At 63.2% G+C, this 57103-nt stretch carries 55 protein-coding genes and 1 riboswitch (2 of these 56 cut by a window edge); of the genes, 32 read left to right on the top strand and 23 right to left on the bottom strand.

The genetic code is table 11. The annotated features are described in order from the left end of the window. Positions 1-112, bottom strand: a riboswitch (cobalamin riboswitch) (it extends 124 nt beyond the left edge of the window). Between the two features lie 192 nt (positions 113-304). Continuing rightward, positions 305-784 (top strand): hypothetical protein, encoded by a 480-nt coding sequence (locus tag QTL95_RS07795; RefSeq protein WP_289719414.1) that lies wholly within the window; start codon positions 305-307, stop codon positions 782-784. A gap of 30 nt (positions 785-814) precedes the next feature. Here QTL95_RS07795 and QTL95_RS07790 read toward each other — a convergent pair whose 3' ends face one another. Then, on the bottom strand, positions 815-1549 hold the full coding sequence (locus QTL95_RS07790) for a hypothetical protein (protein ID WP_289719413.1): 735 nt from the start codon (positions 1547-1549) through the stop codon (positions 815-817). A gap of 215 nt (positions 1550-1764) precedes the next feature. Here QTL95_RS07790 and QTL95_RS07785 point away from each other — a divergent pair, with 215 nt between their 5' ends. Further along, positions 1765-2328 carry a fused DSP-PTPase phosphatase/NAD kinase-like protein gene (locus QTL95_RS07785; protein ID WP_289719412.1) on the top strand — a complete coding sequence of 188 codons (564 nt, stop codon included), beginning with the start codon at positions 1765-1767 and terminating at the stop codon, positions 2326-2328. A gap of 48 nt (positions 2329-2376) precedes the next feature. On the opposite strand, the gene QTL95_RS07780 is transcribed toward QTL95_RS07785, so the two are convergent. Then, on the bottom strand, positions 2377-2559 hold the full coding sequence (locus QTL95_RS07780) for a hypothetical protein (RefSeq protein ID WP_289719411.1): 183 nt from the start codon (positions 2557-2559) through the stop codon (positions 2377-2379). 54 nt (positions 2560-2613) lie between these two features. Beyond that, the gene (locus QTL95_RS07775) at positions 2614-2865 is read right to left on the bottom strand and encodes a hypothetical protein (protein WP_289719410.1); all 252 of its coding nucleotides are present in this window, start codon (positions 2863-2865) and stop codon (positions 2614-2616) included. A 387-nt stretch (positions 2866-3252) separates the two neighbouring features. On the opposite strand from QTL95_RS07775, the gene QTL95_RS07770 reads away from it, so the two are divergent. Beyond that, a complete protein-coding gene (locus QTL95_RS07770; RefSeq protein ID WP_289719409.1) occupies positions 3253-4362 on the top strand; it encodes a DUF475 domain-containing protein in 1110 nt (369 codons plus the stop codon). A 179-nt stretch (positions 4363-4541) separates the two neighbouring features. On the opposite strand, the gene QTL95_RS07765 is transcribed toward QTL95_RS07770, so the two are convergent. After that, entirely contained in the window at positions 4542-4709 is a 168-nt protein-coding gene (locus QTL95_RS07765) for a hypothetical protein (RefSeq protein ID WP_289719408.1), read from the bottom strand. Between the two features lie 195 nt (positions 4710-4904). Between QTL95_RS07765 and QTL95_RS07760 the strand changes: the two genes are divergently transcribed. Next, positions 4905-5567, top strand: coding sequence for a LysE family translocator (locus QTL95_RS07760; protein WP_289719407.1), 663 nt, complete (start codon positions 4905-4907; stop codon positions 5565-5567). A 61-nt stretch (positions 5568-5628) separates the two neighbouring features. Beyond that, positions 5629-6234 (top strand): dienelactone hydrolase family protein, encoded by a 606-nt coding sequence (locus QTL95_RS07755; RefSeq protein WP_289719406.1) that lies wholly within the window; start codon positions 5629-5631, stop codon positions 6232-6234. A gap of 57 nt (positions 6235-6291) precedes the next feature. On the opposite strand, the gene QTL95_RS07750 is transcribed toward QTL95_RS07755, so the two are convergent. Genes QTL95_RS07750 through QTL95_RS07740 form a run of 3 tightly spaced genes read right to left on the bottom strand, consistent with a single transcriptional unit; the run spans position 6292 to position 9254 of the window. Beyond that, on the bottom strand, positions 6292-7809 hold the full coding sequence (locus QTL95_RS07750; RefSeq protein WP_289719405.1) for a tripartite tricarboxylate transporter permease: 1518 nt from the start codon (positions 7807-7809) through the stop codon (positions 6292-6294). A gap of 12 nt (positions 7810-7821) precedes the next feature. Beyond that, positions 7822-8313, bottom strand: a complete 492-nt coding sequence (locus QTL95_RS07745; RefSeq protein WP_289719404.1) for a tripartite tricarboxylate transporter TctB family protein — start codon at positions 8311-8313, stop codon at positions 7822-7824. After that, on the bottom strand, positions 8310-9254 hold the full coding sequence (locus tag QTL95_RS07740) for a Bug family tripartite tricarboxylate transporter substrate binding protein (protein ID WP_289719403.1): 945 nt from the start codon (positions 9252-9254) through the stop codon (positions 8310-8312). Before QTL95_RS07740 ends, QTL95_RS07745 begins: the two co-directional genes overlap by 4 nt. Positions 9255-9585: 331 nt before the next feature. Here QTL95_RS07740 and QTL95_RS07735 point away from each other — a divergent pair, with 331 nt between their 5' ends. Beyond that, positions 9586-9774, top strand: a complete 189-nt coding sequence (locus QTL95_RS07735) for a hypothetical protein (protein ID WP_289719402.1) — start codon at positions 9586-9588, stop codon at positions 9772-9774. A gap of 82 nt (positions 9775-9856) precedes the next feature. Here QTL95_RS07735 and QTL95_RS07730 read toward each other — a convergent pair whose 3' ends face one another. The 3 genes from QTL95_RS07730 to QTL95_RS07720 all read right to left on the bottom strand — a co-directional run bounded on the left by QTL95_RS07730 (position 9857) and on the right by QTL95_RS07720 (position 12541). Beyond that, positions 9857-10249 carry a response regulator gene (locus tag QTL95_RS07730; RefSeq protein WP_289719401.1) on the bottom strand — a complete coding sequence of 131 codons (393 nt, stop codon included), beginning with the start codon at positions 10247-10249 and terminating at the stop codon, positions 9857-9859. 111 nt (positions 10250-10360) lie between these two features. After that, positions 10361-11428, bottom strand: coding sequence for an ABC transporter substrate-binding protein (locus QTL95_RS07725; protein WP_289719400.1), 1068 nt, complete (start codon positions 11426-11428; stop codon positions 10361-10363). 60 nt (positions 11429-11488) lie between these two features. Continuing rightward, positions 11489-12541, bottom strand: a complete 1053-nt coding sequence (locus QTL95_RS07720) for an acyltransferase family protein (protein ID WP_289719399.1) — start codon at positions 12539-12541, stop codon at positions 11489-11491. 221 nt (positions 12542-12762) lie between these two features. On the opposite strand from QTL95_RS07720, the gene QTL95_RS07715 reads away from it, so the two are divergent. From QTL95_RS07715 to QTL95_RS07705, 3 genes are all read left to right on the top strand, one after another. Next, a complete protein-coding gene (locus QTL95_RS07715) occupies positions 12763-14613 on the top strand; it encodes an adenylate/guanylate cyclase domain-containing protein (RefSeq protein ID WP_289719398.1) in 1851 nt (616 codons plus the stop codon). Positions 14614-14684: 71 nt separating this feature from the next. Further along, entirely contained in the window at positions 14685-15389 is a 705-nt protein-coding gene (locus QTL95_RS07710) for a response regulator (RefSeq protein ID WP_289719397.1), read from the top strand. Then, a complete protein-coding gene (locus tag QTL95_RS07705; RefSeq protein ID WP_289719396.1) occupies positions 15386-16765 on the top strand; it encodes a sensor histidine kinase in 1380 nt (459 codons plus the stop codon). The genes QTL95_RS07710 and QTL95_RS07705 overlap by 4 nt, the downstream gene beginning before the upstream one ends. A gap of 34 nt (positions 16766-16799) precedes the next feature. Here QTL95_RS07705 and QTL95_RS07700 read toward each other — a convergent pair whose 3' ends face one another. Continuing rightward, complete coding sequence (locus QTL95_RS07700; RefSeq protein WP_289719586.1) at positions 16800-17180, bottom strand: GNAT family N-acetyltransferase; 381 nt, start codon at positions 17178-17180, stop codon at positions 16800-16802. Positions 17181-17581: 401 nt separating this feature from the next. Between QTL95_RS07700 and QTL95_RS07695 the strand changes: the two genes are divergently transcribed. The 13 genes from QTL95_RS07695 (at position 17582) to QTL95_RS28635 (ending at position 38794) form a co-directional block, all read left to right on the top strand. Continuing rightward, positions 17582-20905 (top strand): transglutaminase family protein, encoded by a 3324-nt coding sequence (locus tag QTL95_RS07695; RefSeq protein ID WP_289719395.1) that lies wholly within the window; start codon positions 17582-17584, stop codon positions 20903-20905. Positions 20906-20926: 21 nt separating this feature from the next. Next, on the top strand, positions 20927-23347 hold the full coding sequence (locus QTL95_RS07690; RefSeq protein WP_289719394.1) for a circularly permuted type 2 ATP-grasp protein: 2421 nt from the start codon (positions 20927-20929) through the stop codon (positions 23345-23347). Further along, positions 23344-24231, top strand: a complete 888-nt coding sequence (locus QTL95_RS07685) for a transglutaminase family protein (RefSeq protein ID WP_289719393.1) — start codon at positions 23344-23346, stop codon at positions 24229-24231. The genes QTL95_RS07690 and QTL95_RS07685 overlap by 4 nt, the downstream gene beginning before the upstream one ends. 172 nt (positions 24232-24403) lie before the next feature. Beyond that, on the top strand, positions 24404-25633 hold the full coding sequence (locus QTL95_RS07680) for a pilus assembly protein (protein WP_289719392.1): 1230 nt from the start codon (positions 24404-24406) through the stop codon (positions 25631-25633). A 273-nt stretch (positions 25634-25906) separates the two neighbouring features. Continuing rightward, on the top strand, positions 25907-28369 hold the full coding sequence (locus QTL95_RS07675) for a glycogen/starch/alpha-glucan phosphorylase (RefSeq protein WP_289719391.1): 2463 nt from the start codon (positions 25907-25909) through the stop codon (positions 28367-28369). After that, complete coding sequence (gene glgB, locus QTL95_RS07670) at positions 28366-30573, top strand: 1,4-alpha-glucan branching protein GlgB (RefSeq protein WP_289719390.1); 2208 nt, start codon at positions 28366-28368, stop codon at positions 30571-30573. The genes QTL95_RS07675 and glgB overlap by 4 nt, the downstream gene beginning before the upstream one ends. Before the next feature lie 20 nt (positions 30574-30593). Further along, a complete protein-coding gene (glgC, locus tag QTL95_RS07665) occupies positions 30594-31856 on the top strand; it encodes a glucose-1-phosphate adenylyltransferase (protein WP_289719389.1) in 1263 nt (420 codons plus the stop codon). 3 nt (positions 31857-31859) lie between these two features. Then, positions 31860-33302 (top strand): glycogen synthase GlgA, encoded by a 1443-nt coding sequence (glgA, locus tag QTL95_RS07660; RefSeq protein ID WP_289719388.1) that lies wholly within the window; start codon positions 31860-31862, stop codon positions 33300-33302. 6 nt (positions 33303-33308) lie between these two features. Beyond that, on the top strand, positions 33309-34940 hold the full coding sequence (locus QTL95_RS07655) for an alpha-D-glucose phosphate-specific phosphoglucomutase (protein ID WP_289719387.1): 1632 nt from the start codon (positions 33309-33311) through the stop codon (positions 34938-34940). A 209-nt stretch (positions 34941-35149) separates the two neighbouring features. After that, a complete protein-coding gene (gene glgX, locus QTL95_RS07650) occupies positions 35150-37111 on the top strand; it encodes a glycogen debranching protein GlgX (protein ID WP_289719386.1) in 1962 nt (653 codons plus the stop codon). A gap of 85 nt (positions 37112-37196) precedes the next feature. Then, the gene (locus tag QTL95_RS07645; protein ID WP_289719385.1) at positions 37197-37682 is read left to right on the top strand and encodes a MaoC family dehydratase; all 486 of its coding nucleotides are present in this window, start codon (positions 37197-37199) and stop codon (positions 37680-37682) included. 456 nt (positions 37683-38138) lie between these two features. Continuing rightward, on the top strand, positions 38139-38309 hold the full coding sequence (locus QTL95_RS07640; RefSeq protein WP_289719384.1) for a hypothetical protein: 171 nt from the start codon (positions 38139-38141) through the stop codon (positions 38307-38309). A gap of 8 nt (positions 38310-38317) precedes the next feature. Continuing rightward, positions 38318-38794: a type II toxin-antitoxin system VapC family toxin gene (locus tag QTL95_RS28635; RefSeq protein ID WP_442981268.1), complete on the top strand. Its 477-nt coding sequence runs from the start codon at positions 38318-38320 to the stop codon at positions 38792-38794. On the opposite strand, the gene QTL95_RS07635 is transcribed toward QTL95_RS28635, so the two are convergent. The 5 genes from QTL95_RS07635 to QTL95_RS07615 all read right to left on the bottom strand — a co-directional run bounded on the left by QTL95_RS07635 (position 38769) and on the right by QTL95_RS07615 (position 44450). Beyond that, a complete protein-coding gene (locus QTL95_RS07635) occupies positions 38769-39164 on the bottom strand; it encodes a VOC family protein (RefSeq protein ID WP_289719383.1) in 396 nt (131 codons plus the stop codon). The genes QTL95_RS28635 and QTL95_RS07635 overlap by 26 nt on opposite strands. A 147-nt stretch (positions 39165-39311) precedes the next feature. Further along, positions 39312-39860 carry a sarcosine oxidase subunit gamma gene (locus QTL95_RS07630; protein WP_289719382.1) on the bottom strand — a complete coding sequence of 183 codons (549 nt, stop codon included), beginning with the start codon at positions 39858-39860 and terminating at the stop codon, positions 39312-39314. Then, complete coding sequence (locus QTL95_RS07625; protein ID WP_289719381.1) at positions 39853-42846, bottom strand: sarcosine oxidase subunit alpha; 2994 nt, start codon at positions 42844-42846, stop codon at positions 39853-39855. The genes QTL95_RS07630 and QTL95_RS07625 overlap by 8 nt, the downstream gene beginning before the upstream one ends. Further along, positions 42843-43184 carry a sarcosine oxidase subunit delta gene (locus QTL95_RS07620; RefSeq protein WP_289719379.1) on the bottom strand — a complete coding sequence of 114 codons (342 nt, stop codon included), beginning with the start codon at positions 43182-43184 and terminating at the stop codon, positions 42843-42845. The genes QTL95_RS07625 and QTL95_RS07620 overlap by 4 nt, the downstream gene beginning before the upstream one ends. A gap of 12 nt (positions 43185-43196) precedes the next feature. After that, on the bottom strand, positions 43197-44450 hold the full coding sequence (locus QTL95_RS07615; protein ID WP_289719378.1) for a sarcosine oxidase subunit beta family protein: 1254 nt from the start codon (positions 44448-44450) through the stop codon (positions 43197-43199). Between the two features lie 248 nt (positions 44451-44698). Here QTL95_RS07615 and QTL95_RS07610 point away from each other — a divergent pair, with 248 nt between their 5' ends. Both QTL95_RS07610 and QTL95_RS07605 read left to right on the top strand, forming a co-directional pair. Continuing rightward, the gene (locus tag QTL95_RS07610; protein WP_289719377.1) at positions 44699-45079 is read left to right on the top strand and encodes a DUF930 domain-containing protein; all 381 of its coding nucleotides are present in this window, start codon (positions 44699-44701) and stop codon (positions 45077-45079) included. A gap of 156 nt (positions 45080-45235) precedes the next feature. Further along, positions 45236-45502 carry a DUF2277 domain-containing protein gene (locus QTL95_RS07605; protein WP_289719376.1) on the top strand — a complete coding sequence of 89 codons (267 nt, stop codon included), beginning with the start codon at positions 45236-45238 and terminating at the stop codon, positions 45500-45502. A gap of 6 nt (positions 45503-45508) precedes the next feature. Here the strand turns inward: QTL95_RS07605 and QTL95_RS07600 are convergent, their stop codons facing one another. Further along, the gene (locus QTL95_RS07600; protein WP_289719585.1) at positions 45509-46432 is read right to left on the bottom strand and encodes a LysR substrate-binding domain-containing protein; all 924 of its coding nucleotides are present in this window, start codon (positions 46430-46432) and stop codon (positions 45509-45511) included. Positions 46433-46550: 118 nt separating this feature from the next. Between QTL95_RS07600 and QTL95_RS07595 the strand changes: the two genes are divergently transcribed. The 3 genes from QTL95_RS07595 (at position 46551) to QTL95_RS07585 (ending at position 48477) form a co-directional block, all read left to right on the top strand. Beyond that, entirely contained in the window at positions 46551-47348 is a 798-nt protein-coding gene (locus tag QTL95_RS07595; protein WP_289719375.1) for a type 1 glutamine amidotransferase domain-containing protein, read from the top strand. 72 nt (positions 47349-47420) lie between these two features. Next, positions 47421-47720, top strand: coding sequence for a putative quinol monooxygenase (locus tag QTL95_RS07590; protein ID WP_289719374.1), 300 nt, complete (start codon positions 47421-47423; stop codon positions 47718-47720). Positions 47721-47736: 16 nt separating this feature from the next. Beyond that, entirely contained in the window at positions 47737-48477 is a 741-nt protein-coding gene (locus QTL95_RS07585; protein ID WP_289719373.1) for an SDR family oxidoreductase, read from the top strand. A gap of 62 nt (positions 48478-48539) precedes the next feature. On the opposite strand, the gene QTL95_RS07580 is transcribed toward QTL95_RS07585, so the two are convergent. Next, entirely contained in the window at positions 48540-48767 is a 228-nt protein-coding gene (locus QTL95_RS07580; RefSeq protein WP_289719372.1) for a hypothetical protein, read from the bottom strand. 37 nt (positions 48768-48804) lie between these two features. Then, positions 48805-49044 carry a 30S ribosomal protein S21 gene (gene rpsU, locus QTL95_RS07575; protein ID WP_037183043.1) on the bottom strand — a complete coding sequence of 80 codons (240 nt, stop codon included), beginning with the start codon at positions 49042-49044 and terminating at the stop codon, positions 48805-48807. Between the two features lie 68 nt (positions 49045-49112). Between rpsU (QTL95_RS07575) and QTL95_RS07570 the strand changes: the two genes are divergently transcribed. From QTL95_RS07570 to QTL95_RS07550, 5 genes are all read left to right on the top strand, one after another. Next, positions 49113-49430, top strand: coding sequence for a hypothetical protein (locus QTL95_RS07570; protein WP_289719370.1), 318 nt, complete (start codon positions 49113-49115; stop codon positions 49428-49430). Positions 49431-49539: 109 nt separating this feature from the next. Next, on the top strand, positions 49540-49755 hold the full coding sequence (rpsU, locus tag QTL95_RS07565) for a 30S ribosomal protein S21 (RefSeq protein ID WP_037183046.1): 216 nt from the start codon (positions 49540-49542) through the stop codon (positions 49753-49755). A 131-nt stretch (positions 49756-49886) separates the two neighbouring features. Beyond that, positions 49887-50753: a tetratricopeptide repeat protein gene (locus tag QTL95_RS07560; RefSeq protein WP_442981267.1), complete on the top strand. Its 867-nt coding sequence runs from the start codon at positions 49887-49889 to the stop codon at positions 50751-50753. 28 nt (positions 50754-50781) lie between these two features. Further along, on the top strand, positions 50782-51846 hold the full coding sequence (locus QTL95_RS07555) for an NAD(P)/FAD-dependent oxidoreductase (protein ID WP_289719368.1): 1065 nt from the start codon (positions 50782-50784) through the stop codon (positions 51844-51846). 231 nt (positions 51847-52077) lie between these two features. Next, on the top strand, positions 52078-53736 hold the full coding sequence (locus tag QTL95_RS07550; RefSeq protein WP_289719583.1) for a sensor histidine kinase: 1659 nt from the start codon (positions 52078-52080) through the stop codon (positions 53734-53736). A 4-nt stretch (positions 53737-53740) separates the two neighbouring features. Here QTL95_RS07550 and QTL95_RS07545 read toward each other — a convergent pair whose 3' ends face one another. From QTL95_RS07545 to QTL95_RS07530, 4 genes are all read right to left on the bottom strand, one after another. Next, the gene (locus tag QTL95_RS07545) at positions 53741-54154 is read right to left on the bottom strand and encodes a DoxX family protein (protein WP_289719367.1); all 414 of its coding nucleotides are present in this window, start codon (positions 54152-54154) and stop codon (positions 53741-53743) included. A 147-nt stretch (positions 54155-54301) separates the two neighbouring features. Next, a complete protein-coding gene (locus QTL95_RS07540) occupies positions 54302-55699 on the bottom strand; it encodes an NAD(P)(+) transhydrogenase (Re/Si-specific) subunit beta (protein ID WP_289719366.1) in 1398 nt (465 codons plus the stop codon). A gap of 10 nt (positions 55700-55709) precedes the next feature. Continuing rightward, complete coding sequence (locus QTL95_RS07535) at positions 55710-56108, bottom strand: proton-translocating transhydrogenase family protein (protein WP_289719364.1); 399 nt, start codon at positions 56106-56108, stop codon at positions 55710-55712. After that, positions 56108-57103, bottom strand: partial view of a Re/Si-specific NAD(P)(+) transhydrogenase subunit alpha gene (locus tag QTL95_RS07530; RefSeq protein WP_289719363.1) — the 3' portion only. Its footprint extends 153 nt past the window's final position; 996 of the gene's 1149 nt are visible here — the last part of the coding sequence; its start codon lies off the right edge, out of view; the stop codon is at positions 56108-56110. Before QTL95_RS07530 ends, QTL95_RS07535 begins: the two co-directional genes overlap by 1 nt.

Below are 57103 nucleotides of genomic sequence, written 5' to 3'. Positions count from 1 at the left end.
CTTACAGTTGCGGGGGCAGCCACGGTCTTGTTCCCTCTTGGGTCATACGCACCGTGTTCCCTATTAATCCCCTCCGAGTCTTCGTCGGGGAACCGTCGATTGCAGTTACGCAATGGCACCTGCACCCGTCAAGTCACAAGCGCATCAGCCCGCCGCAAGTCCCGCCCGCTAGCACATGCGGCAACGGAAAAAGCGTTTGACTTCCGGTCGATCTGACCAATTTCGAACACAGAAGAATGGCAAGCCGCTCGCCATGAAACGGGCGCGAGCGGCGCCGAAATCGAGTGCAATGCGAGGAAGACATATGAAATTGCTAGTTTTGGCCGCGGCGTCGCTTCTGACCGCCACCGCTGCATCGGCAGCCGGCGCAGCATCGCAGAATTTCCCCGGCGCCCCGGGTGCCCTGACGCTGGCGGGCAAATGCGCCAAGCTGGTCGTCGGCAAGGTCGATGCAACGAAAGGCTGCGAGGCAGAACTGGCGAGCGTAACACTGATGAACGGCCAGGTGACCTTCATCTTCACCTCGGGCGGCAAGATGCTCGGCTTCCAGGGCGACGGCACGGCGATCAAGGCCGCGTCCAATGGCAATGTCCGCCTTCCCCTCAATCTCGTCGTCACCGGCGCCGGCCAGAAGATGACCGGCCAGGTCAAGGTCGCCGGCACCTGCACGATGGGCAACCCCTACAGCGGAAAACCGGTCGCGATCGAATGCACCGCCGAAAGCAAGGACACCGCCTTCAGCGGCAACTTCCGTACCAACGGCAAGGCGCCGAAGCAGAAATAATATCGACGGAAGAGATAGGTCTGGTCGGGCCTAGGCGCACCAGGCTCCCGGCGCGCCCGGCTTGCGGGCAAGCCCCTCGCTGATCATCTGCACGCCGATCGACTTGCCGTCGCGCGAAACGACATGCGGCACGCCGGACTTGCCAGACTGGCCGGCGACGTTCATCGAAAACGAACCGGCGTTGAGGATATTCAGCAGCCGAAGCTTGGCGGCGAAGCCTAGACGCTTCTCGCCATCGCAACGGGCCGTTTCGATACCCGGCGTGACGACATCGGCGATCGCGATCTTTTCGCCCTTGTACCAGAAGGTGCCGCCATCGGCGACGCAGTTGATGTGCTCACCCTGGCCGCAATAGCCAAACGCCGCCTTGCCGGTCTGGCCTTGCGCCGGTGACAGCGTCGGCGCCACCGCCTTGGCTTGCACGACCGGCGCCTTGGCCGGAAACGGCACTGCTTCCGGCGGAAGCATTCGCGAGGAAGAGGAGATCGAGGCCGTCTGCCGCGGTCCGGGATCGCGAACATTGTCCCGGCCGCTTTCGCGGCTCACGACCTTGGCCGGTTCGCTCTTTGCCACGGCAACGCCGCGGCTTGCCGAGGGCGCCGACGCACGCGCGGAAAGCATCGGCTTGACGCTCTTCCAGTTGTCGTAGACAGCAATACCGCCGAGCGCCAGCCCGCCGATCACAACCCAGGAAAGCGCGCTGCCGCCTCCGCCGGATTTCGATCGTGCCGGTGATTTGCGGCGGCGTGTCGGTGTCTTGGCCATATCTCTCAATCCCGTGAACGCGCAATTATCGCCGCGCAATCCTTTCCGAAAGGTTGGCGGCGTCATGTTTTGAAACAGCTTTCTTTTTTGCGCGGTCATCACAAGTTTGCAGCAATCTGCTAATATGGCTCACGAGATCATCTTTGCGTGATGCACTGGTATCGAGCGCGCCGATCCATCATCTGGAGCGCATGAAGAGTAACAGGTGGGAGCGTATGCGTTTTCCTCGTTTGGCATTTCTGAAATGGCCGGTGCGCCTCGTTGGCGGTTTTGTGCTGCTCGTGCTGGCGCATGCCGGCATCGGTCAGCTGTCCGGCAATTTTCACGAAGTGATCCCGGGCGAACTCTATCGCTCGGCCCAGCCGAGCGGCTCGGACGTGCAGACCTACGCGCACACCTATGGCATCAAGACCATCCTCAATCTGCGCGATGAAAAACGCACCGGCTGGTACACGGAAGAGGCCGAAGCCGCCGCCCGCAACGGCATCACGCTCATCGATTTCCCGATCTCGTCCTCGAAGGACCTGCCCATCCCCGAGGCGCAGCGCTTGGCAAAGCTGATGGCCGACGCGCCGAAGCCGCTCTTGATCCATTGCGAGCACGGCTCGAACCGTACAGGTCTTGCCTCGGCAATCTATGTCGGCGCCGTCAGCAAATTCAGCGAAGCTTTCGCCGAATTCCAACTCAGCCCCTATTTCGGCCACTTCGCCATCCCCGGCTTCAGCCGCTACGCCGTCTACCGCTCCTGGGACAGGTTCGAGGAAACCATCGGTTTCTGAGGTTGAAGCTCCACAAACAAACGCCCGGTCAAGCCGGGCGTTGTCATTTCAGTTGGCCGAAAGTTTCACGGCCGCACCAATCTGTGGCGATGCCGGTCGGCTGTGTGCGACCCTTTGATCTCCCGCTTCTACCGCCTCAAGTCCGGTCTGGTTCTGCGTGGCCTGGCGAACGGCCTGCCATTCGCTTTCATGTTTGAGGTAAATGTCCTGAGGCACGAATATCGTCGTCATGTCGTCTCGCTGGCTATTAAATTTGAACAGGGTGTGTCGGCCAAGCCGGTGAGGTTACCGCACCGGCTTTGCGATGGTCGCGTCGTCGCTGTCGTCGCTGGTGATCGGGCCGCCCCGGGAGAGATCGAAGCTGACATGGGCGGGAACGTGCATCTCGTGGCGCACGCCCGGCGTCAGCGTCAGATCGACCTGATGCGGCGGCATCACTTGGGCCGTCTTCATGCGGTTCGGCCGCGCACGCTTCATGCGGTCGGCGGCTTCCGTTCGCTTGTCCGGAATGTGGGTATCTGGAACGTGAGTGTGCATCGTCCGCCTCCTTTTCAGCACGCAGGCAGTGTGTTGCACTGCTCAACTAAACCCAAACGAGGCAAATCCCCGATGGTTCCATGGAAAACGCCCGACCCTACGGGAAAAATTGGATGACCCGTGATCGGCCGATCTTGACTGCCGCCCGAAGTTCACTACCTTCGCCCTATCCCGCAGCCTCGGACATCGGCTGACGGGCAACCTGGTGCCGGGCCCCTCTGGCGAGAGTTTTTACGGCGCTCTCGTGATGTCGGTACCGCCTGCAAATAAGCCGGCGGATTTTCATTCGATGAAAAAGCACACCATGCCTCACGCGCATGCCCGTTGTGGTATCGCGCATTTTTCCCGCATATCGACCCTCTCCAACATCGTCTGCGAGGTGCGCCCATGAGCACCTCGGGGAAGCACAAATCGACACTCAGCTACTTCACCTGGTCCTTCATCGTCACCGCCGTTGGCCTCGCGCTCGGCGCCGCCTTGGGATGGCAGACCACGGGTACCATCGGCGGCATGGCGACCGTCTTCTTCATTTGTACCGTGCTCGCGGTGCTGGAGATCTCGCTCTCCTTCGACAATGCCATCGTAAACGCCAACAAGCTGAAGGAGATGACGCCGGAATGGCAGCATCGCTTCCTCACCTGGGGTATCGTCATTGCCGTCTTCGGCATGCGCATCGTCTTCCCGCTGGCGATCGTCGCCATCGCGGCGCAGATCGGCCCATGGGAAGCCCTGGTGCTCGCCGCCCGCGAGCCGGCCGAATATGCCCGCATCATGAACGACGCGCATCTTCCGATCGCGGCCTTCGGCGGCACCTTCCTGATGATGGTCGGCCTCAACTACTTCTTCAACCACGAGAAGGACGTGCACTGGATCGCGGGCCTCGAACGGCTGATGGCGCGTTCCGCCACCATCAAGGGCATAGAGATCGCCTTCGTGCTTGCCCTCGTCCTCACCTTCTCGTCGTTCCTGCCGGAAGCCGAAGCCAGCACCTTCGTCCATAGCGCCATCTACGGTCTTCTGACCTTCCTCGCGGTCGAGGTGGTCGGCGGCCTGCTCGATGCCTCGCAAAAGACGATGAGCGCAGCTGCCAAGGGCGGCCTCGGGGCCTTCATCTATCTCGAGGTGCTGGACGCCAGCTTCTCCTTCGACGGCGTCATCGGCGCCTTCGCGCTGACGCAGAACCTCTTCGTCATCGCCATCGGCCTCGGCATCGGCGCCATGTATGTGCGCTCGATGACGATCATGCTAGTGGAAAAGGGAACGCTCGCCGAATACCGCTACCTGGAGCACGGCGCCTTCTACGCCATCCTGATCCTCTCGGTGATCATGTATGTGCAGACGCTGTACCATATCCCGGAAGTCATCACCGGGCTGGGCGGCGCGACGCTGATCGGCATCTCGCTCTGGTCTTCCATCCGTTACAACAGGCGGGAGAAGGCCGAAGAGCACACGCGAAAGAAGATGCATGCGCAGAAGGAGCAGCAGGTCCAGGCCTGACGCTTCCGTTATCGGGAATCGGGCCGCGACAACCGTGGCGGCTCTAAATCCGGACAAAAATAAAGCCCGCGACCTCGTGAATTGACCGAGGAGAGTTGTAGTCAACTTTCCTCGGTCAGTTCACCGGGTTGCGGGCTGCTTCATGTCAGGCGATTGGGATCGCCGATACAAAGACGACCTTAGTGGCCGATCCTGCTGAATGCGCTCGGATTGATGCCGAGTGTCTGCAGGTCACGGGTCTTCGGGCGGCGGCCGGATTCGACAGCGGCGCTGACCGCACCGGCGGCACCGATCATCGCAAAGGCACGTCCAAAAAAGCCATCACGAATGGACTGACGGAAGGACATTGATCTTCTTTCTTGCTTTATGATTGACCGCTTACATATGCGCTCGCGCGGGGGTGATCACAACAGCCGCGAATTCAACCCAGCCATGCAGGAATGGGTGGGCGGATTGGTTTCACGACTTGTCCGCAGACCTCCCGATAGCGTCAAGCTCAAGGCAATGCTATGAGCGGCCACCCCCGCCATGGATCGCAACCGATGCAAGACGCCTCGACATTCCTCACCTTCTTCGCAGCCCTCGCCGTGCTCGAAATTACACCAGGTCCCGACATGATGCTGATCATCGCGCGCGGTGTGGGGCAGGGACGCAGGGTGGCCGCGCTGACGGTTGTCGGCAATATCTTCGTCGCTGGCACGATACAGGTTGCTCTCCTCGTTCTGGGGCTGGCGTCTCTGCTGGCGGCCTATCCCGCCGCCCTGCAAATCCTGCAGTGGACAGGCGCGATATACCTTCTCTATCTTGGCATCAGGATGATCTGGGGCAGCTTCAAAAATCACGCGACGGGCGCGCCAAAAGCCAAGCCGGTATCCGGCTGGAGAGCTGTGCGCGAAGGCGCCATCAACAGCCTGACCAACCCCAAATCCCTGCTGTTCATGTTCACCTTCCTACCGCTCTTCGTCGATCCGAATGCAGGCCCGGTCTGGCTGCAGCTCCTTGTTCTCGGCTCGATCCAAAAACTGATCGGCGTGTTCTCCCTCGGCGGCGTCGCCCTTGCCTCCGGCTCTGTCGGCCAATTCCTGAACCGCTGGCCGAAGCTCCTGGCATGGCAGGAACGCTTCACCGGCATCGTCATGGTCGGCCTCGGCATCCGCCTCCTCCTGTCGGGCAGTCCTTCGCCCATGCCCTCGGCAGCGCGGTGAAGCCTGCTCCCCCATGGACTTCCCCCACCCCCGCCATAGCTTTCCTTCCTGGAGGTAGCCCATGGCCGAAGTGCTGCTCTTTCATCACGCCCAGGGGCTGACGCCCGGCATCCACGTGTTCGCCGAGCACCTGCGCGACGCTGGCCATGTCGTCCACACGCCCGATCTCTTCGACGGCCACATCTTCGAAAGTATCGAGGCCGGCATGGCGTATGTCGAGGAGACGGGTTTCGATACGCTGCGCGAACGCGGTGTATCGATAGCGCAGGATTTGCCGGCAGAGCTCGTCTATGCCGGCTTTTCCTTCGGCGTGTTGCCCGCACAGCAACTGGCGCAAACGCGGCCCGGCGCGCGCGGCGCCCTTCTTTTTCACGCCTGCCTGCCGATATCAGGGGAGTGGTCCTTCGGCCCATGGCCAGACGGTGTGCCCGTGCAAATCCACGCGATGGACGCCGATCCTATCTTTATGGGCGATGGCGATATCGACGCCGCCCGCGAGATTCTTGAGCAGACATCCGACGCCGCTCTCTTTCTCTACCCCGGCGACGGACACTATTTCGCGGACAGCTCGCTGCCATCCTACGACCCGGAGGCAAGCGCCGTATTGACGCGCCGCGTGCTGGATTTCCTGCGGCACATCAACGGCGCCGGCGACGGCCCGCCCTGACAAGAACGGCCGGCGCATGTGTCCATGGCCGGCCGGCTCGCAAGGTCTAAACGTCCTTTAGTCTTCGTTGGCCGCCAGTTGCGACAGCACCTGCCCGCGCCCGCGCAGACGCAGGATCAGCGGTATCAGGAACGCCGCCGCCGCCACGATGAGCAGCCCCGCCGCGATCGGCGACATCACGAGCGTCGTCACGTCGCCCTGGCTGATCGCCAGCGCCCGGCGCAGCTGTTGTTCCGCCAGCGGCCCGAGGATCAGTCCCACCACGGCAGGCGCGATCGGATAACCGAACAGTCGCATGATGTAGCCGAGCACGCCGAACGCCAGCAGCATGCCGAGCTCGAACACCGACGGATTGGCGCCGATGGTACCGAGCGTCGCGAACAGCAGGATGCCGGCATAAAGCCACGGCTTCGGGATGGTCAGCAGACGCACCCAGAGCCCGATCATCGGAAGGTTCAGCACCAAGAGCATGGCGTTGGCGATCAACAGGCTGGCGATAAGTCCCCAGACGAGCTGCGGGTTGTTGGCGAACAACAGCGGTCCGGGTTGCAACCCGTATTGCTGGAAGCCAGCCAGCATGATCGCCGCCGTCGCCGTCGTCGGCAGGCCGAGCGTGAGCAGCGGCACCAGCGTACCGGCAGCCGACGCATTGTTGGCGGCTTCCGGTCCGGCGACGCCCTCGATGGCGCCATGGCCGAATTCCTCCGGGTTTTTCGCCAGCTTCTTCTCGGTGGCGTAGGAGAGGAAGGTGCCGATCTCGGCGCCGCCGGCCGGCATCGCGCCGATCGGGAAGCCGATCGCCGTGCCGCGCAGCCAGGCCTTCCACGAGCGGCCCCAATCTTCCGCCGTCATCCACAGCGAGCCCTTTACCGCCTCGACCTTCTCCTCGATGCTGTTGCCCTGGGCAGCGATGTAGAGCGTCTCGCCGATCGCGAACATCGCGACCGCAAGCGTCGTCACCTCGACACCATCCAGCAGGTCGGGAACGCCGAAGGAAAGCCGCGCCTGCCCCGTCTGCTGGTCAATGCCGACCATGGCAAGCGCGAAGCCGATGAACAGCGAGGTCAGACCGCGCAGCGCCGAATCCCCGAAGGCCGAAGACACGGTAACGAAGGCGAGCACCATCAGCGCGAAATATTCGCGCGGCCCGAAGATCAAAGCCAGCTTGACAATGAAGGGCGCGATGAAGGCCAAGCCCAGCGTGGCGATCAGGCCGGCGACGAAGGAGCCGATCGCAGCCGTTGCCAGCGCCGGCCCGCCGCGCCCGGCGCGCGCCATCTTGTTGCCCTCGAGCGCGGTCACGATCGAGGCGCTTTCGCCCGGCGTGTTGAGCAGGATGGAGGTGGTCGAGCCGCCATACATGCCGCCGTAGTAAATGCCCGCGAACATGATCAGCGATCCGGCCGGGTCGAGTTGGTAAGTGACGGGCAACAGAAGCGCCACGGTCAGCGCCGGCCCGATGCCCGGCAAAACACCGACGGCGGTACCCAGCGTCACGCCGATGAAGGCATAGAGCAGGTTCATCGGCTGCATGGCGACCAGGATGCCCTGGAACAGGAATTCGAAGGTATTCATCGCATCAAAATCCTAGAAGAACAGTCGCTCGAGCGGCCCGGCGGGCAGCGTGAGCTTCAGGAGCTGCGAGAAGATCGCCCAGACGATAAAGCTGAAGACGATGCCGAAAGGTATCGAGTACCACAGCTTGCGCTGGCCGAAGCCGCGGGCGGTAAAGGCAAAGAGCAGCCCCGTCGCGATCGAGAAGCCGGCGGTCTTCAGAAGCAGCATCTGCGCCGCAAGCCCGGCGACGACCCAGACGACCGGCGCGATTTCCTGGCGCTCACGCTCGGGAAACTCGCCGCGGATGGCTTCGAACACGGTCCAGATCCCGAGCCCGATCAGCCCGAAGGCCACGACCTTGGGCGCGGTCGCCGGACCGATGCGGTCATATTGGGCGATGACACGCATATGCGAGGCATCCCATAGCATGACGACAGCAACGGCGAAGAGACAGATGGCAATCACCAGCGCCGCCCAATCGGGGCGGCGCTTCGTTGCCAGGGTTGCGTTACCCTCGCTCATTGAACAAGTCCGATTTCCTTGAGGATGCCCTCGGTGGCCGATACGTCCTTGTCGAGCTGCGCCTTGAAGGCGTCACCCGCCAGGTAAGTGTCGGCCCAGCCCTTGGTCTTCAGCTGTTCCTGCCAGCTGGCGGACTTGGAGAGCTTGTCGAAGTCCGCCGTGATGGCCGCCGTCTGCTCGGCCGAAAGGCCGGGAGCGGCCGCGACCATGCGCCAGTTCTCGACGGCCACGTCGACACCGGCTTCCTTCAACGTCGGCGCATCGACGCCGTCGATCCGCTTTTCGCTGGAAACGGCAAGTAGCCTGAGCTGGCCCGACTTCACCTGCGATTCGAACTCGCCATAGCCCGAAACGCCCGCCGTCACCTGACCACCGAGGATAGCGGCAAGCGCCTCGCCGCCACCCGAGAAGGCAACATAATTGATCTTCGTCGGATCGACGCCGGACGCCTTGGCGATCAGCCCGACGGCAATGTGGTCGGTACCGCCGGCCGAGCCGCCGCCCCAGGAGACCGAGCCCGGATCGGCCTTCAGCTTGGCCACCAGATCACCCATCGTCTTGATGTCGGACGCGGCCGGAACGACGATCGCCTCGTATTCGCCGGTAAGACGCGCGATCGGCGTCACGTCCTTCAGCGTGACCGGCGACTGGTTGGTGAGAATCGCACCGACCATGACATAGCCGCCGACGATCAGCGCGTTCGGGTTGCCGTTGTTCTGGCCGGTGAACTGCGCCAGACCAATGGTGCCGCCGGCACCCGGCACGTTCATCACCTGCACGTTGCCGGAGATGCCTTCCTTCTGCATCACGGTTTGCAGTGTGCGGGCCGTCTGGTCCCAGCCGCCGCCCGGGGCTGCCGGCGCCATGATGGTGTAGTCAGCGGCATAGGCGGGCAGCGCGACAGCAGCTGCGAAAATGCCTGCGAGAAAAGTGTGTTTCACGAACGTCTCCTCCATGAGCGCGGCAGAGGACCGCGCATTGTTCTCGATGGATTCGGGAGGACGCTGCGGCCGGACGTCATGCGTCCGCCGTCCATGCAAATCTCCTCCCGACACTTCACCTGTCCGCCTCCACGGAGTTGAAGTTACCGAAACCGACCACAGCAAGCTGTCATTTAGCTGACATCGCCGGCTTATCCAGCATTTCCGGTCACTTTTTCGCCTTAATCTGGCAGAGCCGAAAGAAATCCACCCAGACGTACGAATTTAGCGTCGCGGCCGGGAACTTGCGGGCAACTCGAGCGTTTCGGTCGCGTATGAGGGAGTTGCCGCCATGAGTTCTCACATTGACATCCAGAAAATCGAAAACGACGGCCTGAGGCAGGTTTGGAGCGTGAGCGAATTCGCCCGCCGCCATCGCCTCGACAAGGACGAGGAAAAGCGCCTGACAACGCTCTTCGGATCCTTCGCGACGAAGCAGGAATTGCTTTCAAACGCTCAGCGCCCCTGCTCTTTCCGCTAGATCGGAAATCGAGCATCTCAAAAAGAAACGGCCGCCCGCGGAAATCCCGCTGCGGCCGATTTGCTGTCAACAAAAGAAACGGTCAAGCCATTAGCGGCGTCAGGTAGCGCGGGCTGGACAGGGTGCGGCCAAAGCGCGTGGCTTCGGCAAAGTCGAGCGCTTCCGCAACCTTGGCCGGCCAGTGCGGCTTCGATACGACACCAACGGCGCTGCGATTGTCGCGCACGAATTCCGGATTGCCGGTGATGAAGACGACAGTCACGCCGTGATCCCTGGATAGCGCCTCTGCGATCGAAGGACCTGTCGGGCCATCGGCCAGTTGCACATCGACCAGCGCCACTTCCGCTTCGCGGCCAAGTTCCAGGGCCTCTTTTGCATTTCGCGCTGTCCCGACCACCTCATGGCCAAGATCAAGCACCATGGATTCGAGATCGAGCGCGATCAGTAGCTCATCTTCGACGATTAGAATTCTCATGCACGAAGCCCTGTTGGTCGGAAGCTTTGTCTGCTCCCGGCTGTTCAACGCTTGAACAGGCAAACCGTTCCCGGCTAATAAAAATTAACTTTAGCGCGTGCTTGCGCACCACTACTGGCTGCGCAGAACTTCGTTCCAGTGCGCGATCAGCCGCGCCCGCTTCACCTGGTCGAGATAGACCATCAGGCCGGGGCTGACGGGGACCGGCCGCAGTTGTGCGCCGAGCAGCGCCTGCATGGTGTTGGCCGTATTCTCGCCTGCCACTTCAGGGCTGACGGCAGGGATCTGCAGCTCCCGCGCCATGATTGTCTGACCCTCGCGCGACATGAAGAAGGAAAGATACCGCCGGCCGAGTTCCGGATCGGCGGCGGCCTGCGGCACGAGCCCGATGCGCGACATCACGACGGTATAATCCTTGGGCAGCACGATACCGACATCGGGATGGCGCTTGGCCCAATCGGCGGCGTAGGAGCCGAGAATGTTGTAGCCGAGCACGAAACGCCCGTCCGACACGCGCTCGAGAATCGCCGAACTGGTGGAATAGAGCTTCACCCCCGCCGCTCCCATGGCGCCGATGACAGACCAGATGTCTCCGAACTGCTCCTGGTCGCGCGCCATGAACAGGAAACCGACCCCTGATCGTTCGATGTCATAGGTACCGATCCGGCCGTGGATGGCATCGCCTTTGCGCTTCAGGTAATCCACGAACTCCGCCCGCGAACTCGGCGGCGGCTCGGTCACGAAGCTCGGCTTGTGATAGACGAACACGGCCGGCTCGAAGGTGAGCGCATAGGCGGTGTTGCGCCAGTTCGCCCATTTCGGCCAGCTGCCGCTCATCGGCAGGTTGCTGACCTGCGCATAGCCGTCGTTGGAAAGCTTCACCTGCAGGTCCATGGCCGAGGAAAAGGCGAAGTCCGCGGTCTTCTCTCCCGCATCGGTCTCGCGCACGATCCGGTCGTAGATCTCGCCCGTCAGCATGTCCTCGTATCGCACCGCGACATCGGGATTGGCCTGTTGGAACCCGCGGATCATCGGCTGCGCCAGTGGTTCGTCGAGCGACGAATAGACGACGAGGCGGGGCGCATCCGCCTTGCCCGAAAGCGCCGGATAAAACACCTCGTCCGCCCGACCCATGCAGGGAAAGGCGCAAAGCAGCACAAACAGGGCAAGTCTCCTCATGCGCCTAGCATGCATGAGCGGGCGCGACCTGGCAATGAATGCAAGCGCTCCGGATCGGCGCTATGGAAGGTTTGCCAGCGCCAGGCCGACGATCAAACCGGTGCCCGTCACCCCGTAACCCAGCCACATTGCCATTCTGCCGCGTTCGGGCGTGAACCAGCCGTTGCGCATCGCCAGGATACGCCAGTCGACAAGCCAGTATAATGCCGCCGCAATGCCGATGTTGAGCAGCGCCGACAGCAACTGCCGCTCGGGCGTGTCCCGCATTCCGAACGGCCCCATGAGGGCGTGGCCAGCAAAAACGCCGATCCAGTGGTTGAGATACAGCGGGTAGGAAATCCCGCCGACAAACTTACCCAGGGGCGTCGGCTTGCCGGGAACTGCGAGCAAGAGCACGATGCAGATCGCCAGCAGCGGGGCCCAGGCATAGTAATCCATCCCGGTGACAAGAGCCGAGGAAAAAACCACCACGCCGCCAAAAGAGACGACCCGTGCGGGAGCAAACGCGTGGATCGGCCCGACCTTTCTTGCCAGTACCGCCGCAAGAACGCCGAAAACGATGCTTGCATAGATTTCGAGCCACCAGGCAGCCGCGGCGATCAGGAACCAGAGCAACAGGGATCGGCCGAGCGGCACGATAAGCACGAGCAGTATCGGAACGAGCAGATAGAACTGCTCCTCGGCATTGACGCTCCAGAAATGATTGCCCGTTCCGTCCAGCGGCATCAGGCTCCAGAAATCCGTCAACTGGCGAGTGCCGAAGAGGTTGTAGACGAAGGTCGCCTTGTAGAAGACGAACTCGACCCATTTGGACGTCGGCGTATCCTTCATGAGGCTCGCGCAGATCAGCAGGCCCAGTGCGAGATAGTAGGGCACCCAGATGCGCAACGCTCTGTTGAAATAGAACCGTGGGAGATCAGCCTTCGAAGCGTCCATCAGCATGCCGCCGATCAGCCATCCGCTGAGCGCGAAGAACACCTGCACCGCGAAATTTCCGCCATCGCTCCAGAAAATCAGCCCATCATGCGAGAGCATGACGGTGATCGACAATATGATTCTCAGATAGTCGAAGAGCGGGTAGTAATTCGAACTGGAATTCGCATCGCTGCGCATATCGACTCTCGGCCCCAAGTTTATTCCGCCGAAGAAAATATTGATTACTCGAGATCCCGACCATACTGGAAAACGTATTAGTGCTCGTTACTGCTTATGACTGATCAATTCACGTCGGTTAATATTAGGGAGCAGCCTATATTTTCGGAAAATGTCCACTTAATGTGTTCCCTGAAGGACGTCGTACGTCATCTTTTCGCTCCCCATGCCCGGAGGCCGCATTGCAGCGACGACTGACAGCCATCCTTGCCGCCGATGTCGTGGGCTATTCGAGGCTGATGGGCGCTGACGAGGCCGCGACGCTGGCCGCACTCAGCCATCACCGTACCGAAATCCTCGAGCCGGCAATCATCCGCCACAGCGGCCGCCTGGTGAAGCTTCTGGGCGACGGGCTGCTGGTGGAGTTCGCAAGCGTCGTCAATGCGGTCGCCTGCGCCGTCGACATGCAGCGCGCCATGGCCCGCGCCGCCGAAGGCGTGGCCGACGAGCGCGCCATACGTTTCCGCATCGGCATCAATCTCGGCGACGTCATCGTCGAGGACGGCGATATCTTCGGCGATGGCGTCAATGTCGCCGCACGCCTGGAGGCGATTGCCGATCCCGGCGGCATCGCGGTGTCCGCCTCGGTGCGCGACCATGTCGGCACACGCCTGGAGCTGAACTTCGAGGATCGCGGCCGCCAGCAGCTGGCAACCGTCGACGACGCGGTGCATGTCTATGCCGTGCTCTTCGACCAGCCAGGCGCTGCTACCGCATCGACCGCCGACATGCCGCCCGCCGAGGATCGCTCCATCGTCGTCCTGCCCTTCACCAACATGAGCGATGATCCCGATCAGGAGTACTTCTCCGACGGGCTGACGGAGGATATCATCACCGACCTGTCGAAGGTGTCGGGCCTCTTCGTCACCCCGCGCAACACCACCTTCACCTACAAGGGCCGCGCCGTGAAGATCGGCCAGCTCGCGCGCGAACTCTCTGTTCGCTACATCCTGCAGGGCAGTGTCCGCAAATCGGGCGACCGCGTCCGGATCAGCGCCCAGATGATCGATGCCGACAGCGAGGACCACCTGTGGGCCGACCGCTACGATCGCGAGCTGACCGACATCTTCGCGATCCAGGACGAAATCGCCCACGCCATCGTCGGCCAGCTGAAGATCAAGCTCAGGCCGGAGGAAATCCAGGCGATCGGCAGCGAGCCGACAACCAATATCGAGGCCTATACCTACTATCTGAAGGGCCGAAAGTTCGCCCGCTCGATGACCATGTCCTATCTCGTTCTGGCGCGGCGAATGTTCGCAAAGGCCGTGGAGCTGGACCCGAACTACGCCCGCGCCTATGCCGGCATCGCCGATTGCGATTCCGCGCTTTACATCTGGTACGCCGCCGAGCTGCCGATATCGGACATTCTCGACATGACCGACAAGGCGCTGGCGCTCGACCCCGATCTCGCCGAAGCCCACGCCGCCCGAGCCATCGCGCTCCACCACGACGGCCGCGACGCGGAAGCCGACCCCTATTTCGCCCGCGCGCTGGCGCTCGATCCCAACCTCTTCGAGGCGAACTTCCATTACGCCCACCGGCTGTTCAAGCGCGGCCAGTTCGAAGCGGCCATCGTGCATTTCGAGCGCGCCGCCTCGCTCTATGCCGACGACTACGTCTCCCCCATCCTGCTCACCGCCGCTTACGGCTCGCTCGGCCGCAGGGAAGAGGGCCGCAAGTGGGCCGCCGAAGCAGCGCTGAGGGCCGAGCGCTCGGCCGAGCAGAACCCCGGCAACTCCGCCCCCATCCACCGCGCAGCGCTCGCCTATGCCCAACTCGGCGACCGCGACCGCGCACTCGCATGGATCAACCGCGCACTCGCCCTTGACCCGCACGACGTCATCACCCGCTACAACGCCGTCTGCGTCCACGCCGTGCTTGGCGATACCGACCGCGCCATCGAGCTGCTGGAGCAATTGTTGCCGAACAGCTCCTCCTACCAGATCGGCTGGTTCGACAACGATTCCGACCTCGACAACATCCGCTCCGACCCGCGCTTCATCCGGCTGATGCAGGCGATCGCGCAGCAGTGAAACCGGGACAACGCACCCGTGACATCCGCCACCCCGCCCTGTAGTCTTTGACAAAAGACAAGGGAACATCCGTGCGCATTCTACTGGTGGAGGACAATATCGCGCTGGCCGACGGGCTGTCGGCCATTCTGCGCGGCACCGGCCATGCCGTCGATGTCGTTAATGACGGCGCTTCCGCCAATGCGGTGACGGCGGCGGAGAGCTTCGACCTCGTGGTGCTCGATCTCAACCTGCCCGAAATGGACGGCCTCGACGTTCTGCGCGCCATGCGCGCCCGCCAGAACCAGGCCGCCGTCCTCATCCTCACCGCGCGCGGCACCCCCGAAGAGCGGGTAAAGGGTCTCGATCTCGGCGCCGACGACTACCTGATCAAACCCTTCGACATCTCCGAATTCGAGGCCCGCGTCCGCGTCCTCCTGCGACGCCAGGCCGGCCTGCATTCGGCGACAGTCAGCTTCGGCGGCCTGTCGCTCGATCTGAATTCGCGCGCCTTCTTCTCCGGCGGCACACCGCTCGACATCCCCGCCCGCGAGCTCGGCCTGCTCGAAATCCTCTTCATGCGCGCCGGCAAGGTCGTCGCCAAGGAAGCGATCATCCAGTCGCTCACCGCCTTCGACGACGACATCTCCGCCAACGCCATCGAACAGTATGTGAGCCGCCTGAGAAAGCGCCTGGCGCCGCATGGGCTGACGGTGAAGACCGCGCGTGGGATCGGCTACTATCTCGACAAGCTGCCCGAGCCCGCGCCTGGCGCCGCCACGCCCGAGGCGCCATGACCGCAGCCTATTCGCTCCGCCGCCGGCTGCTCTTCTGGCTGCTGATCTCCACCGCCGTCATCGGCGTCGTGGCGCTCGCCGATACCTACCGCGAAGCCGTGCAGACCTCCAACATCGTCTCCGATCGCGTGCTTGCCGGCTCGGCGCTGGCGATCGCCGAGCGCGTCGTGGTTGCCGAGGATGGTTCGCTCCAGGTCGACATTCCCTATGTGGCGCTGGAAATGCTGACATCCGCGGCACAGGACCGCGTCTTCTACCGCGTCGACGGCCCGCCCGGCCAGTTCATCACCGGCTACCAGGCGCTGCCTGTCATCAAGGAGACGAAGGGGGACGGCGCCGTCTTCGCCGACGATCGCTTCCGCAACGAGCCGATCCGTGTCGCAACCCTCAACCGCTCGGCCTCGACGGGCATCCGCTCGGTGCCTTTCACCGTCACCGTCGCCGAAACCACCATCGCCCGCCGCCAGCTCGCCCGCGCCATCCTGCTGCGCTCGGCGCTGCGCCTCTCCGTGATGATCCTCGGCGCCGCCATCATCGTCTGGATATCAGTCACGGTGGCGCTGCGCCCGCTCTACAAGCTGCGCGACGCGATCGGCGAGCGCAGCCCCGATGACCTGCACCCGATCGAGCAATCCGTCCCGAGCGAAGTGCAGCCGCTGGTCGATACCGTCAACGGCTTCATGATCCGGCTCGAACAGGCGCTGGACGCGCTGCGCAATTTCACCGGCAATGCCAGCCACCAGTTGCGCACCCCGCTCGCCATCATCCGCACCCAGCTGGCGCTGTCGGCCCGCGCCACCTCGCTTTCAGATGCCCAGGCCGTCGCGCTGAAGGGCGACCAGGCCGTGGCCCACGCCGAACGCGTGCTGGCGCAGCTGCTCTTAATGGCAAAGATCGACGCCGCCACTTCACGCGAGGCGCTGACGGCGACCGCCATCGACCTCACCGCGATCGCCCAGGAGATCACCGGCGAGCTCATTCCGATAGCATCCGCCGCCGGCATCGATCTCGGCTTCGAGGGCGACGGGCAGGAGATGATCCGCGCCGAACCGCTTCTGATCGGCGAACTCCTGCGCAACCTCGCCGGCAATGCCATCGCCTATGCCGGCCATGGCGCCGAAGTCACCGTCCGCATCCGCGGTCTCGACGATGCCGTCCTGCTTGAAGTCGAAGACAACGGCCCCGGCATCCGGCCCGACCAGCTCGACACGGTCCGCCGCCGCTTCTCCCGCGCCGACCAATCCGGCGCCCCCGGCGCGGGATTGGGATTGCCGATCGTCGAGGAGATTTGCGGGTTGTTCAATGCCACGCTCGACCTCGGTCCCGGTGGCGATGGACGGGGGCTTAAGGCAGTGGTGACGTTTGCCAGAGGATGAGGAGATCATCGATACGGAGGGCTACGTGCCCGTCCTACAGCTGAATTAGACCTGCTTCTGTCGATCTGAAACCGCAACCACGATAAAATGAGGCCAGGTGCGGTTCAAAGTCGACATGCAGCCATGTTGCGCCTCTGTCTCGCGCAACATGTATCGCTTCCTCGACCAACATAGTGGCGATCCCCTTCCCTCGCATGGCCGGTGTGACGCAGGTGTCCAGAATAAATGCGTGCAGACCACCATCCGTCGCGACGTTGACAAATCCTACCAGACGCGGGCCCTCGTAAGCTCCGAGATGGGTGAGACTGCAAGCGAGTACCTTACCGAAATCCCGCGCCTCATGACCGCCCCAGGCTTCCACCCAAAGGCCGTTGAGTTCATCATCCGACGGAAACGGATCGACCTTGATAACGATCCCGGCCGTTCCCGCCTCGGCACCGGCATCGTTGATCTCCTCGATCGAAAGCGTCCTGCCGTTGGTCTTGCCCCTCAGCATGCCGCCGAGTTCATGCCAGGAACTGCTGCCCCTGGCTGCTTTGAGTTCCGCGCGCCCATCTGGCAGCAGATCGATCCTGATCGCCTCGCCGGGTCGGATTCCGAGATGCTCCAACACCTCTTTCGGCAAAGTCGCGTTGCCCTGCTCCGTTACCGTCACTGTCGTCATGAAATGATCTCCGATCCAGCACGATGATACGGCAGAAATGCACGACCGCCAAACCACCCCATCCCTACCTTGCATTCTCTCGCTGCATTGCACACACTGCACTTGGGAACAGCAAATGCCGTACAACGATACGGCCGCGGATAAGGCAGTCCATGTCGATCAAAGCCAGCATCTATCACCTGACGCACTACAAATACGACAAGCCGGTCCGCCTCGGGCCCCAGATCATCCGCCTCAAGCCCGCGTCGCATTCCAAGACGCGGGTAATCAGCCATTCGCTGAAGGTCTCGCCGGCGAACCATTTCGTCAATCTGCAGCAGGACCCCTACGGCAATTATCTGGCCCGCTACGTCTTCCCCGACCCGGTGACGGAGTTCAAGATCGAGGTCGATCTCGTCGCCGACATGACGGTTTACAATCCCTTCGATTTCTTCGTCGAGGAGAGCGCCGAGATGTGGCCCTTCTCCTATCCCGAGGACATCCGCGAAGACCTAAAGATCTACATGCAGCCGCAGCCGGTGGAGCCGGCGCTCGCGACCTATCTCGCGGGCATCGACCGCACCCCAATGCGCACCACCGACTTCATCGTCGGCCTCAACGCCCGGCTGAAGAACGACATCGAATACGTCATCCGCATGGAGCCTGGCGTGCAGTCGCCGGAGGAGACGCTGAGGCTGGCGCTCGGCTCCTGTCGCGACAGCAGCTGGCTACTCGTCGAGATCCTCCGCAATCTCGGCTTCGCCGCCCGCTTCGTCTCCGGCTATCTCATTCAGCTGACGCCGGACCTGAAGGCGCTCGACGGCCCCTCCGGCACCGAGGTCGATTTCACCGATCTCCACGCCTGGACGGAAGTCTATATCCCCGGCGCCGGCTGGATCGGCCTCGACCCGACCTCGGGCCTCCTGACCGGCGAAAGCCACATCCCGCTCGCCGCCACCCCGCATTACCGCAACGCGGCCCCGATCTCGGGCGCGCTCTACGGCCACGCCAACACCGAATTCGCCTTCGACATGAGGGTCTCGCGCGTCGCCGAGCATCCGCGCATCACCAAGCCTTTCTCAGACGACAGCTGGGACGAACTCAACGCGCTCGGCGCCAAGGTCGACGACATCCTGCGGGCCGAGGACGTCCGCCTCACCATGGGTGGCGAGCCGACCTTTGTCTCCATTGACGACTTTGAGTCCGAGGAATGGAACACCGCCGCCGTCGGCCCGACCAAGCGCGAGAAGGCCGATATCCTGATCCGCAAGCTGCGCGAACGCTTCGCCCCTGGCGGCTTCCTGCATTACGGCCAGGGCAAGTGGTATCCCGGCGAAAGCCTGCCGCGCTGGACCTTCTCGCTCTACTGGCGCAAGGACGGCAAGCCGATCTGGCGCAACCCGGAGCTGATTGCCGGCGAAGGCAAGGACACGGGTGTGAAGGCCGACGACGCCGGCAACCTGCTCGGCGCCATCGCCCGTGAACTGGCGATCGATACCGACCTGGTGCTGCCGGCCTACGAGGATCCGGCCGAATGGATCATCAAGGAAGGCAGCCTGCCTGATAATGTCGACCCTTCGAACTCGAAACTGAAGGACCCCGAGGAACGCAGCCGCATCGCCCGCGTCTTCGAGCGCGGCCTGACCACGCCGACCGGCTACATCCTCCCCGTCCAGGCCTGGAACGCTCAGGCCTCGGGCCAGCGCTGGATGAGCGAGCGATGGAAGACGCGGCGCGGCAAGATCTTCCTCGTTCCCGGCGACAGCCCCGTGGGATACCGCCTGCCGCTCGGCACCCTGCCCTACGTACCGCCCGCCCGCTTCCCCTACATTCACCCGGCAGATCCCTCGATCCCGCGTCAGCCGCTGTCCGAAGTCTTTGTTCCCGCCGGCCGCGCCATGCCGGAAGCGTCCCGCCACAGCGACGACAGCGCCACGCAGGGCCGCGTCGAGCAGACACTCGGCGAAATCGGCGGCGCCGTGCGTACCGCCATCTCGGTCGAGCCGCGCGACGGCAGGCTCTGCGTCTTCATGCCGCCGGTCGAGCGCATCGAGGACTATCTCGAGCTGATCGCGGCCGCCGAAAACGCCGCCACCGAGCTCGGCCTGCCCGTCCATATCGAGGGCTACTCGCCACCGCAGGACGAGCGCATCAACGTCATCCGCGTCGCTCCCGATCCGGGTGTCATCGAGGTGAACATCCATCCGGCCTCCAACTGGCAGGACTGCATCGACATCACCACGGCGGTCTACGAAGAGGCCCGCCAGACGCGCCTCGGCGCCGACAAGTTCATGATCGACGGCCGCCATACCGGCACCGGCGGCGGCAACCATGTGGTGGTCGGCGGCGCCAATCCGGGCGACAGCCCGTTTCTCCGCCGCCCGGACCTGTTGAAGAGCCTTGTGCTCCACTGGCAGCGCCACCCCTCGCTCTCCTACATGTTCTCGGGCATGTTCATCGGCCCGACCAGCCAGGCGCCGCGCATCGACGAAGCCCGCCACGACAGCCTCTACGAGCTGGAAACCGCGCTCGCCCAGATCCCCGCGCCAGGCCGCGGCCCGACACCCTTGCCCTGGATTACCGACCGCCTGTTCCGCAACCTCCTGATCGACGTCACCGGCAACACCCACCGCGCCGAGATCTGCATCGACAAGCTGTTCTCGCCCGACGGCCCGACCGGCCGCCTCGGCCTCGTCGAGTTCCGCGGCTTCGAGATGCCCCCGAACGCGCGCATGTCGCTCGCCCAGCAGCTTCTGGTCCGCGCCCTGATCGCCCGCTTCTGGCAGAACCCGGCCGATGGCCGCTTCGTGCGCTGGGGGACCACGCTGCACGACCGTTTCATGCTGCCGCATTTCGTTTGGGCTGATTTCCAGGACGTGCTTGCCGACCTCAGGCAGAACGGCTTCGACCTCAGCCCCGAATGGTTCAAGGCCCAGCTCGAATTCCGCTTCCCCTTCTGCGGCGAGGTCGAATACGAGGGCTCGAAGCTGGAGCTGCGCCAGGCGCTGGAGCCTTGGAACGTCATGGGCGAGGAAGGCGCGATCGGCGGCACCGTGCGCTATGTCGACAGTTCCGTCGAGCGCCTGCAGGTCCGTCTCGAAACCAGCAATGCTGAGCGCTACACCGTCACCTGCAACGGCCGCACCGTGCCGCTGACGCCAACCGGCACCTCGGGCGTCTCGGTCGCCGGCGTCCGCTTCAAGGCCTGGCAGCCGGCATCGGGATTGCACCCGCTGCTGCCGGTCAACACACCGCTCACCTTCGACATTTATGATACATGGTCGAAACGTTCGATCGGCGGCTGCATCTATCATGTTGCCCATCCGGGCGGGCGTAACTATGACACCTTCCCGGTCAATGGTAACGAAGCCGAAGCCAGGCGCCTGGCGCGATTCGAGCCGTGGGGGCATACGGCGGGCGGCTATATTCCGCCGGCCGAGAATGCATCGCCGGAGTTCCCGCTGACGCTGGATCTGAGGCGGCCGGCAGGCATATAGACGGAATTAGACCAGGGGTTCATGGGCAAGAAACCGGCAAGAGAGCTGAGGGCAGAGACGAGCGGCCGCGCCGGCAAGGACGCGACGCGCGGCTATGTGCCCCTGCCCGGCGTCGCCGATGAGATGGTCGACCGCGATGGCGCCATCCGGCCCGTCTGGCAGCGCTTCATGGCGCATCTCGCCACCATGCCCGAAAAGGACCTGAGCGAGCGCTTCGCCCGCGCCGACCGCTATCTGCGTGACGCCGGCGTCTTCTATCGCGCCTATGGCAGCACCAGCGGCAGCGGCGAGCGCTCCTGGCCGCTCTCACACGTCCCCGTCCTCATCGACGAGCGGGAATGGGAGGAGCTATCCGCTGGCCTCGTACAGCGCGCCGACCTGCTGGAAGCGATCGTTGCCGATATCTATGGCGAGAACCGGCTTGTCGAGGAGGGCATTCTGCCGCCCGCGCTGATCGCCGCCAATCCGGAATTCCAGCGCCCGCTGGTCGGCGTCACCCCGGCTGGCGGCCACTACCTGCATTTCTGCGCCTTCGAGATCGGCCGCGGCCCCGATGGCAACTGGTGGGTTCTGGCCGACCGCACGCAGGCACCGTCCGGCGCGGGCTTCGCGCTGGAAAACCGTGTAGCGACCACCCGCGCCTTTTCCGATATCTACGCCGAAACCCCGGTCCACCGCCTTGCCTCCTTCTTCGGCGCGTTTCGCGATGCGCTGCAGGGCATGAAGCACAGCGGCGACGACCGCATCGCCGTGCTTACGCCCGGCCCCGCCAACGAGACCTATTACGAGCACGCCTATATCGCCCGCTATCTCGGCTTCATGCTGCTTGAGGGCGAGGATCTGGCCGTGCTCAACGGCAAGGTCATGGTCCGCACCGTCGCCGGCCTGAAGCCCATCAGCGTGCTCTGGCGCCGTCTCGATTCGGCGTACGCCGATCCGCTGGAGCTGAACCAGAGCTCGCATATCGGCACGCCGGGCCTCGTCGACGCGCTGCGCGCCGAAAACGTCACCATCGTCAACGCGCTGGGATCAGGCATCCTCGAGACCCGCGCGCTCTTGGCCTTCATGCCGACCATCTCGCGCAAGCTCTTCGGCGAGGAGCTGAAGCTGCCCTCGATCGCCACCTGGTGGTGCGGCCAGAAGGGCGAGCGCGAGCATGTCGCGGCCAATATCGAGAAGATGGTGATCGGCCCCGCCTATTCCCGCGCCCCCTTCTTCGACGACAACGGCGAATCCGTGCTCGGCTCGGCGCTGCGCGCCACCGCCCGCGATTCCATCGGCGACTGGCTGAACACCGATGGCCAGAAGCTGGTGGGCCAGGAAACCGTGACGCTGTCGACCACGCCTGCCTGGATCGGCGGCAAGCTGACGCCGCGGCCGATGTCGTTGCGCGTCTTCGCCGCCCGCACCAAGAATGGCTGGCAGATCATGCCCGGCGGCTTCGCCCGCATCGGCGCCGGCGACGATGTGGCGGCGATCGCCATGCAGTCGGGTGGTGCGGCTGCCGACGTCTGGATCGTCTCCGACAAGCCGGTAGAACGCCACACACTGCTGCCCGCCGAAAGCACTTTTACCCGCAACATGCCGGGCAGCCTACCGAGCCGCGCCGCCGACAACCTCTTCTGGCTCGGGCGCTACATCGAGCGCGCCGAAGGGGCGCTGCGCATCCTGCGCGCCTGGCACGCCCGCTTCGCCGAGGCCGCCGATCCAAGCCAGCCGCTTCTCGCCGACGTCTCCGCCTATCTCGCCGCCGTCGATATCGACACCGCCGACGCCGTGCCGGAAACACTGCTGCGCAACATCGAGAGCGCCGTCTATTCGGCGAGCAACATCCGAGACCGCTTCTCGCCCGACGGCTGGCTGGCGCTGACCGATCTCGCCAAGACCGCGCGCCGCTTCCACGCCACAGTCTCCTCCGGCGACGACGCCAGTCACGCGATGACCATCCTGTTGCGCAAGCTCGCAGGCTTCGCCGGCCTGGTGCACGAAAACATGTACCGCTTCACCGGCTGGCGCTTCCTGTCGCTCGGCCGCCACATCGAGCGCGGTTTGCACATGACGCGCCTGCTCGGCCACATGTCCGGCCCCGACGCCCCCGACGGCGCGCTCGACATGCTGCTCGAGATCGGCGACAGCGTCATGACCCATCGCCGCCGCTACAACGTCAACACCGCCCCGCTGACGGTGACCGACCTGCTTGCGCTCGATCCGCTCAACCCGCGCTCGATCCTGTTCCAGATGAACGAGATCCACCGCGAGGTCGAACAGCTGCCGAACGCGCTGGTCAACGGCCAGATGTCGTCCTTCTACCGCGAAGCCATGCGGCTGCATTCCGGCCTTGCCGTGATGACGCCGGAAGCCATGACCGGCGAAGTCTACCTGCGGCTCGAGCGCGAACTGGAGAGCCTCTCCGATCTGCTCGCGCAGACCTATCTCGGGTGATCCAAGTGCTCTACGACCTCAACATGCACATGGGCTACATCTACGACATCCCGGCCTCGGGCGCGCGCCACATCATGCGCCTGATGCCGCTGTCGCTGCCCAACCGGCAGCGTCTGGTGGCAGGCTCCATCACAATCTCGCCGACGCCGGACGAGCAGTCGCATTTCATCGACTTCTTCGAGCACCCCGCCACCTCCTTCATGGTGCGCGCGCCGCACGAGAAGCTCGACATCCGCATGCAGGCCCGCGTGCAGGTGGAAAGCCATTCGATCGTTGCCGACTTCTCGCCCGTGCTGGCCCACCTCCCCGACGAAATCGCCGCCGTCTGGTCGCTGAAGCCGCAATCGCCGCACCATTTCCTCGGCAACAGCCCGCGCCTTTTCGAAACGCCTCTCATTTCGGAATACGCCCGCGACAGCGTCCTGCCGCATCTGACCGTCCTGCAGATCGCCAACGCGCTTTGCGCCCGCATCCACAAGGACTTTACTTACGACGGAGAGGCGACCACGGTCGACACCACGCCGGCCGAGGCCTTCCGGCTGAAGCGCGGCGTCTGCCAGGATTTCGCGCATGTGATGATTCTGGCGCTACGCAGCCTCGGCATTCCCGCCGGCTACGTCTCCGGCTTCCTGCGCACCATCCCGCCTGCAGGCAAGGAACGGCTGGAAGGCGCCGATGCCATGCACGCATGGGTCCGTGTCTGGTGCGGCGAGATGAGCGGCTGGGTCGAGCTCGACCCGACCAACAACATCCCCGCCGGCACCGACCACATCGTCGTCGCCTATGGCCGCGACTATGACGATGTCGCCCCTGTCATCGGCGTGCTGAAAAGCTACGGCAGCCAGCAGACGGTCCAGGCCGTGGATGTCATTCCGCTGAAATAAGGCAGCCCCTCGGTTGCACGAACGCGCAATATGCACCCAGTTCGCGTATTGCGCGATAAATACGCCCGGAAAAGCAACAACTCCCTCGAATTTTAACGATCCGGTAAAGCCGAGCTCAATACTCGTGGCGCATGAATATCGTCAGTATTGGGGCACTAACACGGTGAACATGATGAGCACCCTTCATTGGCTGAAGTCGAGCGTAGCCCGGCTGCGAAAGAATACTGACGGCAATTTCGGAATGATGACCGCGATCATCATCCCGGTGCTCATCGGCAGCGCCGGCGTCGCCATCGACTTTTCCAACATGGTGCTGCAGCAGCGCCAGCTTCAGGAAGCGTCGGACTCTGCCGCGCTCGCGGCTGCGACGGCGCTGTCCAACGGCAAGGTGACGACCGACGCCCAGGCGCAGGCTCTGGCGAAGGACTTCATCGCCGGCCAGATGGCCAATTACGTGGGCAGTACCGATGCAACGGCTCTGAAAAACGGAACGACGGTCGATATCACCACCACGACCACGGCGACGAGCAAGAGCTACAAGGTGAAGGTCAACGCCGCCTACAACATGAACCTTACGCCGTTCATGAAGGTGTTTGGCCAGAACAGCGTTTCGATCGCCAGCAACAGCACGTCCACCAGCGGTATCAGCGAGCAGCGCAGTGCCGTGTCGATGACGCTTGTCCTCGACCAATCCGGCTCGATGCTCGCGGACACCTCTACGCTCGATAAGACGAAGACGAAGTGCGTCAGGTATGACGAGTCCGGCTCGCAGATCACCGAAAAAAGCGGCGGCAAGACAACCACCGAATTCAGCCCATGCTACATCAAGAAGATCGACGCGCTGAAGACGGCCGCCAATCTGCTGCTGGACGAACTGGACAAGGCTGATCCTTCGAAACCCGCCAAATACAGCCGCACCAACGCCATTGGCTGGAACAACATTGTCCGCAACTCCAGCGCCTTTGCATGGGGCACCACTAACACGCGCACGCTTGTCAGCCAGCTGGCGGGCGGCAACGGTACGGAATCCTACGCTCCGATGAAACAGGCCCATACCGGCCTGCTTGACAGCCCATCGGGTTCGGAAGCGAAGGTACAGGCGGCGGCCGGCAACACCAAGCTCACGAAGTACATCGTCTTCATGACCGACGGCAACAACAACGCCACCAGCTCCGACACCAAGACGCTGGACGAATGCACGGCGGCTAAGGATACCGACAACATCAAGATCTACTCGGTCGCCTTCATGGCCCCCGCCGGTGGCCGCGGACAGGCACTGCTCAGGAGTTGCGCAAGCAGCGCGAGCTACTACTTCCAGGCCGAAAGCATGACCGATCTCGTCTCGGCCTTCCAGAAGATCGGCCAGGATGCGGCTTCCGACAAGACGCTGCTGACCCAGTAAGCCTCACCACCCGCAACAAATAAAAAGCCGCTCCGGAACAAACCGGAGCGGCTTTTCGTTTGCGTTCAATCCGGAGTATCAGATTCGGAAAATCGATTGAAATCAAGTCCTTTCCACCGCCGAAGCGACGGCATCGTCAAAAATTTCGTTTGCGTAAATCGTTTGTTGCAACTGCGTAGTAACGGTGCATAAACTGCATCTTTAGTGCGTTAGCAAATCGATTAAATCACGCGTAACATACTGAAAACCAATCAGAACTGGCGAGGACTGACGATGACAACCATTGCGAAGCCCACCATCCCCTCCCCCGCCCCGCGCAGCTCGAAGCCGGAGATCCTCGCAGAAGAGATCATCGAGCGCCTGACCTACCGCATCGGCAAGGATGCCAAGGTCGCCAAGCCCCACGACTGGCTGACCGCTACCATCCTCGTCATCCGTGACCGCATTATCGACAAGTGGATGGAAAGCACCCGCAAGGTCTACGCGACCGGCGACAAGCGCGTCTATTATCTGTCTCTGGAATTCCTCATCGGCCGCCTGATGCGCGATGCCGTCTCGAACCTCGGGCTCATGGAGCAGGTTCGCGATGCGCTCGCTTCGCTCGGCGTCGATGTATCGGTCATCGCCGGCCTCGAGCCCGATGCGGCACTCGGCAATGGCGGTCTCGGCCGTCTCGCCGCCTGTTTCATGGAGAGCATGGCGACCGTCGATGTCCCCGCCTATGGCTACGGCATCCGCTACGTCCACGGCCTCTTCCGCCAGCAGCTGGCCGATGGCTGGCAGGTGGAGCTGCCGGAAAGCTGGCTCGCGCATGGCAACCCCTGGGAGTTCGAGCGCCGCGAAAGTGCCTATGAGATCGGCTTCGGCGGCACCGTCGACGTCGCCAACAGTGCCGATGGCGAGCCACGCTATGTCTGGAAGCCGGCCGAGCGCGTCATCGCCGCCGCCTTCGATACCCCGGTCGTTGGCTGGCGCGGCAAGCGCGTCAACACGCTGCGCCTCTGGTCGGCCCAGCCGATCGACCCGATCCTGCTCGACGCCTTCAACGCCGGCGACCATATCGGCGCGCTGCGCGAGAGCAACAAGGCCGAGAGCCTGACCCGCGTTCTCTATCCGGCCGACGCCACGCCCGCCGGCCAGGAGCTGCGCCTGCGCCAGGAGTTCTTCTTCTCCTCGGCATCGCTTCAGGACATCCTGCGCCGTCACCTGCAGCAATACGACGATTTCACCTCGCTGCCCGACAAGGTGGCGATCCAGCTGAACGACACGCATCCCGCCGTTTCCGTTGCCGAACTGATGCGCCTGCTCTGCGACGTGCACGGCCTGGAGTTCGACCAGGCCTGGGATATCACCCGCGGCACCATCTCCTACACCAACCACACGCTGCTGCCCGAAGCGCTGGAAAGCTGGCCGATCCCGCTATTCGAGCGCCTGCTGCCGCGCCACATGCAGATCATCTACGCGATCAACGCCAAGGTGCTGCTCGAAGCGCGCAAGACCAAGAACTTCTCCGACACGGAGATCCGCTCGATCTCGCTGATCGAGGAAAGCGGCGAGCGCCGCGTGCGCATGGGCAACCTGGCCTTCGTCGGCTCGCACTCGATCAACGGCGTTTCGGCGCTGCATACGGATCTCATGAAGATCACGGTCTTCGCCGACCTGCACAAGCTCTATCCCGACCGCATCAACAACAAGACCAACGGCATCACCCCGCGCCGCTGGCTGCAGCAGTGCAATCCGGGCCTGACCTCGCTGATCCGCGAGACCATCGGCGACGATTTTCTCGATGACGCCGAAAAGCTGCGGCCGCTGGAGAATTTCGCCGGCGACAGCGCCTTCCAGGAGAAGTTCGCCGCCGTCAAGCGCGCCAACAAGGTGGCGCTCGCCAATCTGGTTGCATCGCGCATGGGCGTGAAGATCGACCCGTCGGCGATGTTCGACATCCAGATCAAGCGCATTCACGAATACAAGCGCCAGCTCCTGAACATCGTCGAGGCGGTTGCCCTCTACGACCAGATCCGCTCGCACCCCGAGCTGGATTGGGTACCGCGTGTAAAACTCTTCGCCGGCAAGGCGGCGCCGAGCTATCACAACGCCAAGCTGATCATCAAGCTGATCAACGACGTCGCCCGCACCATCAACAACGACCCGGCCGTGCGCGGCCTGCTCAAGGTCGTCTTCGTGCCGAACTACAACGTCACGCTCGCCGAGGTCATGGTGCCCGCCGCCGATCTCTCCGAGCAGATTTCGACCGCCGGCATGGAAGCGTCCGGCACCGGCAACATGAAGTTCGGCCTGAACGGCGCGCTCACCATCGGCACGCTCGATGGCGCCAACGTCGAAATGCGCGACAATGTCGGCGAGGACAACATCAAGATCTTCGGCCTGCGCGCCGACGAGGTCGCCAACCTGCGCGCCGAAGGCCACAATCCGCGCGCCGTCATCGAAGGCTCGCGCGAGCTGTCTCAGGCGCTCTCCGCCATCAGTTCCGGCGTATTCTCTCCCGACGACCGGAACCGGTACACCGCCCTCATCGACGGCATTTATGCCCATGACTGGTTCATGGTCGCCGCCGATTTCGACGCCTATGCCCAGGCGCAGCGCGAGATCGACCAGCTATGGACGGATGTCCCGGCATGGCAGACGAAGGCGATCCTCAACACGGCGCGGATGGGCTGGTTCTCGTCCGACCGGACGATCCGGCAATATGCCAAGGAAATCTGGAGAGCGGGATGAAGACGCCGAAGGCCGGCCCTGAAGTCAAACGTCCCTGGGAAATTGCCGCTGACGAGATAGCGGCGATCCTTGCCGGCTCGCATTTCAATCCCTTCGCCGTTCTCGGCGTGCATAAATCGGGCGAGCACTATGTCGCCCGCTGCTTCATTCCCGGCGCCGAGGAAGTGACGGCCATGTCGCTCGACGGCAATGTCGTCGGCGAACTCGTGCTACAGAATCCCGATGGCTTCTTCGCCGGCACGGTGTCGCTGACGAAGCAGCAGCCGGTGCGCTACCGCGCCCGCCGCGGCGATGCCGAATGGGCCGTCACGGACCCCTACAGCTTCGGTCCGGTCCTCGGGCCGATGGACGATTACTATGCCCGCGAGGGTTCGGACCTGCGGTTGTTCGACAAGATGGGCGCCCACTGGATCAAGCATGAAGGCGCGCAGGGCATTCACTTCGCCGTCTGGGCGCCGAATGCGCAGCGCGTCTCCGTCGTCGGCGATTTCAACAACTGGGACGGTCGCCGCCACGTCATGCGCCTGCGCGCCGGCGCCGGCATCTGGGAAATCTTCGCTCCCGACGTGCCGACCGGCGTCGCCTACAAGTTCGAGATCCGCGGCCAGAATGGCGTGCTTCTGCCATTGAAAGCCGATCCCTTCGCGCGGCGCAGCGAACTGCGTCCGAAGACCGCCTCCGTCACGACCCCCGAACTGTTGCAGGAGTGGGACGACGAGGCTCACCTCGATCACTGGCGCACCACCGACAAGCGCCGGCAGCCGATCTCGATCTACGAGGTCCATGCCGGCTCCTGGCAACGCCGCAACGACGGCTCGTTCCTCTCCTGGGACGAAATGGCCTCGCGGCTGATCCCCTACTGCGTCGACATGGGCTTCACCCATATCGAATTCCTGCCGATCACCGAGCATCCCTACGATCCTTCCTGGGGCTACCAGACGACGGGCCTCTATTCGCCGACCGCCCGCTTCGGCGAGCCGGAAGGCTTTGCCCGCTTCGTCAACGGCTGCCACAAGGTCGGCATCGGCGTCATTCTCGACTGGGTGCCGGCGCATTTCCCGACCGACGAATACGGGCTGGGCTGGTTTGACGGCACAGCACTTTACGAGCATGAGGATCCGCGCAAGGGCTTCCACCCCGACTGGAATACCGCGATCTACAATTTCGGCCGCACGGAAGTCGTGTCCTATCTCGTCAACAACGCGCTCTACTGGGCCGAGAAGTTCCATCTCGACGGCCTGCGCGTCGACGCCGTCGCCTCGATGCTCTACCTCGACTATTCCCGCAAGCACGGCGAGTGGATTCCCAACGAATACGGCGGCAACGAGAACCTGGAGGCCGTGCGCTTCCTGCAGAACATGAACACCCGCATCTATGCCGAGCATCAGGGCGTCATGACCATCGCCGAGGAATCGACCTCCTGGCCGAAGGTGTCGCAGCCGGTGCACGAAGGCGGCCTCGGCTTCGGCTTCAAGTGGAACATGGGCTTCATGCACGACACGCTGAGCTACATGAGCCGCGAGCCCGTTCATCGCAAGCACCACCACAACGAGCTGACCTTCGGCCTGCTCTACGCCTATTCGGAAAACTTCGTTCTGCCGCTCTCCCACGATGAGGTGGTGCACGGCAAGGGCTCGCTGATCGCCAAGATGCCTGGTGACGACTGGCAGAAATTCGCCAACCTGCGCGCCTACTTCGCCTACATGTGGGGCTATCCGGGCAAGAAGCTCCTGTTCATGGGCCAGGAGTTCGCTCAGTGGAGCGAATGGAACGAGGCCGGCCAGCTCGACTGGAACCTGTTGCAATACCGCATGCACGAGGGCATGCGACGTCTCGTGCGCGATCTGAACTTCACCTATCGCAGCAAGCCGGCGCTGCACGCGCGAGACTGCGAGGGCGACGGCTTCGAATGGCTGATTGCCGACGACCACGAAAATTCGGTCTTCGCCTGGCTGCGCAAGGCGCCGGGCGAGAAGCCGGTGGCGGTGATATCGAACCTCACGCCTGTATACCGCGAGAATTATGCCGTGCCCTTGCCTTCGGAGGGGCGCTGGCGCGAAGTCTTGAATACCGATGCCGACATCTACGGCGGCAGCGGCAAGGGCAACGGCGGACGCGTGCAGGCGGTCAACGCCGGAGGCACCATTCTTGCCTCGATCACCTTGCCGCCGCTGGCGACGATCATGCTTGAACCCGAGAACTGAAGACTGGTGGGAGGATAACAATGGTAGAAAAACGCATTCAGCCACTTGCCCGCGATGCAATGGCCTATGTTCTCGCCGGCGGCCGGGGAAGCCGCCTGAAGGAACTCACCGACCGCCGCGCCAAGCCAGCGGTCTATTTCGGCGGCAAGTCGCGCATCATCGACTTCGCGCTGTCCAACGCGCTCAACTCAGGCATCCGCCGCATCGGCGTCGCGACGCAGTACAAAGCGCACTCGCTGATCCGCCACATGCAGCGCGGCTGGAACTTCTTCCGCCCCGAGCGAAACGAGAGCTTCGACATCCTGCCGGCCTCGCAGCGCGTGTCGGAAACGCAGTGGTATGAGGGCACCGCCGACGCGGTGTTCCAGAACATCGACATCATCCAGGACTACGGCGTCGAATACATGGTCATCCTGGCCGGCGACCACGTCTACAAGATGGACTACGAGTACATGCTGCAGCAGCATGTGGATTCCGGCGCCGACGTCACCATCGGCTGCCTCGAAGTGCCGCGCATGGAAGCGACAGGCTTCGGCGTGGTGCACGTCGAAGAGAACGACCGCATCATCGATTTCGTCGAAAAGCCCGCCGATCCGCCGGCCATTCCTGGCAAGCCGGAAAGCGCCTTCGCCTCGATGGGCATCTACGTCTTCCACACCAAGTTCCTGATCGAGGAACTGCGCCGCGATGCGGCCGACCCGAATTCCAGCCGCGACTTCGGCAAGGACATTATCCCTTACATCGTCAAGAACGGAAAAGCGGTCGCCCACCGCTTCGCCAATTCCTGCGTCCGCTCCGATTTCGAGCACGAGCCCTACTGGCGCGATGTCGGAACCATCGATGCCTACTGGCAGGCCAACATCGACTTGACGGCAATCGTCCCCGAGCTCGACATCTACGACAAGTCCTGGCCGATCTGGACCTACGCGGAAATCTCTCCCCCGGCGAAGTTCGTCCATGACGACGACGACCGTCGCGGTTCGGCTACGTCCTCGGTCGTCGCAGGCGATTGCATCATCTCGGGCGCGACGCTGAACAACAGCCTTTTGTTCACCGGTGTCCGCGCCAACTCCTACTCCAGGCTGGAAAGCGCTGTGGTTCTGCCGAGCGTCAAGATCGGCCGTCACGCCCAGTTGAGCAATGTGGTGATCGACCATGGCGTCATCATTCCGGAAGGGTTGATCGTCGGCGAGGATCCCACACTCGATGCCAAGCGCTTCCGCCGCTCCGAGGGCGGGATTTGCCTCATCACGCAGCCGATGATCGACAAGCTGGATATGTAAACGATGAAAGTTCTTTCGGTTTCGTCCGAAGTCTTCCCATTGATCAAGACAGGGGGCCTCGCCGACGTGGCGGGCGCCCTGCCCATCGCGCTCAAGCGGTTCGGCGTCGAAACGAAGACCCTCATGCCCGGCTATCCCGCCGTCATGAAGGTCATTCGCGATCCCGTCGTCAGGCTGCGGTTCGATGATCTCCTGGGAGAACCGGCGACGGTGCTGGAAGTGCACCACGAGGGTCTCGATATCCTCGTGCTCGACGCCCCCGGCTATTACGATCGCCCGGGCGGCCCCTATCTAGACCAGACCGGCAAGGATTACCCCGACAACTGGCGCCGCTTCGCCGCACTCTCGCTTGCGGGTGCGGAGATCGCCGCGGGCCTGATGCCCGGCTGGCGCCCCGATATCGTGCATACGCATGACTGGCAGGCGGCGATGACCTCCGTCTACATGCGCTACTACCCGACGCCGGAAGTGCCGAGCGTGCTCACCGTGCACAACATCGCCTTCCAGGGCCAGTTCGGCGCCGAGATCCTGCCCGGCCTGCGCCTGCCACCGCACGCCTACTCCACCGAGAGCATCGAATATTACAACAATATCGGCTTCCTGAAGGGCGGCCTGAAGACCGCTCATGCGGTGACGACCGTTAGCCCCTCTTACGCGCAGGAAATCCTCGAAGCCGAGTTCGGCATGGGTCTGGAGGGCGTCATCGCCAGCCGCATCGATTCCCTGCACGGCATCGTCAATGGCATCGACGCGGACATCTGGAACCCGGCGACTGATCCCGTCGTCCATACCCACTACACCGCGACCTCGCTGAAGAACCGCGCCGAAAACCGCGCCTCGATCGCCGATTTCTTCGGCCTGCATCATGACAGCGCGCCGATCCTCTGCATTATCAGCCGCCTGACCTGGCAGAAGGGCATGGACCTGATCGCCGCCTCCGCCGACGAGATCGTCGAGATGGGCGCCAAGCTTGCGATCCTCGGTTCCGGCGATGCCGCGCTCGAGGGATCGCTCCTGGCCGCTGCCGCCCGCCATCCCGGCCGCATCGGCGTATCGATCGGCTACAACGAGCCGATGTCCCACCTCATGCAGGCCGGCTGCGACGCCATCGTCATTCCCTCCCGTTTCGAGCCCTGCGGCCTGACGCAGCTTTACGGCCTGCGCTACGGCTGCATTCCGATCGTCGCGCGCACCGGCGGCCTGAACGACACGGTCATCGACGCCAACCACGCCGCACTTGCGGCCAAGGTGGCAACCGGGATACAATTCTCGCCTGTAACCAAATCCGGCCTGTTGCACGCGATCCGCCGTGCGCTACATCTCTACACCGATCAAAAAGTCTGGACCCAATTGCAAAAGCAGGGCATGAAATCGGATGTTTCGTGGGAGAAAAGCGCCGAGCGCTATGCTGCCCTCTATTCAAGCCTCGCCCCGAAAGGCAAGTGACAGAACATGACCAAGTCCGTATCCACCACGCCTTACCAGGATCAGAAACCCGGCACCTCGGGTCTCAGAAAGAAGGTCCCGGTATTCCAGCAGCCGAACTATGCGGAGAATTTCATCCAGTCGATCTTCGATTCGCTGGAAGGGTTCCAGGGCAAGACCCTCGTCATCGGCGGCGACGGACGCTACTACAACAAGGAAGTCATCCAGAAGGCGATCAAGATGGCCGCAGCCAATGGCTTCGGCAAGGTCATTGTCGGCAAGGGCGGCATCCTGTCCACCCCGGCCGCATCGCACGTCATCCGCAAGTACAAGGCCTTCGGCGGCATCATTCTCTCCGCCAGCCATAATCCCGGCGGCCCGACCGAAGACTTCGGCATCAAATACAACATCGGCAACGGCGGCCCGGCGCCTGAAAAGATCACCGACGCGATCTATGCGCGCACCAAGGTGATCGACACCTACAAGATCGCCGATTTCCCCGACGTCAATCTCGACCGTATCGGCAAGGACGAACTGCCCGGCGGCATGATGCTTGCGGTTCTGGATTCCGTCGAGGACTACACGGCGCTGATGGAAGAGCTGTTCGACTTCGGCGCCATCCGCAACCTGATCAGCCTCGGCTTCCGTATCGCTTTCGATGCGATGAGCGCGGTAACCGGCCCCTATGCCAAGGAAATCTTCGAGAACCGCCTCGGCGCCCCCTCGGGCTCGGTCCGCAACTTCATGCCGCTGCCCGATTTCGGCGGCCATCACCCCGATCCGAACCCGGTTCACTGCAAGGAACTCTACGACGAGATGATGGGCGACGACGCCCCTGATTTCGGCGCGGCATCCGATGGGGACGGCGACCGCAACCTGATCATCGGCCGCGGCATCTTCGTGACGCCGTCAGACAGTCTGGCGATCATCGCCGCCAATGCCAATCTCGCACCCGGCTATTCCGGCGGCCTGACCGGCATCGCCCGCTCGATGCCGACCTCGGGAGCGGCCGACCGCGTCGCCGAGAAGCGCGGCATCGGCATGTACGAGACCCCCACCGGCTGGAAGTTCTTCGGCAACCTGCTCGACGCGAACATGGCGACGATCTGTGGCGAGGAGAGTGCCGGCACCGGCTCCAACCACGTGCGCGAGAAGGACGGCCTTTGGGCTGTCCTGATGTGGCTGAACATCCTGGCCGTGCGCGGCGAGAGCGTCCAGGAAATCGTCACGCAGCACTGGCAGACCTACGGCCGCAACTACTATTCGCGCCACGACTACGAGGGCGTCGACACCGAGGCCGCCAACGGCCTGGTCGACAACCTGCGCGCCCAGCTGCCGAGCCTGCCCGGCAAGACCTTCGGCCCGCTCAAGGTCGAGAAGGCAGACGATTTCGCCTATCACGATCCGGTCGACAAATCGGTGAGCGAGCATCAGGGCATCCGCATCATGTTCGAGGGCGGCTCCCGCGTGGTCTTCCGCCTCTCCGGCACCGGCACCTCCGGCGCCACGTTGCGCGTCTACATCGAGCGCTACGAGCCCGATTCCAGCCGCCACAATATCGAGACCCAGGAAGCGCTGGCCGACCTCATCGCCGCAGCAGAGGCGATCGCCGAGATCAAGAAGCGCACCGGCCGCGATCAGCCGTCGGTGATTACCTGACGTTTCTGAGAACTCAGCGCGTGCAGCCCCCTCATCCGGCTGCCGCCACCTTCTCCCCGTTGGGGAGAAGAGACCCGGAGCGGGCCGCTCGCGCCAACCTCCCCTTCTCCCCAACGGGGAGAAGGTGGCCCGAAGGGTCGGATGAGGGGGCCACACGGCACCCCGTCAACCACATCAAACATTCCCCCGGAACAAGGACCTAGCATCGCATGCCGTTCTCTTCCGGCGTAACCCTCACCGCCACAGGCGCCACCTTCGTCGTCCGCTCCCGCGACGCCACCAAGCTCCACCTCTGCCTCTTCGACAGCACCGGCCGCGAAACCGATCGCCTGCCGATGACGCGAGGCGAAGACGATCTCCACCATCTGTTCGTCGAGGGCATCGCCCCTGGCGCCCGCTACGGCTACCGCGCCGACGGCACCTACGCCCCCGATGACGGCCTCTGGTTCGACCCCGCCAAACTCCTGGTCGATCCCTACGCTAGAGAGCTCGACCGCCCCTTACGCTACGACCCGCTGCTCTCGAAATTCGGCGCCGACACCCAGCACCTCGTCCCCCGCGCGATCGTCACCCCCGACGTGAACGTCAAGCCCACACCCCCCATCTTCCGCCCCGGCGGCTTCATATACGAGGTCGCCGTCCGCCCCTTCACCATGCTGCACCCGGATGTGCCGAAAGCCCAGCGCGGCACCATCGCGGCACTCGCCCACCCCTCGGTCATCGCGCACCTCAAGCGCATCGGCGTTGACGCCATCGAGCTGATGCCGATTACCGCCTGGATCGACGAACGTCACCTGCCGCCGCTTGGCCTGGCCAACGGCTGGGGCTACAACCCCATCGCCTTCATGGCGCTCGACCCGCGCCTTGCTCCGGGCGGCGTGGCCGAACTGCGCGACACGGTCGCCAAGCTGCACGAGGAAGGCATCGGCGTCATCCTCGACCTCGTCTTCAACCACACCGGCGAGAGCGACCGCTTCGGCCCGACGCTCTCCATGCGCGGCCTCGATAATCTCAGCATGCTGCGCCATGTCCCCGGTCAACCCGGCACGCTCGTCAACGACACCGGCACCGGCAACACGGTCGCGTGCGACCACCCTTATATCCGCCAACTGATCATTGATACGCTTCGCCATTTCGTGCTCCATGCCGGTATCGACGGTTTCCGCTTCGACCTCGCGCCGATCATTGGTCGCACCGCCACTGGCTTCGAGGCACATAGCGAAACGCTGAAGGCGATGCTTGAGGACGACGTGCTCGCCGACCGCGTCATGATCGCCGAACCCTGGGACATCGGCCCCGGTGGCTACCAGCTCGGCAATTTCCCCGCCCCCTTCCTCGAATGGAACGACCGGGTCCGCGACGACGTTAGGTGCTACTGGCGCGGCGATCACTACAAGACCGGCGCTCTGGCTTCGGCTTTGGCAGGTTCCTCCGACATTTTCGGACGCAACGGCGCCACCGCTACCCGCAGCGTCAACTTCCTCGCCGCTCATGACGGCTTCACGCTTAACGACCTCGTCTCCTACAGCGGCAAGCACAACGAGGCGAACGGCGAGGACAACCGCGACGGCCACAACGAGAATCACTCCTGGAACAATGGCGCCGAGGGCGAGACCGACGATCCCTCGATCATCGCGCGACGCCGCGACGACCTGAAGGCGCTGATCTCCACCCTCTTCGCAACCCGAGGCACGGTAATGCTGACGGCGGGCGACGAAAGCGGCCGCAGCCAGCACGGCAACAACAACGCCTATTGCCAGGACAACGAGATCACCTGGGTCGACTGGGCCTCGCTCGACGATGCGCTGATCGCGCACACCGCCTTCGTCTCGTCGCTGCGCAAGCGTTTCAGCGTCTTCCGGACCTTCTCCTTCTTCACCGGAGAGGGCGACGTCGAATGGATATCGCCCTCGGGCGAGAAGATGACCGTATCGGAATGGGAAACGCCCGATTTCTCAACGCTGGGCATGATCCTTTCGACATCGGACAACGACAGTGGCAAGCCCGTCCGCCTCGCCGTGCTCTTCAACCGATCGCACGACCGGCAAGCTTTCGCCCTGCGATCAGGCGATGGCGTATCCTGGCGTACACTCAGCTCCGATGGCGTTGGAAATCCTTTGTTGAATACCGAGATCGCTCCACGCTCGGTTGTTTTTCTGATCGAGAATTGACCTCTTGTGCATTGCGAAAAATGACTGTCGCAATCGCCCATTACGCATGTAAGACTTTATGCCGCTCCTGTTTCACGAGGAATCAATGGTCAAGGAAATCTCGCTCGCGGATGTTCGCGGGCTTATCGGCACGGAAACCGGCCTCTCGGACTGGATCCTCGTCGATCAGACGATGATCGATGCTTTCGCCAATGCAACCGACGACCACCAGTTCATTCACGTCGACCCGGTGCGCGCCGCCGAAAGCCCCTTCGGCGGCACGATCGCCCACGGTTTCCTGACGCTCTCATTGCTCTCGACCATGAACTACAACTGCCTGCCCAAGGTGCTTGAACAGACCATGGGCATCAACTATGGCTTCGACAACGTCCGCTTCGTCGCTCCAGTCAAGGTCGGCGCCCGTATCCGCGGCCATTTCGTCCTCGCCGAAGCCCGCTTCCGCGGCGCCGGCATGCTGATGACCACTTACGACGTCTCGATCGAGATCGAAAACGAACGCAAGCCGGCGCTGACGGCACGCTGGATCACCATCATCCAGTTCGACCCGAAGGATCGGCCGGAGGACGTTTAGGCGGCATCAGATAGAGCGCTCGGAGGGCGGCGATGAGTTTGGCATACAATGAGCAGACAAAGCTTTTCGCCAATGCGCTGGACCGGGCTTCGACCGCCTGCTTCACGTCACATCGATCGCCGGCGTGCTCTATGGCATCGGCAATTTTGTCCAGATATATAGCTGGTGGCTTGCCTGCTATCTCGTAGGTTGGCTTTTGCTCGCCGCGATATTACATCCTCTGGCGAGAAGAACGCTGAAGGGGCTCAGAGCATGAATTCTGGTGCCTTACTGTTCATATCATTCGGCCTCCCGGCCATTATCGCCATCCTGGCCTAGCCGCGGCTCTTTGGCACGAGCGGGAATGGTGCAGGCATCGCGATCAGCCGGGCGAGTAAGCCAGTCTTCGCTAGGCCCACGAAACTACATCCAAAAGTTGACGTCGCCCTCCTTCATCAGATCGCCTATAATAACTACATGGCAAAATCTTCTGCACAATCGGCGGTTATGGTTCGCGACGCAAAGACGGGAAAAACCGTCATTGTGCGTGGCGCCGGCGCCTTGAAAGATAGCGACCTGAAGATTCGCAAGGGCGTCGATCTGACCAAGCCGATTTCATCGCAAACGTTGAAAGATCGGCGAAAGTAAAGGCCGATTTGCCGGGAGTTCTGCTCGACACGCACGCACTCTACTGGCTCGTCAGCGGAACTCAGTCTCTCTCCGATGAGGCTCTCGTCGCAATCGGCCAAAGCCAAGAGAATCGGGATCTGTATGTGTCTCCCATCACAACTTGGGAGCTGTCGCTCGCAGTTCGGAAGCCGAACAATGCTCCTGATATAGGCGATGTCAGCGTTGGAAGATGGTTTCGCAAGGCCGTACGAGAAACCGCTGCGAGGATTCTCCCAATCAATCACAAAATCGCGGTAGAGGCGGCGGATGTCGTTGCGGCGACTGGGCACAAGGACCCGGGCGACTGCTATCTGATAGCAACGGCAAGGGTCCGAAAGATACCGATCGTTTCGCGCGACCAGATGATGCTGGCGATGGCGGCGACCGGCTACGTTGATGTCATAACTGCTGAAGGAGGAAGCAGGTCTCGCGACTACCTCACCCCATCCCATTCACCTCGATGATATTCCTGTCCGGATCCAACAAATACGCCTGTGGAAAGCCCGCCGGTCCGTTGAGGCGTAGATGCAGACGCCACGGATCGCCATCCGGCGCATCCTCGCGAAAGCCTTTCGCGATCAGCCCTTGGATGCACGCCTCGAATTCATCGGTTCGAAACGCGAAATGGCCGTCGGCCGTGTCGATCGTCGAGGAGCGCCTCAGCGTGCCCTCGGGGTTGACGATCAGATGGATCTGCTGCGAGCCGCAGGCAAACCAGGCGCCGACCGAACTGAAGGCCGGTCGCTCGATCTGTTTCAGGCCGAAGACGTCGCGGTAGAAGGCGATCGAGCGATCGATATCCGTGACAACGATGGAAACGTGATGCAGCATCATCGAAGACACCTCGCATTCGTTAGCGTCGCCCGATAAGGGCGCGCCCGGCGATGATGCACGAATGACGGCCATCCGACAACCGAAAGCGGATCGGGGACGGCGCGATGGCACCGTCCCCGATTGGCAATAAATCAGACTGGGAGCTAATTAGTGCCCCGCGTCTTCCGCGCCCTCGGCGAGCAGGCCGAAGACGAAATCCGCGAAAGACCGCCAGCATTCCACCCGGAACGTATCCTCCTCTGTGCGGAAGAGCACGATCTCGGCCTTGCCGAACAGCGTACGAGAGCAGGCGCCGACGGGGAAGGCTTCGAGCGACAAGTCCTGCGGGCAGCCCGCCGAGATCGTGGTTTCGGCGCCCGGGCCGGAGACGATGATCGCGACGTTGCGGTGCGAGACGTCGGTCGCCGAATGCACGACGCCGTTTTCCTTGAGTGCCCCCATCATGTCGGCGCCGCCCTCGTCGATGACGAGCCATTCGTCCGGGCCGAGCCAGAGCGCCGAGCGTCCATCCTTACGGGCCGAGGTCTTCGGCACGTCGGGAACGGTCAGGCCGAGTACCGACGATAGAGCCGAAAGCGATTCCGCGGGAGCGCGCAGTGCCACGCGCGTGGCATGAGGCGCTGCCGTCAGCCTGACGCTAGCCGAACCGCCCTGCTTGCCCGTGAGAACGGATGTGCGAACTGCCGTATCAGCCATTGATGCGGCCTCCTTCCTTGTCAAAGAACACCATGTCGGTCACTTCGACCGCGATCGTCTTGTCCGGCATCGGCACGTAGAGCGTCTCACCCTTGCGCGCCCGACCACCGGCGACCAGGGCAAACGCGATCGACTTGCCGAGGTTCTCCGACCAGTAGGACGAGGTGACGTGACCGAGCATCGTCATCGGCTTCGGCTCGTTCGGGTTGGCGACGACCTGCGCGCCCTCTTCGAGCAACAGCGTCGGATCCTTGGTGACGAGGCCGACCAGCTGCTTGCGGCCTTCCTTGACGAGATCCGGCCGCTTCAGGCCGCGAATGCCGACGAAGTCGGTCTTCTTCTTCGACACCGCCCAGTTGAGACCGGCATCGTCGGGCGTGACCGTACCGTCCGTATCCTGGCCGACGATGATATAGCCCTTCTCGGCGCGCAGCACGTGCATCGTCTCGGTGCCATAGACGCAGGCGCCGAGCGGCTCGGCGTTCGCCCAGACGGCTTCCAGAACCGACTGGCCGTAATCGGCCGGCACGTTGATTTCGAAGCCGGTCTCGCCGGTGAACGACACGCGGAAGAGCCGCGCCGGAACGCCCATGACCGTGCACTCGGCAACGCTCATATGCGGGAAGGCCTCGTTGGAGATATCGACGCCCTCGACCAGCGGCGCGATGATCTCGCGCGCCTTCGGACCCTGCACGGCGATGACCGCCCACTGCTCGGTCACCGACGTCAGCCACACCTTCAGATGCGGGAATTCGGTCTGCAGATAGTCTTCCATGTGGTTCAACACGCGCGGCGCACCGCCGGTCGTCGTCGTCACGTGGAAGCGATCGTCGGCCAGACGCCCGACGACGCCGTCGTCATAAACGAAGCCGTCCTCGCGGGTCATGATGCCGTAGCGGCACTTGCCAGGCTTCAGTGTATCCCAGGCGTTGGTGTACATCAGGTTCATGAACTCGGCGGCGTCGGGCCCGACCACTTCGATCTTGCCGAGCGTCGAGGCATCGAACACGCCGGCCACGTCACGTGCCGTCTTGCATTCGCGCGCGACCGCCTGGTGCATCGTCTCGCCTGATCGCGGATAGAACCATGCGCGCTTCCAGTTGCCGACATCCTCGAACACCGCGCCGTGGGCTTCTTCCCACTGGTGCAGCGGCGTCTTGCGCGTCGGGTCGAACAGCTCGCCACGCGAATGCGCGATCAGCGTGCCGTAGGTCACCGGCGTATAGGGTGCGCGGAACGTGGTGAGACCGACCTGCGGGATCTCCTTGCCGAGCATCTCGGCGGCGATCGCCAGGCCGTGCATGTTGGAGAGCTTGCCCTGGTCGGACGCCATGCCGTTGGTGGTGAAGCGCTTGATATGCTCGATCGAGTGCATCCCCTCGCGCACGGCAAGGCGGATATCCTTGGCGCAGACGTCGTGCTGGAAATCGATGAACGCCTTGGCGCTGGTCTCCGGACCTGCGCCTTCCGCCGCACCGATCATGCCACCCGTCCACTGATGCGCCTGCTCGGACGAGATACTGATCTTAGCCGCAGCCGTCTTGCCGGCCGCCTGCGCCATCAGCTCGCCGGCTGCCAGCGATTCCTCGATCGTCTGCTGCAGATCGTCGGTACCGTTGCAGGCGCCGACGGAGAGGCAATCCTGCGCATAGGTGCCGGGCAGGAAGCGTTGCGTTTCCGGCTCGAATTTCACCTTGCCGCGCGACTGCGAGAACAGGTGCACCGAAGGCGTCCAGCCGGCCGAGACCAGCAGCGCATCGACAGCGATCTTGCGTGGCGAGCCGCCGCCGTTGCGGGCAACCGTCATCGACGAAATGCGCAGCTTGCCCGATGTGTTGACGACCGACTGGCCGGCGAGAACATCGATGCCGAGCGAACGGGCCTCGGCCAGAACAGCCGCACCCGGCGTCTGCCTGCAATCCACGATCGCCGCGATCTCGACGCCAGCGCGCTTCAGGTCGAAGGCTGCCTCATAGGCCGAGTCATGCGCCGTGTAGACGCCGACCTTCTGGCCGACGGCAACGCCGTACTGGTTGAGATACATGCGCGCGGCCGAAGCCAGCATGATGCCGGGGCGGTCGTTGTTCGGGAACACCATGTGGCGCTCGATCGCACCGTTGGCGAGGATGACGCGCTTGGCGCGCACCTGCCACAACCGCTCGCGCGGCAGGTCGCGGCCGGGATTGGCGACGTGGTCGGTAACCCGCTCGGCAAGACCGACGAAATTGTGGTTGTAGTAGCCGAACGCCGTCGTGCGGGTCAGCACCTCGACATTGTCGAGCGCCTTCAGGCCGGCGATGGTCTTCTGCGCCCAGTCGTAGCCCGAGAGACCGTCGATCTTCACCGAGCTGTCATAGCGCAGCGCGCCGCCGGCTTCCGCCTGCTCGTCGCAGAGGATGACCTTGGCGCCGGTCTGCGCCGCGGCCAATGCCGCCGAAAGACCAGCCACACCTGCACCGACCACGAGCACGTCGCAATGTGCGTAACGACCTGCGTAGTGATCGGGGTCGGCTTCATCAGGCGCAACGCCGAGGCCGGCCGCACGACGGATGATCGGCTCGTAAATACTCTTCCAGGCGGCCTTCGGCCACATGAAGGTCTTGTAGTAGAAACCGGCCGCGAAGAACGGCGAGAGCAGGTTGTTGATGCCGCCGATGTCGAAGGAGAGCGACGGAAAGCGGTTCTGCGACGTGACGATCATGCCGTCGAACACTTCCTGCACCGTGGCGCGCACGTTCGGCTGCTTACGGGCGGCGTCACGCGACACGTCGATCAGCGCGTTCGGCTCCTCGGCACCTGACGACAGAATGCCGCGCGGGCGGTGATACTTGAACGAACGGCCGACCAGATGGATGTTGTTGGCGATCAGCGCCGAGGCGACGGTATCACCCTCGAGCGCGGTATAGGTCTTGCCGTCGAAGGTAAAGCGCGCGGTCTTGGCCGGCGTCAGGCGACCCTTGCCCGCGATACGGTTGGTCGCGCTCATTTCGCTTCTCCTTCGAGCTGCTCGTATGTCTCGACGGGAGCATGGGGCACAGCCGTCGCACCGATATCGGGCTTCGGCTCACCAGCCTTGTACGTCATGATGAACTTGTCGCTGATCGTGTCGCGCGCCGCGTTGAAAAAGCGGCCGCATCCGTGCTGGTGGCGCCAGCGCTCGAAGATCAGCCCTTTCGGGTTGTCGCGCAGGAAGAAATACTCTTCGAACGCCTCGTCCGAGATCGAGGCGATATCGGTCGGGCGGGCGATATGCGCATCGCCGGCGCCGCGAAATTCGAGCTCGGAGCGCTCTTCCTGACAGTATGGGCAGTAGATAAGAAGCATGATGTCCTCGTGTCAGTGCGCGACGGCGGCGGCAGCGGCTTCGTCGATCAGACGGCCGGTACGGAAGCGGTCCAGCGTCAGGCCGGCGTTGAACTGGTGGGCCTCGTCGCGGGCAATCAGATGCGCGAAGAGATTGGCCGAGCCCGGCGTTGCCTTGAAGCCGCCGGTGCCCCAGCCGCAATTGACGTAGAGCCCCGGAACCGGCGTCTTGGACTGGATCGCCGAACGATCCGGCGTGTTGTCGACGATACCGCCCCACTGGCGCATCATCTTGACGCGCCGGAACATCGGGAACAGCTCGCAGATGGCATCGAGCGTATGGGTGATGATCTGCAGGCCACCGGTCTGCGAGTAGGAATTGTACTGATCGGTGCCGGCACCGATGACGAGCTCGCCCTTGTCGGACTGCGAGATATAGGCATGCACGGTGTTGGACATCACCACGCAGGGGAAGATCGGCTTCAGCGGTTCGGAGACCAGCGCCTGCAACGGGCTCGACTGCAGTGGCACGCGCACATCGGCCATCTTCATGACCGTCGTCGTGTGGCCGGCGGCCGAAACGCCCACCTTCTTGGCGCCGATGAAACCGCGTGACGTCTCGACACCGGTGACGCGCCCGTCGGGGCCGCGGCGGATGCCGGTCACTTCGCAATTCTGGATGATGTGCACGCCGCGATCGGACGCAGCACGCGCATAGCCCCAGGCAACCGCATCGTGGCGCGCCGTGCCGCCGCGACGCTGCAGAGCAGCGCCGTTGATCGGATAGCGGGCGCTGGCGGAGATATCGAGCGGCGGACAATAAGCCTTGGCCTGCTCCGGCGTCAGCCATTCATTGTCGATGCCGTAGAGACGGTTGGCATGGATATGGCGCTTGAAGGACTGCTGGTCGTGCACATTGTGCGACAGCATCATCACGCCGCGCGGCGAGTACATGACATTGTAGTTGAGATCCTGCGAGAGGTTCTCCCAGAGCTTCATCGAATGCTCGTAGATGTGCATGCTCTCTTCATAGAGATAGTTCGAGCGGATGATGGTGGTGTTGCGGCCGGTATTGCCGCCGCCGAGCCAGCCCTTTTCGAGCACCGCGACATTGGTGATGCCGTGCTCCTTGGCGAGATAGTAGGCCGCACCCAGACCATGCCCGCCGCCACCGATGATGATGACGTCGTATTCCGAGCGGGGCTCCGGCGAGGTCCATTGTTTGTCCCAGCCCTTGTGGCCCCTGAGAGCCTCCCGTGCCACGGCAAAAACCGAGTATTTGCGCATCCGCCTTCATCTCCTTGCGGGGGAAGTCCCCTGTCGTCGGCCATACAAATCGCAAATCCAAAAGCGGCACAACGTTTCTTTTGCGACGCCGATGCGCTTTTGTTTTGACACCGTGACAGATTGCATAGGCTGAGCAGAAAGCGGGCCCGGGAAATCGTCCACACGAAATGGCGCAGGCGAATAGCAATGTCGTGATCGAGCCTCACTCGCCCTTGATCGGTCTTCGAAGCGCGTGCTAGTCGCGCCACATGGCAAAGCTACTTCCCCAGACGGGCCTCGCCCTTTTCGCGATCTGCGCCTTTTCGACCGGAGCGCTCGCGCTCGACAGCAAAACGATCTCCCAGATCGAAAAGCTTACACCGGTCGATCAGCTCGACCAGCGATGCGACATCGAGGCGATGGATCGCCTGCAGGCCGACAAGGTCATCTCCTATACCTTCTCGCATCCGAAGCGAACCGCGGTCCATGTCGATGCCGACGGCGCGGTATTCCGCCGCGCCGGCCATTGGTACCGCCTGTCCTACGCCTGCACGACAAGCCCCGACCACCTTTCGATCGTCGCCTTCACCTTCAAGCGCGGCGCGATGATCGCCCACAAGGACTGGACGCGCTACTATCTCTATCCGTAAGCGGCGGTGAAAGCATTTCGCGCTGCCTGCGAGGCTGATACCGCGTGTGAGATGCTAGGTTCGCAAGCCCATCGTTGCAATTGCCGCCGCCTCGACTAGCTTCCTTTGTAGATCGCGCCCCGCCACGGGCGTCATGATGGCAAAGGGAGGCAAGACATGTGTCGCAATATCAAACCGCTGTTCAATTTCGACCCGCCGGCAACGGACGCGGAAATCCATGACGCCGCGCTCCAGTTCGTGCGCAAGCTGAGCGGCACCAACAAGCCGTCGAAACGCAACGAATCGGCATTCGAGGCCGCTGTCTCGTCGATCGCGGCCTGCGCCCGAGAATTGCTGGATTCGCTGGAAACGACCCAGCCGCCCCGCGACCGCGAAGAAGTGGCCGCCAAGGCGCGCGCGCGATCGGCGCTCCGGTTCGCGTAAGCCCCCTCACTCCCCCTGCGCCCATGGCACCTGCGACACCTCCCGCGCGACATCCACGATCAGCGTGCGAAGCCAGCGGTGGGCGGGGTCGTTGCGGTGGCGGACGTGCCAGGCAAGGTCGACGGGGAAGGTGCCGAGATCGACCGGCGCCGGCACGATCTTCAGTCTTTGATCGGCAGCGAGATGGCGACAGATCAAGCTAGGTAGCGTGGCGCAATAGTCGGTCACCGCGATCATCTCGGGCGCTGCCAGGAAGTGCGTTACCGACACCGACACCTCACGCTTCAATCCGCGCTGCTCCAGCGCCTGGAACAGGCCGACGCGCAGCCGGCCATGGGGAACGACGTTCACGTGCCGCAGACGCTCGTACTGGTCCTTCGACATGCTGTCGGAAATGTCGGGATGATCGGCCCGAACCACGCAGGCCAGCCCCTCGTCCATCAGATGCTGCACAACCAGATTGTCGGGCGGCTCGACGATGCGGCCGAGCACCAAGGCAGTCGCCCCCGACATCACGCCGGTCTCGACAAGGTCGTTGCCGTAGGGCGTCAGCCTGAGCCTGATCCCTGGCGCCGTCTCGCGAAGCTTGGCAACGATGGCGGGCATCAGCACGAATTCGACATAGCTGTTGGGCGCAATGGTGAAGGAGAGCTCCGCCTTGGTCGGATCGAACTCCTGCTGCCCGAGCACCACCCCGTCGATCGCTGCCAGCGCGGCGGCGATGACGGGCGCCAGTTCCAGCGCCATCTGGGTCGGCTGCATGCCGTAGCGCTCGCGCACGAAGAGCGGATCGCGCATGACGACACGCAGCCGCGACAGCGCGTTGGAGAGCGCCGGCTGGGTGATACCCAGACGGTCGGCGGCGCGGGTGACATTGCGCTCTTCCATCAGGGTTACGAAGACGGGCAGCAGGTTGAGATCGTATCGCATCCAGTCATCATGCATCATGAATATCTAGGATCAAACAAATAAATTTCTGAAATACCTCTGAGCGGTGCATCATCTCCCTGTCCAAAACGGGCAGCCAAACAAATAAATGGAGATGACGATGAGCAAGGGAAAAGTGCTTTTGATCGGTTCGAACGCCACCCGCATCGAGGTGCAGGGCGGCGGCTTCGGCGCCACCGGCCAATATCTCAACGAAACCGTGGTCCCCGCCATGGCGGTGATCGCCGCCGGATACGAGATCGTGCTGGCGACGCCTGACGGCACCAAGCCGCATATCGACCCGGCCTCGGACGCCGCCGCCCATTTCGAGGGCGACGAGAAGGCTTACGCGCGCGCCAAGGACTTCTACGCCAACGATCCGTCGATGAACCAGGTCCGCACGCTGCGCGAGGTGATCGCGGAAGGGCTCGACAACTACGCCGGCGTCTTTGTCCCGGGCGGCCAGGCGCCGGTCGTGGACCTCATGCAGGATCCGGATCTCGGCACCATCTTGCGCCACTTCCATGAACGCGCCAAGCCGACAGCGCTGCTGTGCCACGGTCCAATCGCCGTCGCCTCGGCCATGCCGCATGCCCGCGAGTTCCGCTCGGCGCTGATTGCAGGTGACGTTGCCAAGGCAAAGGAATGGGCAAGGGGTTGGCAATATGCCGGTTACAGGATGACCGTATTCTCGGCCACCGAGGAGAAGGTCGTCGAAGACCAGATCCTCCACGCGAAGATCTACTTCAACATGCCCGATGCGCTGACGGCCGCCGGCGGCACGGTAACGACGACGCCGGCCGACTTCGAGCCCTATGTCGTCGAGGATCGTGAGCTGATCACCGGCCAGAACCCGCGCTCGGATCATCCGATCGCCGAACGCCTGATCGCCGCCCTCGACCGCGCCCGCGCTGCCTGAACGGCATGCCGGCGGGTCGCCGAAATCCGCATCCGCCGGCCCAATTCACAAGACCGCTCGAAGGAAGACGCAATGTCCAACGTAAAGATCATGGCGATCCTCACCGCCAAACCTGGCAGGACGGACGAACTAAAAGCGCTGCTCGCGACCCTGGCGGCCGCCAGCCGCGCGGAAGAGGGCAACCTGCGCTGGGATATCTGGCGCGACCAGGCCAATCCCGACCGCTTCGCCCTGGACGAACTCTATCGCAACGCGGCGGCCGTCGCCGCACATCGCGAGACCGTGCACTACCAGAACTATCTCGGCCTGATCAACGATCTCGCCGACCGCACTGCACTGCTGCTCGACCCCGTCGACGCCGCGCAACAATAAACCAAGGAGAAAGATCATGAGTGAGAATATCAAAGGCAAAGTCGTCCTCATCACCGGTGGCAGCACAGGCCTCGGCGCAGAGACGGCGCGCCATCTGGCAGCCAATGGCGCCCGGGTCGCGATCGCAGCCCGCCGCAAGGAGAAGCTCGATGAAGTCGTCGCCGAAATCGCGAGAGCCGGCGGCGAGGCGCGGGCCTATCAGCTCGACGTCGTCGACAAGAACCAGGTCAAGCATGTGACCGACGCCGTGATCGCCGATTTCGGCACGCTCGACGTCCTGATCAACAATGCCGGCATCATGCCGATCCGCCCGATGGCCGAGGTCAACACCGACGAATGGGACGCGATGATCGACGTCAACATCAAGGGCACGCTCTACGGCATCGCCGCCGCCCTGCCCTTCTTCCTGGAAAAGAGCCGCGGCCACATCATCAATCTGAGTTCGGTTGCCGGCATCAAGGTCTTCGCGCCCGGCGGCACGGTCTATTCCGGCACCAAGTTCGCGGTCCACGCCATATCAGAAGGCCTGCGCCAGGAAGTCGGTTCCAAGGTTCGCGTCACCTCGATCGAGCCCGGCGCCGTCGACAGCGACCTGAAATACTCCACCACGGGCACCGCGCAATCGACCGTGCTCGACTTCTACAAGATTGCCATTCCGGCAAGCGCCGTCGCCCGCGCGATCGCTTATGCCATCGCCCAGCCTGATGATGTCGATATCAACGAGATTGTCCTGCGCCCGACCGCTCAGGAATTCTGAGCGTCAGCACACAGGTAATCGCGGTGCGCCTCACAGCGCGTACCGCGAACGCGCCGCCGCCCTTAGGACGGCGCCGTGGTCTTGGAACCCGCCCGCTTTTTCTTCGCGGGAGCATCCTGCGGGGGCGTTTCTGCCTCCCGCTGCAGACGAAGCGCCTTCAGCGCTTCGGTCTTCTTCTCGCGAGCCGTGGCTTCCGCCGTGATGATCGCTTTCGCGCTCGCATCGGTGGCAGCCGCCTTGTCGCGCGGCGAGAGCTTGGCCGGGTTGAAGAATGTATCCTCGGTCGTCATGGGCTCTCTCTCCTGTTTCGGTGCTCGCCGGCCGCAATCAGCGGGCCGGGCGTGCTGCCTTCTTCGGTGCGGCGATCAGGCCTTCGCGCTGCAGCTTCTTGCGAGCAAGCTTGCGCTGGCGGCGAACGGCTTCGGCCTTTTCGCGAACGCGCTTCTCGGAAGGCTTTTCATAGGCGGTGCGCGCCTTGAATTCGCGGAAGAGACCTTCGCGCTGCATCTTCTTCTTCAGGACACGGAGCGCCTGGTCGACATTGTTGTCACGTACGAGAACCTGCAAATTCTTTCCTTTCATACGGCAAGGTCATTGCCGGTTGATGCGGAACGGGATACCCGCGCTCCGGATTGATGATTAAGCCCGACATTCCAAAGTCTCGGCCCGGAAGCAAACACGACATCGAGTCGGGCTTCCCAGAGTGGCACGGCATAAATCCGATGCGCATGCCGGCCGTTCCCGGCCTGATCGATTATGAATGGAGATCTGACGGAGCCGAAAAGCTCTTGGACAAAGGTCGCAGCCAACAGTCGATGCCGGTCTATATAGAGCAAAGCGGGGCGGAAACAAGCGAAGATGCCGATCCCGTTGCGAACAGTGGCCGTTCGGGCGGCAAAATCCCTCGTTTTTTCGCGCAAACACGCTCGCGCGTATGGACTTCCGCCAATTGATCTGGTATCTCGCAGCACCAATCGCAAGGCCTGTGCCGCGCGGAATGAACATTTTTTGCCTCGTCCACTGTGCTGGCGCGGCTTAACGAACCAAAGGAACGTGACTCTCGTGCAGGTACTTGTCCGCGACAACAATGTTGACCAGGCTCTCCGCGCTCTCAAGAAGAAGATGCAGCGCGAAGGCATTTTCCGCGAAATGAAGATGCGCGACTTCTATGAGAAGCCCTCGGAAAAGCGTGCACGCGAAAAGGCCGAAGCTGTTCGTCGCGTCCGCAAGCTCGCTCGCAAGCGCGCACAGCGCGAAGGCGGCGTAGCAGCGCGCTAAGCGTTCTGTCGTTATTTCGACGTTTTCAGATGCAAGTAGGCGGGGGCGATCTGTTCGCCGCCGCCTTTTTTATTTGCTGTCGACCGACCGTCCCGCTGCGGGACGGCTGTACTGGGGGAAAACGAGCCCGCATGGCTGATATCACGTTCAAGACGCGCTCCTTGCGTGCGCCGAAAATCGCAATGTCGGCCTTTGCGCCCACAATGCTTGTCGTCACCGCGCTCGCCCTTGCCGGCTGCACCACCAACAGCACCTCCGATGCCGTCATCCGCATCGACAAGGCCCAGGGCTCGCAGGAAAACATCGCCTCGCTGACCTCGGTGATCAACTCCAACCCGCGCGATCCGGAAGCATATAACGTGCGTGGCTCGGCCTATGGTCGTGGCGGCGATTTCCGTGCAGCGCTGAACGACTTCAACACGGCCATTCAGCTCAATCCGAAGTTCTTCCAGGCCTATGCCAACCGCGCGCTTGCCAACCGCAACCTCGGCCAGCAGCAGCAGGCGATCCAGGATTACAGCGCCTCCCTGCAGATCAACCCGAGCTACGACGTGGCCTATATCGGCCGCGGCAACGTCTACCGCAGCGTCGGGCAGGACGATCAGGCGTTCAACGATTTCTCCAAGGCGATCCAGCTCGGCACCACCGACGGACGCGCCTATCACAATCGCGGCCTGATCTTCCAGAAGCGCAACCAGCAGGACAAGGCGATCGACGATTTCTCCAAGGCCATCTCGCTGGCGCCGAACGCGCCTGAGCCCTACAATGGCCGCGGCATCTCCTACATCGCGCTCAACGACGACGACAACGCCTTCGCCGACTTCAACCACGCGATCGAACTCAACGGCAACCTCGCCGAATCCTGGGCCAACCAGGCGCTGGTCTACGAGCGCAAGGGTGACAAGCAGAAGGCGGCGCGCTCCTATCGCCACGCCATCGGCCTCAATCCCAAGTATCAGCCCGCCAAGGACGGCCTTGCCCGCGTAAACGCCGCCTGACCTTTCCACGAATGCGAGGAGACCGGCGATGACAGCGAAGAGACACGTGGTCGTCGTTGGCGCCGGTATCATCGGCGCCTCGCTCGCCTGGCATCTGACGCGGCAGGGCGCCGCCGTCACCGTGGTCGCCGACGAGATCGGCGGTGTCGCCACGCCCAATTCCTTCGCCTGGATCAATGCCAGCTGGGGCAATCCTGAATTCTACTACCGTTTCCGCCATCGCTCGATGAGCGAATGGAAGCGCCTGGCCTCCGATCTCCCCGGCCTGCCCCTTTCCTGGTGCGGCGGACTGACCTGGGATCTGCCGCCGGAAAAGCTCGAAGCCTTTGTCCGCGAGCATTCCAGCTGGGGCTATGACATCGAGCGGATCGATGCCGAGGCGATCAGGGCGCGCGAACCCTATCTCGCAGCGCCGCCTGATACGGCACTTCTGGTCGCCGAGGAAGGCGCGGTCGAACCCGTCGCCGCCAGCAGGATGATGCTCGCCGATGCCGAAGCGCATGGTGCCAAGCTCGTCAGCGCCACCGTCAACGGCCTGCTTCGAGCAGGCGAACGCATCGCCGGCGTCGTCACGTCCGCGGGCATGATCGAGGCCGACCATGTGGTGCTCGCGGCCGGCACCGGTAGCGTCCCGCTTGCCGCCTCCGCCGGCATCACCCTGCCGCTCGAAGCGCCGCCCGGCCTCATCGTCCATTCCCGCCCCTTCGAAAAGCGCCTCACCGGCCTCGTCATGGCGCCCGGCCTGCACATGCGCCAGACCGTCGAGGGCCGCATCATTGCCGGCAGCGACTTCGGCGGTACCGATCCCGGCGAGGACAGGCAGGCCGTCGCGGCCGAGCTATTCTCCCACGTCAAGCAGGCGATATCGGACAGCGACAACCTGACGATGGAATTCTTCACCGTCGGCTATCGCCCCACGCCGGCCGACGGTATGCCGGTGATCGGCCCCGGCGGCTGCGAGGGCCTGTACATGACGGTGATGCATTCCGGCGTGACGCTGGCGCCGCTTGCAGGCCTGCTCGCTGCCCGCGAGATCCTGACCGACGAGGAGGACGCGGCACTGGCGCCGTTCCGCCTCTCGCGTCTTCTCTGAACGGCGTCGTACCAAATCCAAGAAATCGCGTCGCGCCTCCCTTACTGTGTTGCATGCACCCGCACGTAATCCTAACATGCAACTGCTTCGATAGCAGGCTATCGGGCTGAGCGGTGAGTAATGAGGGACACGGGTTGAGGGCTGGCAGGTGATCCACACTCTTCTTTTTGCGTCCGTCGCGACGAGCCGCGGCAACGCGCGGAGCCGGCCGCAAGGGCGAACCGCATGCCCATGAAGCGTTCGCTCCGTTTTTTCCCGAAGGCGTCGATCGGCACCTATCTGATCGCCATGGCCGTCGCCACGGCGCTGCCGATCTTCGCGCTGGTGGCCCTGCTTCTGGCGCAGCTCGAGGACAATCAGCGTTCGATACTGAAGCGCGAGACCGCCCAGGACGCCACCGCGCTCGCCCGCTCCATCGATCGCCAGCTACAGGACATGGCGACGACACTGCGCCTTCTCTCCACCTCGCCGGAACTCGAGAGCAACGATTTCGCCGCCTTCCACGCACGCACGGAGACGGCGCTACGCGCCAATACGCTCTACGTCATCGCCGTGGACAAGATCGGTCAGCAACTGCTCAACACCCGCAGAGACTTTGGCACGCCGCTTGGCAAGACGGCCAACATGCCGTCGCTGCAGTCGGTGATGACGTCAGGCCGCATCGAAGCCTCGGATGTCTTCCAGGGCACGACCAGCGGCGAATGGGTCTACAACGTCACGATCCCGCTCGATGTCGGACAGGTTGCCGCCCTGATCATCACGCAGAACGCCAAGGATCTGGCGAAACAGGTGACGACAGAGGGACTGCCCAACGGCTGGTCGGCGGCCATCATCGACCAGGGTGGGCATGTCGTGGCCTCCAGCGGCCCGACGACGATCAACTTCGGCGAGGCCTTCTACCCCAATATCATGCCGTCGCTGATCGCCTCCAGCGGCGTCTATGAAAACAAATCGGTGCTACCCAAGGCGATGCTCGGCTATGCGCAGATCCCAGGCTGGTCCTGGAAGGCCGTTGTCTGGGGACCGGTCGCCACCGCGCAATCCTCCATTCTCACGACCTGGCGCTTCCTCATCATCGGCGGCATCGCCCTGCTGCTGCTGGCGATCCTGGCTGCCTATGTCGTCGCCCGCCAGGTCCGCGGCACCATCCGCTCGATCGCCGACATGGCCAACCGCATGGGCGAGGGCCACATCGTCGCGCCGATCGAAACCAGCGTCATCGAGGCGAACCAGGTGGCCGTGGCGCTTTCCAATGCCTCCTTCGATCGCAGCCAGACCGAGGACCGGCTGCATTTCGTGATGAACGAACTGGTCCATCGCACCAAGAACCTGCTGACGCTTGCCCAGGCGATGATGCGCCAGCTTGCCAAGCAGGGCGGTACGGTCGAGGAATTTCAGGCAGCCGTCGCGCATCGGCTCGATGGCCTCGCGCGCTCGATCCAGTTGCTGACGAGCGAACAGTGGTCCGGTGCCTCGCTGCGCCGCATGATCGGTATCCATCTCGAAGCCTTTCCGGAAGCATCGCAGCAGATCGAGATTTCCGGTCGCGATTTCGTGCTGACGCCCGATGCCGTCCAGAACCTTGGCCTGACCCTGCACGAACTCGCGACCAACTCGATCAAGTACGGCGCGCTCTCCGTGCCGCAGGGACATGTTCGCTTCGAATGGACGGATGTGCAGGAAGAGGAGCACAGCGAGCCGATGCTGCGCTTTACCTGGGAAGAAAAGAACGGCCCGCCGGTGAAAACGCCGAAGCGTTCCGGCTTCGGCACAACCGTCATCAGGAACCACGCAGCGGCCGCATTCAGCGGCGTCGTCGAGGTCGATTTCCGCCCCGAGGGCCTGCTCTGGACCCTCACCTGCCCTCGCCGCACGCTGGAACGGGCCTGACGTCTCAGCGTCGGAACGGCAGCAATTCGCGGATGCGCCGGTCGCGGAGATAAAGCCCCGCCCAGGCGGCAATGCCGAGCACGACGCAAACCATCTGCGGCGGCGATAGGAACTCGCCCAGCCGGAAGTGGATGCTGATCGCCCCGCCGAAGAACCCGGTCGTCAGAATGGCACCCAGCACCGCCGTCGTCGGCAGGAAATAGAGCACCGCGCAAACGAGGATGATAATCCCGAGCACGGGCGCAAGCTCTGGCGGAAAGCCGCTCGCCGCCATGTCGGCCGCAAGTAGTTGCGGCGCGAAAAGATTGGCGCCGGCGTCGGCGAGCATCGCCAGTGTGACGATACCGCTCAGGCACCAGCCGGCGATGACCCCGGAGCGGGAAACCTCACCGGTCATGCTGGAAAGTTCAGCTGTCATGCGCGCCCCCAACCAAGCGTGGTCCCCTCGGTCCACCGCTGAAGCGAATAATACATTCAAAAAATGTAATACTTCAAGAGCACTCGCGATCAAAAGTCGAAAATGAAGCGGGATGATGCTTATTTCCGGTTGAAAACCTCTTATTCCCTAGTGATTGATCGCCTTGTTTATCTCCTCCGTCACCTTCTTGGCGTCGCCGAGCAGCATCATCGTCCCGTCCTTGTAGAACAGCGTATTGTCGATCCCGGCATAGCCGGAGCCGAGCGAGCGCTTGACGAAGATGCAGGTTTTGGCCTTGTCGACGTCGAGGATCGGCATGCCGTAGATCGGCGAGGTCTTGTCGTCGCGCGCCGCCGGGTTGGTGACGTCGTTGGCACCGATGACATAGGCGACATCGGCCTGCGCGAACTCCGAGTTGATGTCCTCGAGCTCGAACACCTCGTCATAGGGCACGTTCGCCTCGGCGAGCAGCACGTTCATGTGGCCGGGCATGCGCCCCGCCACCGGGTGGATCGCATACTTCACCTCGACGCCGGCCTTCTTCAGGTTGTCTGCCAGCTCCCGCAGCGCGTGCTGTGCCTGCGCCACCGCCATGCCGTAGCCCGGCACGATGATCACCTTCGAGGCATTGGCCATCAGGTAGGCTGCATCCTCCGCCGAGCCCAGCTTCACCGTCTTGTCGGAATTATCGGTGCTACCCGACGACGCCTCGCCGCCGAAGCCGCCGAGGATGACGGAGATGAAGGAGCGGTTCATGCCCTTGCACATGATGTAGGAGAGGATCGCCCCCGACGAGCCGACCAGCGCGCCGGTGATGATCAGCGCCAGGTTGCCGAGCGTGAAGCCGATGCCGGCGGCCGCCCAGCCCGAATAGGAGTTCAGCATCGACACCACGACGGGCATGTCCGCGCCGCCGATCGGCACGATCAGCAGCACGCCCAGCGCCAGCGACAGGGCGACGATCGACCAGAAGTCGAAATGGCTTTCCGAGACGCTCAGGCCGAAGATAAAGACCACGATCAGAACAAGAAGCGCCGCGTTGATCACATGCCGGAACGGCAGCATGATCGGCTTGCCCGACATCCGCCCGTCGAGCTTCAGGAAGGCGATGATCGAGCCGGTGAAGGTGAGCGCCCCGATCGCCGCACCCAGCGCCATCTCGACACGCGCCTCGGTGTGAATGCTGCCGATCGCGCCGATCCCGAAGGAGGCCGGCGTATAGAGCGCCGAGGCCGCCACCAGCACGGCGGCAAGGCCGACCAGCGAGTGAAAACCGGCGACGAGCTGCGGCATCGAGGTCATCGGGATGACGCGGGCGATATAGGCCCCCGCCCCGCCGCCGATGGCAAGCCCGAGGATGATCAGCACCAGCCCGCCGAAGGATGGCGTCGCCAGCGTCAGCGTGGTCAGGATGGCGATCCCCATGCCGGCCATGCCGTAGAGGTTGCCCTTGCGGCTGGTCGCCGGATGCGAGAGACCGCGCAGCGCCAGGATGAACAGCACGCCGGAAACGAGATAGAGGAAGGCTGCGAGACTTGGCGACATCAGGGCAGCCTCACTTGTCTTTTTTCTTGTACATCGCCAGCATTCGCTGGGTGACGAGGAAGCCGCCGAAGATATTTACCGACACCAGCACCAGCGCCACGAAGCCGAAGCCGGTCGCCAGCCCGCTGGTCGAGATGCCGACGGCGAGCAGCGCACCGACGACGATGACCGAGGAGATCGCGTTGGTAACGGCCATCAGCGGCGTGTGCAGCGCCGGCGTCACCGACCAGACGACGTAGTAGCCGACGAAGATCGCCAGCACGAAGATCGCGAACTGGAAAACGAAGGGGTCGATCACGCCGCCGGTTGCCGCACTCGCCACCTCGGGCGCGTTGGCGGCGGCCGAAGCCACGGCGCTCACGGCTTGGTTCAGCTGGTGCAGCGCATGGTCCATCTGTTCCGTGGCCATCAGTTCCCCTCCTTCTTCGCACCGCCGAAGGCGGGATGAACGACCGCGCCGCCATGCGTCAGCATCGTCGCCCTGATCAGCTCGTCCTCGAGATTGGGCGCGACCGTGCCGGTGGCCTTGTCGGTCATCGTCTCGAGGAAGGTGACGAGGTTCTTGGCGTAGAGCGCCGAGGCGCTGGCCGCGATCCGGCCCGCCATGTTGGCAAAGCCGATGACGCGCACGCCGTCGACATCGGCGACCTTGCCCGGCTTCACGCCTTCGATGTTGCCGCCGCGCTCGACCGCGAGATCGACCGCCACCGCACCCGGCTTCATCGATTTCAACATCTCGCGCGATACCAGCTTCGGCGCTGGCCGGCCAGGGATCAGCGCGGTGGTGATGACGATGTCCTGCTTGGCGATATGCTCGGCGACCAGCGCCGCCTGCTTGGCCTGATAGACGGCCGACATCTCCTTGGCGTAGCCGCCCGACGTTTCCGCCGCCTTGAACTCCTCGTCCTCGACGGCGATGAACTTGGCGCCGAGCGAAGCGACCTGTTCCTTTGCGGCGGGGCGCACATCGGTCGCAGACACCGCAGCGCCGAGACGTCTTGCCGTGGCGATCGCCTGCAGCCCGGCCACACCCGCGCCCATTACGAACACCTTGGCTGCGGGAACAGTGCCGGCGGCGGTCATCATCATCGGCATGGCGCGATCATAGACCGCGGCCGCCTCGATCACCGCCTGGTAGCCGGCGAGGTTGGCCTGAGAGGAAAGCACGTCCATCGACTGCGCGCGGGTGATGCGCGGCATCAGCTCCATGGCAAAGCTCGAAAGCCCGGCCCTGGCCATCCCGGCAATCGCCTCGTCGTTTCCGTAGGGGTCCATGATGGCGATGACGACAGCGCCGCTCTTGTACTGGCCGATCTCGTCCTCGGAGGGGCGGCGCACCTTCAGCACCACGTCGGCGGTGGCCGCAGCCCCGATCGAGCCGATCCGCGCGCCAGCCGCTTCATA

The organism is Rhizobium sp. S152, assembly GCF_030380735.1.
GTDB lineage: Bacteria > Pseudomonadota > Alphaproteobacteria > Rhizobiales > Rhizobiaceae > Rhizobium.
The sequence above is the reverse complement of the archived record's forward strand: the minus strand, read 5'-3'. Positions and strand labels throughout refer to the sequence as shown.

Coding starts and splice junctions, on each gene's coding strand:
- QTL95_RS07680 (WP_289719392.1), top strand. CDS start 24,404: ATGAGCACCCTTCATTGGCTGAAGTCGAGCGTAGCCCGGCTGCGAAAG.
- QTL95_RS07640 (WP_289719384.1), top strand. CDS start 38,139: ATGGCAAAATCTTCTGCACAATCGGCGGTTATGGTTCGCGACGCAAAG.
- glgX (WP_289719386.1), top strand. CDS start 35,150: ATGCCGTTCTCTTCCGGCGTAACCCTCACCGCCACAGGCGCCACCTTC.
- QTL95_RS07535 (WP_289719364.1), bottom strand. CDS start 56,108: ATGGCCACGGAACAGATGGACCATGCGCTGCACCAGCTGAACCAAGCC.
- QTL95_RS07730 (WP_289719401.1), bottom strand. CDS start 10,249: ATGAGAATTCTAATCGTCGAAGATGAGCTACTGATCGCGCTCGATCTC.
- QTL95_RS07615 (WP_289719378.1), bottom strand. CDS start 44,450: ATGCGCAAATACTCGGTTTTTGCCGTGGCACGGGAGGCTCTCAGGGGC.
- QTL95_RS07780 (WP_289719411.1), bottom strand. CDS start 2,559: ATGACGACGATATTCGTGCCTCAGGACATTTACCTCAAACATGAAAGC.
- QTL95_RS07545 (WP_289719367.1), bottom strand. CDS start 54,154: ATGACAGCTGAACTTTCCAGCATGACCGGTGAGGTTTCCCGCTCCGGG.
- QTL95_RS07610 (WP_289719377.1), top strand. CDS start 44,699: ATGGCAAAGCTACTTCCCCAGACGGGCCTCGCCCTTTTCGCGATCTGC.
- QTL95_RS07645 (WP_289719385.1), top strand. CDS start 37,197: ATGGTCAAGGAAATCTCGCTCGCGGATGTTCGCGGGCTTATCGGCACG.
- QTL95_RS07765 (WP_289719408.1), bottom strand. CDS start 4,709: ATGTCCTTCCGTCAGTCCATTCGTGATGGCTTTTTTGGACGTGCCTTT.
- QTL95_RS07725 (WP_289719400.1), bottom strand. CDS start 11,428: ATGAGGAGACTTGCCCTGTTTGTGCTGCTTTGCGCCTTTCCCTGCATG.
- glgA (WP_289719388.1), top strand. CDS start 31,860: ATGAAAGTTCTTTCGGTTTCGTCCGAAGTCTTCCCATTGATCAAGACA.
- QTL95_RS07580 (WP_289719372.1), bottom strand. CDS start 48,767: ATGACGACCGAGGATACATTCTTCAACCCGGCCAAGCTCTCGCCGCGC.
- QTL95_RS07550 (WP_289719583.1), top strand. CDS start 52,078: ATGAAGCGTTCGCTCCGTTTTTTCCCGAAGGCGTCGATCGGCACCTAT.
- QTL95_RS07540 (WP_289719366.1), bottom strand. CDS start 55,699: ATGTCGCCAAGTCTCGCAGCCTTCCTCTATCTCGTTTCCGGCGTGCTG.
- QTL95_RS07795 (WP_289719414.1), top strand. CDS start 305: ATGAAATTGCTAGTTTTGGCCGCGGCGTCGCTTCTGACCGCCACCGCT.
- glgC (WP_289719389.1), top strand. CDS start 30,594: ATGGTAGAAAAACGCATTCAGCCACTTGCCCGCGATGCAATGGCCTAT.
- QTL95_RS07745 (WP_289719404.1), bottom strand. CDS start 8,313: ATGAGCGAGGGTAACGCAACCCTGGCAACGAAGCGCCGCCCCGATTGG.
- QTL95_RS07625 (WP_289719381.1), bottom strand. CDS start 42,846: ATGAGCGCGACCAACCGTATCGCGGGCAAGGGTCGCCTGACGCCGGCC.
- QTL95_RS07635 (WP_289719383.1), bottom strand. CDS start 39,164: ATGATGCTGCATCACGTTTCCATCGTTGTCACGGATATCGATCGCTCG.
- QTL95_RS07675 (WP_289719391.1), top strand. CDS start 25,907: ATGACAACCATTGCGAAGCCCACCATCCCCTCCCCCGCCCCGCGCAGC.
- QTL95_RS07655 (WP_289719387.1), top strand. CDS start 33,309: ATGACCAAGTCCGTATCCACCACGCCTTACCAGGATCAGAAACCCGGC.
- QTL95_RS07620 (WP_289719379.1), bottom strand. CDS start 43,184: ATGCTTCTTATCTACTGCCCATACTGTCAGGAAGAGCGCTCCGAGCTC.
- QTL95_RS07785 (WP_289719412.1), top strand. CDS start 1,765: ATGCGTTTTCCTCGTTTGGCATTTCTGAAATGGCCGGTGCGCCTCGTT.
- QTL95_RS07585 (WP_289719373.1), top strand. CDS start 47,737: ATGAGTGAGAATATCAAAGGCAAAGTCGTCCTCATCACCGGTGGCAGC.
- QTL95_RS07690 (WP_289719394.1), top strand. CDS start 20,927: ATGGGCAAGAAACCGGCAAGAGAGCTGAGGGCAGAGACGAGCGGCCGC.
- QTL95_RS07595 (WP_289719375.1), top strand. CDS start 46,551: ATGAGCAAGGGAAAAGTGCTTTTGATCGGTTCGAACGCCACCCGCATC.
- QTL95_RS07695 (WP_289719395.1), top strand. CDS start 17,582: ATGTCGATCAAAGCCAGCATCTATCACCTGACGCACTACAAATACGAC.
- QTL95_RS07605 (WP_289719376.1), top strand. CDS start 45,236: ATGTGTCGCAATATCAAACCGCTGTTCAATTTCGACCCGCCGGCAACG.
- QTL95_RS07590 (WP_289719374.1), top strand. CDS start 47,421: ATGTCCAACGTAAAGATCATGGCGATCCTCACCGCCAAACCTGGCAGG.
- QTL95_RS07720 (WP_289719399.1), bottom strand. CDS start 12,541: ATGCGCAGCGATGCGAATTCCAGTTCGAATTACTACCCGCTCTTCGAC.
- QTL95_RS07735 (WP_289719402.1), top strand. CDS start 9,586: ATGAGTTCTCACATTGACATCCAGAAAATCGAAAACGACGGCCTGAGG.
- QTL95_RS07600 (WP_289719585.1), bottom strand. CDS start 46,432: ATGCGATACGATCTCAACCTGCTGCCCGTCTTCGTAACCCTGATGGAA.
- QTL95_RS07705 (WP_289719396.1), top strand. CDS start 15,386: ATGACCGCAGCCTATTCGCTCCGCCGCCGGCTGCTCTTCTGGCTGCTG.
- QTL95_RS07760 (WP_289719407.1), top strand. CDS start 4,905: ATGCAAGACGCCTCGACATTCCTCACCTTCTTCGCAGCCCTCGCCGTG.
- glgB (WP_289719390.1), top strand. CDS start 28,366: ATGAAGACGCCGAAGGCCGGCCCTGAAGTCAAACGTCCCTGGGAAATT.
- QTL95_RS07555 (WP_289719368.1), top strand. CDS start 50,782: ATGACAGCGAAGAGACACGTGGTCGTCGTTGGCGCCGGTATCATCGGC.
- QTL95_RS07750 (WP_289719405.1), bottom strand. CDS start 7,809: ATGAATACCTTCGAATTCCTGTTCCAGGGCATCCTGGTCGCCATGCAG.
- QTL95_RS07570 (WP_289719370.1), top strand. CDS start 49,113: ATGATTAAGCCCGACATTCCAAAGTCTCGGCCCGGAAGCAAACACGAC.
- QTL95_RS07630 (WP_289719382.1), bottom strand. CDS start 39,860: ATGGCTGATACGGCAGTTCGCACATCCGTTCTCACGGGCAAGCAGGGC.
- QTL95_RS07775 (WP_289719410.1), bottom strand. CDS start 2,865: ATGCACACTCACGTTCCAGATACCCACATTCCGGACAAGCGAACGGAA.
- QTL95_RS07560 (WP_442981267.1), top strand. CDS start 49,887: ATGGCTGATATCACGTTCAAGACGCGCTCCTTGCGTGCGCCGAAAATC.
- QTL95_RS07790 (WP_289719413.1), bottom strand. CDS start 1,549: ATGGCCAAGACACCGACACGCCGCCGCAAATCACCGGCACGATCGAAA.
- QTL95_RS07755 (WP_289719406.1), top strand. CDS start 5,629: ATGGCCGAAGTGCTGCTCTTTCATCACGCCCAGGGGCTGACGCCCGGC.
- QTL95_RS07770 (WP_289719409.1), top strand. CDS start 3,253: ATGAGCACCTCGGGGAAGCACAAATCGACACTCAGCTACTTCACCTGG.